The organism is Levilactobacillus lindianensis (genome assembly GCF_003946095.1).
Lineage (GTDB): Bacteria > Bacillota > Bacilli > Lactobacillales > Lactobacillaceae > Levilactobacillus > Levilactobacillus lindianensis.
Map to the genome: position 1 here is coordinate 1 of NZ_RHOD01000018.1, position 57,655 is coordinate 57,655.

Annotated in this window: 54 protein-coding genes; 50 read left to right on the forward strand and 4 right to left on the reverse strand. The window is 49.7% G+C overall.

Going from position 1 to position 57,655, the window contains the following annotated elements; translation table 11 throughout:
• The first annotated feature begins 338 nt into the window (after positions 1-338).
• The 35 genes from mraZ (at position 339) to EKM70_RS08175 (ending at position 38,790) form a co-directional block, all read left to right on the forward strand.
• A complete protein-coding gene (gene mraZ, locus EKM70_RS08005; protein WP_125546832.1) occupies positions 339-770 on the forward strand; it encodes a division/cell wall cluster transcriptional repressor MraZ in 432 nt (143 codons plus the stop codon).
• A 21-nt stretch (positions 771-791) separates the two neighbouring features.
• On the forward strand, positions 792-1,736 hold the full coding sequence (gene rsmH / locus EKM70_RS08010; protein WP_125546834.1) for a 16S rRNA (cytosine(1402)-N(4))-methyltransferase RsmH: 945 nt from the start codon (positions 792-794) through the stop codon (positions 1,734-1,736).
• 42 nt (positions 1,737-1,778) lie between these two features.
• A complete protein-coding gene (gene ftsL / locus EKM70_RS08015) occupies positions 1,779-2,174 on the forward strand; it encodes a cell division protein FtsL (RefSeq protein ID WP_125546836.1) in 396 nt (131 codons plus the stop codon).
• Positions 2,174-4,336, forward strand: coding sequence for a penicillin-binding transpeptidase domain-containing protein (locus EKM70_RS08020; protein ID WP_125546838.1), 2,163 nt, complete (start codon positions 2,174-2,176; stop codon positions 4,334-4,336). Before ftsL ends, EKM70_RS08020 begins: the two co-directional genes overlap by 1 nt.
• A gap of 21 nt (positions 4,337-4,357) precedes the next feature.
• Positions 4,358-5,329 carry a phospho-N-acetylmuramoyl-pentapeptide-transferase gene (gene mraY, locus EKM70_RS08025; RefSeq protein WP_125546840.1) on the forward strand — a complete coding sequence of 324 codons (972 nt, stop codon included), beginning with the start codon at positions 4,358-4,360 and terminating at the stop codon, positions 5,327-5,329.
• A 91-nt stretch (positions 5,330-5,420) separates the two neighbouring features.
• Positions 5,421-6,800 (forward strand): UDP-N-acetylmuramoyl-L-alanine--D-glutamate ligase, encoded by a 1,380-nt coding sequence (gene murD / locus EKM70_RS08030; protein ID WP_125546842.1) that lies wholly within the window; start codon positions 5,421-5,423, stop codon positions 6,798-6,800.
• A gap of 1 nt (position 6,801) precedes the next feature.
• Positions 6,802-7,896 carry an undecaprenyldiphospho-muramoylpentapeptide beta-N-acetylglucosaminyltransferase gene (gene murG, locus EKM70_RS08035; RefSeq protein ID WP_125546844.1) on the forward strand — a complete coding sequence of 365 codons (1,095 nt, stop codon included), beginning with the start codon at positions 6,802-6,804 and terminating at the stop codon, positions 7,894-7,896.
• A gap of 32 nt (positions 7,897-7,928) precedes the next feature.
• Positions 7,929-8,786 (forward strand): cell division protein FtsQ/DivIB, encoded by an 858-nt coding sequence (locus EKM70_RS08040; protein WP_125546846.1) that lies wholly within the window; start codon positions 7,929-7,931, stop codon positions 8,784-8,786.
• A gap of 141 nt (positions 8,787-8,927) precedes the next feature.
• A complete protein-coding gene (gene ftsA, locus EKM70_RS08045) occupies positions 8,928-10,256 on the forward strand; it encodes a cell division protein FtsA (protein WP_125546848.1) in 1,329 nt (442 codons plus the stop codon).
• 23 nt (positions 10,257-10,279) lie between these two features.
• Positions 10,280-11,533, forward strand: a complete 1,254-nt coding sequence (gene ftsZ, locus EKM70_RS08050) for a cell division protein FtsZ (RefSeq protein WP_125546850.1) — start codon at positions 10,280-10,282, stop codon at positions 11,531-11,533.
• A 35-nt stretch (positions 11,534-11,568) separates the two neighbouring features.
• Positions 11,569-12,000 (forward strand): cell division protein SepF, encoded by a 432-nt coding sequence (locus EKM70_RS08055; RefSeq protein WP_125546852.1) that lies wholly within the window; start codon positions 11,569-11,571, stop codon positions 11,998-12,000.
• A 12-nt stretch (positions 12,001-12,012) separates the two neighbouring features.
• Positions 12,013-12,294: a YggT family protein gene (locus EKM70_RS08060; protein ID WP_125546854.1), complete on the forward strand. Its 282-nt coding sequence runs from the start codon at positions 12,013-12,015 to the stop codon at positions 12,292-12,294.
• 25 nt (positions 12,295-12,319) lie between these two features.
• Positions 12,320-13,099 carry a YlmH family RNA-binding protein gene (locus EKM70_RS08065; RefSeq protein ID WP_125546856.1) on the forward strand — a complete coding sequence of 260 codons (780 nt, stop codon included), beginning with the start codon at positions 12,320-12,322 and terminating at the stop codon, positions 13,097-13,099.
• A gap of 19 nt (positions 13,100-13,118) precedes the next feature.
• Positions 13,119-13,820, forward strand: coding sequence for a DivIVA domain-containing protein (locus EKM70_RS08070; protein WP_125546858.1), 702 nt, complete (start codon positions 13,119-13,121; stop codon positions 13,818-13,820).
• A 358-nt stretch (positions 13,821-14,178) separates the two neighbouring features.
• Positions 14,179-16,989: an isoleucine--tRNA ligase gene (gene ileS, locus EKM70_RS08075; protein WP_125546860.1), complete on the forward strand. Its 2,811-nt coding sequence runs from the start codon at positions 14,179-14,181 to the stop codon at positions 16,987-16,989.
• Positions 16,990-17,123: 134 nt separating this feature from the next.
• Complete coding sequence (locus EKM70_RS08080) at positions 17,124-17,348, forward strand: cold-shock protein (RefSeq protein ID WP_125546862.1); 225 nt, start codon at positions 17,124-17,126, stop codon at positions 17,346-17,348.
• Position 17,349: 1 nt separating this feature from the next.
• Entirely contained in the window at positions 17,350-17,892 is a 543-nt protein-coding gene (locus EKM70_RS08085; protein WP_125546864.1) for an NUDIX hydrolase, read from the forward strand.
• Positions 17,893-18,204, forward strand: coding sequence for a hypothetical protein (locus EKM70_RS08090; RefSeq protein ID WP_225416408.1), 312 nt, complete (start codon positions 17,893-17,895; stop codon positions 18,202-18,204). It begins immediately after the preceding gene.
• A 27-nt stretch (positions 18,205-18,231) separates the two neighbouring features.
• The gene (locus EKM70_RS08095; protein ID WP_125546868.1) at positions 18,232-18,924 is read left to right on the forward strand and encodes a 5'-methylthioadenosine/adenosylhomocysteine nucleosidase; all 693 of its coding nucleotides are present in this window, start codon (positions 18,232-18,234) and stop codon (positions 18,922-18,924) included.
• A 98-nt stretch (positions 18,925-19,022) separates the two neighbouring features.
• Positions 19,023-20,147, forward strand: a complete 1,125-nt coding sequence (locus EKM70_RS08100) for a cysteine desulfurase family protein (RefSeq protein WP_404819869.1) — start codon at positions 19,023-19,025, stop codon at positions 20,145-20,147.
• A 1-nt stretch (position 20,148) separates the two neighbouring features.
• Complete coding sequence (locus tag EKM70_RS08105) at positions 20,149-20,493, forward strand: DUF1831 domain-containing protein (protein ID WP_125546872.1); 345 nt, start codon at positions 20,149-20,151, stop codon at positions 20,491-20,493.
• A gap of 197 nt (positions 20,494-20,690) precedes the next feature.
• On the forward strand, positions 20,691-21,818 hold the full coding sequence (gene mnmA / locus EKM70_RS08110) for a tRNA 2-thiouridine(34) synthase MnmA (RefSeq protein ID WP_125546874.1): 1,128 nt from the start codon (positions 20,691-20,693) through the stop codon (positions 21,816-21,818).
• 264 nt (positions 21,819-22,082) lie between these two features.
• Positions 22,083-22,742 (forward strand): histidine phosphatase family protein, encoded by a 660-nt coding sequence (locus EKM70_RS08115; RefSeq protein ID WP_125546876.1) that lies wholly within the window; start codon positions 22,083-22,085, stop codon positions 22,740-22,742.
• Positions 22,743-22,750: 8 nt separating this feature from the next.
• Positions 22,751-23,446 (forward strand): tetratricopeptide repeat protein, encoded by a 696-nt coding sequence (locus EKM70_RS08120; RefSeq protein ID WP_125546878.1) that lies wholly within the window; start codon positions 22,751-22,753, stop codon positions 23,444-23,446.
• Positions 23,447-23,464: 18 nt separating this feature from the next.
• Entirely contained in the window at positions 23,465-25,984 is a 2,520-nt protein-coding gene (gene recD2, locus EKM70_RS08125) for an SF1B family DNA helicase RecD2 (protein WP_125546880.1), read from the forward strand.
• Positions 25,985-26,079: 95 nt separating this feature from the next.
• Positions 26,080-27,051, forward strand: coding sequence for a ribose-phosphate diphosphokinase (locus tag EKM70_RS08130; RefSeq protein ID WP_125546882.1), 972 nt, complete (start codon positions 26,080-26,082; stop codon positions 27,049-27,051).
• Positions 27,052-27,163: 112 nt separating this feature from the next.
• Entirely contained in the window at positions 27,164-28,810 is a 1,647-nt protein-coding gene (locus EKM70_RS08135; protein ID WP_125546884.1) for a peptide ABC transporter substrate-binding protein, read from the forward strand.
• Between the two features lie 199 nt (positions 28,811-29,009).
• On the forward strand, positions 29,010-29,921 hold the full coding sequence (gene murQ / locus EKM70_RS08140; protein WP_125546886.1) for an N-acetylmuramic acid 6-phosphate etherase: 912 nt from the start codon (positions 29,010-29,012) through the stop codon (positions 29,919-29,921).
• Positions 29,922-30,049: 128 nt separating this feature from the next.
• Entirely contained in the window at positions 30,050-31,060 is a 1,011-nt protein-coding gene (rbsR, locus tag EKM70_RS08145) for a ribose utilization transcriptional repressor RbsR (RefSeq protein ID WP_125546888.1), read from the forward strand.
• A 133-nt stretch (positions 31,061-31,193) separates the two neighbouring features.
• Entirely contained in the window at positions 31,194-32,111 is a 918-nt protein-coding gene (gene rbsK / locus EKM70_RS08150; protein ID WP_125546890.1) for a ribokinase, read from the forward strand.
• A gap of 305 nt (positions 32,112-32,416) precedes the next feature.
• Complete coding sequence (gene tkt / locus EKM70_RS08155) at positions 32,417-34,435, forward strand: transketolase (RefSeq protein WP_125546892.1); 2,019 nt, start codon at positions 32,417-32,419, stop codon at positions 34,433-34,435.
• A gap of 127 nt (positions 34,436-34,562) precedes the next feature.
• Positions 34,563-35,456 carry a C40 family peptidase gene (locus tag EKM70_RS08160; protein WP_125546894.1) on the forward strand — a complete coding sequence of 298 codons (894 nt, stop codon included), beginning with the start codon at positions 34,563-34,565 and terminating at the stop codon, positions 35,454-35,456.
• Positions 35,457-35,568: 112 nt separating this feature from the next.
• Positions 35,569-36,585 (forward strand): DUF1002 domain-containing protein, encoded by a 1,017-nt coding sequence (locus tag EKM70_RS08165; RefSeq protein ID WP_125546896.1) that lies wholly within the window; start codon positions 35,569-35,571, stop codon positions 36,583-36,585.
• 485 nt (positions 36,586-37,070) lie between these two features.
• Complete coding sequence (locus tag EKM70_RS08170; RefSeq protein ID WP_125546898.1) at positions 37,071-38,423, forward strand: C40 family peptidase; 1,353 nt, start codon at positions 37,071-37,073, stop codon at positions 38,421-38,423.
• Between the two features lie 160 nt (positions 38,424-38,583).
• Entirely contained in the window at positions 38,584-38,790 is a 207-nt protein-coding gene (locus tag EKM70_RS08175) for a hypothetical protein (protein ID WP_125546900.1), read from the forward strand.
• A gap of 72 nt (positions 38,791-38,862) precedes the next feature.
• Here EKM70_RS08175 and EKM70_RS08180 read toward each other — a convergent pair whose 3' ends face one another.
• Positions 38,863-39,831, reverse strand: a complete 969-nt coding sequence (locus tag EKM70_RS08180) for a diacylglycerol/lipid kinase family protein (RefSeq protein ID WP_125546902.1) — start codon at positions 39,829-39,831, stop codon at positions 38,863-38,865.
• Positions 39,832-40,470: 639 nt separating this feature from the next.
• Between EKM70_RS08180 and EKM70_RS08185 the strand changes: the two genes are divergently transcribed.
• Entirely contained in the window at positions 40,471-40,899 is a 429-nt protein-coding gene (locus EKM70_RS08185) for a hypothetical protein (RefSeq protein ID WP_125546904.1), read from the forward strand.
• A gap of 266 nt (positions 40,900-41,165) precedes the next feature.
• Here EKM70_RS08185 and rnjA read toward each other — a convergent pair whose 3' ends face one another.
• Both rnjA and EKM70_RS08195 read right to left on the reverse strand, forming a co-directional pair.
• A complete protein-coding gene (gene rnjA, locus EKM70_RS08190; protein ID WP_125546906.1) occupies positions 41,166-42,845 on the reverse strand; it encodes a ribonuclease J1 in 1,680 nt (559 codons plus the stop codon).
• Positions 42,842-43,060 carry a DNA-directed RNA polymerase subunit epsilon gene (locus tag EKM70_RS08195; RefSeq protein WP_125546908.1) on the reverse strand — a complete coding sequence of 73 codons (219 nt, stop codon included), beginning with the start codon at positions 43,058-43,060 and terminating at the stop codon, positions 42,842-42,844. The genes rnjA and EKM70_RS08195 overlap by 4 nt, the downstream gene beginning before the upstream one ends.
• Positions 43,061-43,253: 193 nt before the next feature.
• Here EKM70_RS08195 and EKM70_RS08200 point away from each other — a divergent pair, with 193 nt between their 5' ends.
• Positions 43,254-43,748 (forward strand): hypothetical protein, encoded by a 495-nt coding sequence (locus EKM70_RS08200; protein ID WP_125546910.1) that lies wholly within the window; start codon positions 43,254-43,256, stop codon positions 43,746-43,748.
• Between the two features lie 48 nt (positions 43,749-43,796).
• Here EKM70_RS08200 and def read toward each other — a convergent pair whose 3' ends face one another.
• On the reverse strand, positions 43,797-44,357 hold the full coding sequence (gene def, locus EKM70_RS08205; protein WP_125546912.1) for a peptide deformylase: 561 nt from the start codon (positions 44,355-44,357) through the stop codon (positions 43,797-43,799).
• A 276-nt stretch (positions 44,358-44,633) separates the two neighbouring features.
• Here def and pdhA point away from each other — a divergent pair, with 276 nt between their 5' ends.
• From pdhA to EKM70_RS08270, 13 genes are all read left to right on the forward strand, one after another.
• Positions 44,634-45,749 carry a pyruvate dehydrogenase (acetyl-transferring) E1 component subunit alpha gene (pdhA, locus tag EKM70_RS08210; RefSeq protein ID WP_125546914.1) on the forward strand — a complete coding sequence of 372 codons (1,116 nt, stop codon included), beginning with the start codon at positions 44,634-44,636 and terminating at the stop codon, positions 45,747-45,749.
• 2 nt (positions 45,750-45,751) lie between these two features.
• Entirely contained in the window at positions 45,752-46,729 is a 978-nt protein-coding gene (locus EKM70_RS08215; RefSeq protein ID WP_125546916.1) for an alpha-ketoacid dehydrogenase subunit beta, read from the forward strand.
• A gap of 67 nt (positions 46,730-46,796) precedes the next feature.
• Positions 46,797-48,110, forward strand: a complete 1,314-nt coding sequence (locus EKM70_RS08220; protein WP_125546918.1) for a 2-oxo acid dehydrogenase subunit E2 — start codon at positions 46,797-46,799, stop codon at positions 48,108-48,110.
• A 7-nt stretch (positions 48,111-48,117) separates the two neighbouring features.
• Entirely contained in the window at positions 48,118-49,545 is a 1,428-nt protein-coding gene (lpdA, locus tag EKM70_RS08225; RefSeq protein ID WP_125546920.1) for a dihydrolipoyl dehydrogenase, read from the forward strand.
• Positions 49,546-49,829: 284 nt separating this feature from the next.
• Positions 49,830-50,735, forward strand: coding sequence for a Rossmann-fold NAD(P)-binding domain-containing protein (locus EKM70_RS08230; RefSeq protein WP_125546922.1), 906 nt, complete (start codon positions 49,830-49,832; stop codon positions 50,733-50,735).
• A 3-nt stretch (positions 50,736-50,738) separates the two neighbouring features.
• On the forward strand, positions 50,739-51,035 hold the full coding sequence (locus EKM70_RS08235) for a UPF0223 family protein (RefSeq protein ID WP_404819868.1): 297 nt from the start codon (positions 50,739-50,741) through the stop codon (positions 51,033-51,035).
• Positions 51,035-51,826, forward strand: coding sequence for an inositol monophosphatase family protein (locus tag EKM70_RS08240; protein ID WP_125546926.1), 792 nt, complete (start codon positions 51,035-51,037; stop codon positions 51,824-51,826). Before EKM70_RS08235 ends, EKM70_RS08240 begins: the two co-directional genes overlap by 1 nt.
• Positions 51,827-51,963: 137 nt before the next feature.
• Positions 51,964-53,808: a translational GTPase TypA gene (gene typA, locus EKM70_RS08245; protein WP_125546928.1), complete on the forward strand. Its 1,845-nt coding sequence runs from the start codon at positions 51,964-51,966 to the stop codon at positions 53,806-53,808.
• Between the two features lie 149 nt (positions 53,809-53,957).
• The gene (locus EKM70_RS08250) at positions 53,958-55,106 is read left to right on the forward strand and encodes an FtsW/RodA/SpoVE family cell cycle protein (protein ID WP_125546930.1); all 1,149 of its coding nucleotides are present in this window, start codon (positions 53,958-53,960) and stop codon (positions 55,104-55,106) included.
• Positions 55,107-55,127: 21 nt separating this feature from the next.
• Positions 55,128-55,412, forward strand: a complete 285-nt coding sequence (locus EKM70_RS08255; RefSeq protein ID WP_125546932.1) for a YlbG family protein — start codon at positions 55,128-55,130, stop codon at positions 55,410-55,412.
• Entirely contained in the window at positions 55,409-55,969 is a 561-nt protein-coding gene (rsmD, locus tag EKM70_RS08260) for a 16S rRNA (guanine(966)-N(2))-methyltransferase RsmD (RefSeq protein ID WP_125546934.1), read from the forward strand. The genes EKM70_RS08255 and rsmD overlap by 4 nt, the downstream gene beginning before the upstream one ends.
• Positions 55,969-56,451 (forward strand): pantetheine-phosphate adenylyltransferase, encoded by a 483-nt coding sequence (coaD, locus tag EKM70_RS08265; protein ID WP_125546936.1) that lies wholly within the window; start codon positions 55,969-55,971, stop codon positions 56,449-56,451. The genes rsmD and coaD overlap by 1 nt, the downstream gene beginning before the upstream one ends.
• Before the next feature lie 2 nt (positions 56,452-56,453).
• Positions 56,454-57,503 (forward strand): SepM family pheromone-processing serine protease, encoded by a 1,050-nt coding sequence (locus tag EKM70_RS08270; RefSeq protein WP_125546938.1) that lies wholly within the window; start codon positions 56,454-56,456, stop codon positions 57,501-57,503.
• Positions 57,504-57,655: the final 152 nt, after the last annotated feature.

The window sequence follows — 57,655 nt, forward strand, 5'->3', positions numbered from 1 at the left end:
GTGCTAGTGCGCCACGTTGAAAACGTGATAAAGTAGATGTACCCAAAGTAATCACTCCCTATATTGGTTGGAATTAGCTACTACCATTGTAAGTGATTGCTTTGGGCTTTTTAATTTCTGTTCGGATTAATTATAGAATTTGCCATAAATATAAATAAACTTGACTAAGAACTCACATTTTTGGGTGTTTGGTAAAGGGCTTTCAGCCACGGTGAACAAGTGTTCGCCGTGGCTTTTTTGGTGCAAGTGGGGAAATTTATAAAAATTCGGAAACGTTGTGGTAGAAAGTGGGGGGGTGTGGTAAACTTGACAATAGTTACAAATAGGGGGTAATGGCCATGTTCATGGGTGAATTCGAGCATTCAATTGATACCAAGGGCAGACTCATTATTCCCGCCAAATTTCGGGAGCAACTCGGGGGACAATTCGTGGTTACCCGGGGGATGGATGGCTGTTTATTCGGCTACCCCATGACCGAGTGGTCGGCATTACAAGAGAAATTGAAAGCCTTGCCAGTGAACCGTAAGGATGCCCGGGCTTTTGTCCGGTTCTTCTATTCCGCGGCGACCGAATGTGAGCTCGATAAGCAAGGTCGAATCAACTTACCAAAATCGCTACGAGATCATGCCGCACTGGCTAAACAGTGTGTCATTGTTGGCGTTGCAAATCGATTTGAAATTTGGAGTCAAGAACGGTGGGATAAGTTCTCCACCGCGGCCGAAGAAGACTTCGATGATATCGCCGAAAATCTCATTGATTTCGGCATGTAGATAAAGGAGAGGAGAGTGTTTATGGAAGACTTTCATCATGTGACGGTACTGCTTAAGGAAGCGGTGGCTGGCTTAGCCATTAAGCCAACAGGAATTTATGTTGACTGCACTCTCGGCGGTGGTGGTCATAGCCAACGTATTCTGGAGCAACTGACGACGGGGCATTTATACGCGTTCGATCAGGACCAGACCGCAATTACATACAATCAAGAACATCTTAAAAAATATTTGGACAGTGGCAACCTAACCTTCATCAAGAGTAATTTTCGGGATATTAAGACCGAGTTGAATGCTCGGGGGGTGACCGAGGTTGATGGCATTCTTTATGATCTCGGGGTATCTTCACCACAGTTCGACGAGGCCGACCGGGGTTTCAGTTACCAACATGATGCGCCACTAGACATGCGCATGGACCAGAGCGCCGACCTCACCGCATGGATCGTGGTCAATGAATGGAAGTTCAATGACTTAATGCGAATCTTCCACCGATACGGGGAAGAGAAGTTCGCTAAGCCAATTGCCCGAGCCATTGAACGTCACCGAGCCGAAGCACCAATCGACACCACTGGCCAACTGGTTGACATCATCAAGGAAGGGATTCCCGCTGCCGCACGACGGCATGGTGGTCATCCCGCTAAGAAGGTCTTCCAAGCCATTCGGATCGCCGTCAACGACGAATTAGGAGCCTTAGAGGATTCTCTTGAACAAGCTGTTGGATTGTTAGCCCTGCATGGTCGCATCAGTGCCATTACCTTCCAGTCGCTCGAAGACCGGTTGGTTAAGACCATGTTTCGCGAACAGTCTTCGTTGCCAGAACTCCCCCACGGAATTCCGGTGATTCCCGACAATTTACAACCAGATTATAAGCTGGTTAATCGCAAACCAATTCTCCCTTCCGAGGAAGAATTAGCGGCTAACCATCGTGCCCACAGTGCAAAATTACGAATTTTAGAAAAAATTAAGTAGTTTAGACAATCACTAAATATTGACATAGGAAGATGATCAATTATGGCGCAAAATAATTTAGCTGAAGCAGTTCCCCTAACACCGGAACCCCAACAACGCCCAAACATAGAACAACCGCAACGACAGACCCAACCCCTCAGTGATCCCACACCGTCAGGCAAACGTCTGCCATTCTCCAAATTTGAAAAGTGCTTAATGACCGTTTGTGGGTTGGTTTTGGCCTTACTAATGGTAAGTGTTGTGTCCACGAAAATCGCGATGTCCAATACGGTTCACGACTTACAAAGTCTCAATAATTCTGTCACGACGTATCAAAATCGCAACACCAATGCGCAACAAGAAATAAATGAGTTGCAGAGTCGTAGCCGGCTTGATAAAATTGCCAAAAAGCAGGGCTTGACCTTGGAAAATGACAGAATAAGGAATGTTAACAAATAATGAATGATTCTCAGAAGCGACAAATGACAAATAAGCATCCTCGCAGAAATCGGAAGAAATTCGGCCAGTTTCTGTTTTTCCTTTTCATTGGTGTGTTTATCTTGATCGTTGGTCGCTTTTCGTATATCTCGATTGGCAAAAAGGTTCAGAACGTGAATCTCAGTGCCTCGGCCCAGAAGCTGTATACGGCTAATGAGACGCTGAAAGCCAGACGAGGAACGATTTACGATGCCAATGGCCAAGCGATTGCGGAGGACACCAGTGTCTATTCCCTTTACGTGGTGTTGGATAAGCGTCAGAAAAGTGTTGATGGCCGAAAACTCTACGTGACCAACAAGGAAAAAGTTGCCGACGTTCTGGCTAAATACCTGCCGATCAGTCGCAAGAAAGCCTTGGCGACGTTGAATCCTAGCTCGGGACATCCATTCCAAGTTGAATTTGGGACGGCGGGACAGAATATCTCGCTAACTACTAAGCAGAAGATCCAGGCGGAACATCTCAGTGGGGTGAACTTTATTCAACAGGAATCCCGTTTGTATCCGAACGGGGTCTTTGCTTCTCATTTGATTGGTTTGGCTCAGGCTCAGACGAATAAGGCCGGCCAAACAGCTCTTACTGGGTCAATGGGTCTGGAACAAGCTTTCAATAAAGAATTAACGGGGACGAATGGGTCCCAAAAGATTAAAAAAGATATGTATGGTTATCAGCTGCCGGGAACTAAGCAGAAGGCCAAGAAGGCCAAGAATGGGGACAACGTCTATACGACGTTAGATACTCGTTTGCAGACGCTCTTGGAAACGGAAATGAGTCAAGTTCAGGGCCAGGTCAAGGCCAACTCGATGAACGCCGTGCTTATGAATGCCAAGACAGGAGCCATTCTAGCCGCCACGCAACGGCCAACGTTTAACGCGACGACGAAGAAGGGACTCGACAAGGTCTGGCGGAACACGCTGGTTCAAGACGCCTATGAGCCCGGGTCCACCATGAAGATTTTCACGTTGGCTTCATCCATCGACAGTGGCCACTACAATGGGAATGCCACCTACCAATCTGGTAAATACACCATTGGTAATCAAGTGGTTCCCGATTGGAACACCTCTGGCTGGGGGACCATTACCTATGACAAGGGGTTTGCCGTTTCCAGTAACGTGGCCATGGCCCATTTGGAACAACAAATGGGTCACAAGACGTGGAAAAAATACATCGACCGGTTCCTTTTCCTGAAGAGTACCAAGTCGGGACTGCCGGGTGAATTAACCGGGAGCATCGCCTTTCAACGACCGATCGAACAGGCCGATACCGCGTTCGGCCAAGGGATTCAGGTCACCGTCTTCCAGATGATGCAGGCCCTTAGTGCGGTCAGCAATGATGGGAAGATGATGAAGCCTTATGTGATCAGTAAGGTGGTCAATCCCAATAGCAACAAGACTGTTAAGGCCTATGGGCCACAGAACGTGGCCAATCCAATCTCCGAATCGACGGCAAAGGCCGTGCGGAAACACATGGAAGATGTTGTTTATAAGAAGTACGGTATTGGGTCCGACTACAAAATGAGTGGGGAACGGGTTGCGGTGAAGACCGGGACCGCCCAAGTCAGTTCCGGGAAGTCCGGGTATCTCTCTGGTGACGATAACTACCTGTACTCCGTAGCCGCCATGGTTCCGGCGAGTCATCCGAAGTACGTCATGTACATCACGATGAAGCAACCACACTTGGGGAGTAAGACGGCCTCACAGCTGTTGGCGTCCATCATGAAACCTGTGATGGCGCGGGCCCTCCAAGAGGACACCGAAACCATCAATACCAAAGAAAGTAAGATGCCAACGGTTACCGGAATGTCGGTAGCGAGCGCAACCCAGGCCCTAACCAAGGCTGGAGCGACCGTCACAACCCTAGGCACCGGACAAAAAGTTCAAAAACAGTCGGTTACGGCTGGAACCACGTTATACCGGGATCAACGAGTCTTTATCAAGACGGGTGGGACCGTCGCTCTGCCAAGTTTGACCGGCTGGTCTAAGGGTGATGTGGTAAAATTAGCACAGATTGAAGGCTTAAAGCTGAACGTGAGTGGTGATGGCTATGTCACGAAGCAGAGTATCAAGGCCGGCACGACAGTGGGGTCTGGTGCCACATTAACGGTCACTTTACGCCAAAATAAATGAGAATGAGGATTGATTGGAACAATGATGACTATTTTGTTACCCCTGGTGGGTAGTTTTCTAATTACCGTGGCATTTATGCCCGCTTTAATTCGTTACTTCCGTGCCCGGCACGAAGGCCAAATGATTCGTGAAGAGGGCCCGAGTTGGCACGAAAAGAAGTCCGGAACACCGACCATGGGTGGGTTGCTCTACATGATTGCGATCGTCGTCATGACCTTAGCAACCAGCTGGATTGTCCAGCCGCACCACGTCTTACCTACTACGTGGATTTTATTATTTATTCTCGTGTTGTATGGGGGCTTGGGTGCCTGGGATGACAGCATCAAGTTGTTCCATCGCCAAAATGAAGGCCTGAAGGCTTGGCAGAAAATGCTGGGCCAAATTGTCGGGGCACTCATCTTATTCTGGGTTTACACCCATGAACAATTGCCTATGGCCTTGCACATTCCCGGAATTGGGGATTGGCACATGGGCGGTTGGTACGCGCTCTTTATTATCGTGTGGTTGGTGGGCTTCTCTAATGCCGTGAATCTTTCCGATGGCCTGGATGGCCTGGTGAGTGGTTTAGCTAGCATTTCTTTTGCGGCTTACGGTGTCGTTGCCTTCCAACAACATCAATTAAACATTGCGATTTTTTGTTTCGCCGTAGTCGGCGGTCTTCTCGGTTTTCTCATTTTTAATCACAAACCAGCAAAGATATTTATGGGGGATACGGGATCCTTGGCTTTAGGCGGCGCCCTAGCGGCGGTTGCCATCCTGTTACACCACGAATTATCTCTATTGTGGATCGGGTTGGTCTTTGTGATTGAGACGGCGAGTGTTATTTTGCAAGTGGCTTCATTCAAACTAACGGGTAAGCGGATTTTCCTCATGAGTCCCATTCATCACCACTTTGAAATGCTGGGGTGGAGCGAATGGAAGATTGATTTTACTTTCTGGGGAATCGGGTTAATCACCGCAGTTAGTGGTGTTTGGGTCATGCTAGCGAACTAACGACTGAAGACTAATGGGCTAGCTTGCTCGTTAGAGTCAAGCTAGCCTTTTTATATCAGGTATAAGAAAGAAATGGAGAGCGAACGGAGTTATGAAGCAGATTAAGCGATATGCGGGTAAAAAGGTTTTGGTTTTAGGACTCGCCAAGAGTGGAACGAATGCCGCCAAGTTATTAAAACGGCTGGGTGCCGTAGTCACGGTGAGTGATGTTCAGCCGCTGAACGAGAATAAAGACGCCCAGGAGCTCGAACAAGCAGGGTTTAAGGTCATCTTAGGGTTACAGACCCCAGATCTCCTAGACGCCGGCTACGACCTTATGGTGAAGAATCCTGGTATCCCCTATGATGTGCCGATCGTCAAGAAGGCCTTAGAGCTGAAGCTGCCGATTATTACCGAAATGGAGTTAACGGGTGAAGTCGCAGATGCCGAGTTAGTGGCGGTCACTGGGAGTAACGGGAAAACGACGACGACCACGATGATTCAAAAGATGTTGGATCATGATCGGCAGGCTGGTCATGCCCGATACGCCGGAAACATTGGTGTGCCAGCCAGCATGGTGGCTCAAGAGGTGACGGCTGAAGATACCTTAGTTCTGGAGGTTTCCAGTTTCATGCTAGTGGGGACCACCGAATTTCACCCACATATCGCGGTCTTAACGAACATCTTCTCTAACCATTTGGATTATCACAAAACGCGCGCCAACTACGTTGCGGCCAAGATGAAGATTACGGCTAACCAGACAGCTGACGATTACTTTGTCGTCAACTTTGACAATCCAGAATGGCGAGAACTCAGTACCCATTCTGCGGCCAAAGTGGTGCCATTCTCACGGCAGGGCCAATCCGAAGATGGGGCTTACGAACGTGACAGTTTCCTGTACTTCCGTGGTGAAAGAATCATGGCGGCAGCCGATATCAAGGTTCCTGGTGACCACAACATCGAGAACGCCTTGGCAGCGATCGCCGTTGCCAAGATTAAGGGCGTTAGTACCGCGGCTATTGTCGGAGTGCTCAAGAGCTTCGGTGGGGTTCGTCATCGGACACAGTACGTGTTAGAGGCTGAGGGTCGGCAGTATTACAATGACTCCAAGGCGACCGACATGGAAGCCACAGAGATGGCTTTGAAGGGCTTTAAGGCGCCAGTTGTGCTCTTAGCCGGCGGTCTTGACCGTGGCTATACCTTTGAGAAGATGGTGCCAGCCTTCAAGGATCATGTGAAGGCCATCATTCTCTTTGGTCAGACGGCCAAGTTACTGGAAGATACAGCCAAGCAGGCGGGAATTCCGACGATTCGCTTAACTGAGAACGTTGAAACGGCCGTCCCACTGGCCTATGAACTTAGCGAACCGGGCGACATTATTTTGCTCTCACCGGCGAACGCAAGCTGGGATCAATACCCGAACTTTGAAGTTCGAGGAGACCGGTTTATCAAAGCCGTTGAACAGTTGACGGGTAAGCAGGAGGAAAAATAATATGCGATTAATTGTATCTGGTGGGGGAACCGGGGGTCACATTTATCCGGCACTGGCCCTAATCAAAGCCTTAAAGAAGCGCGACCCCGATGCCGAGGTGCTCTACGTTGGGTCCGAACGGGGACTGGAAAGTTCCATCGTGCCAGCTAAGGGAATTCCGTTCAAGTCGACGAAGATTCAAGGGTTCAAACGATCCTTGTCGCTTGAAAATTTCAAGACGATTTACTTATTCTTGAAGAGTGTTCACGAGACCAAGAAGATGATTCGGGAATTCAAGCCCGACGTCGTGGTCGGCACCGGTGGTTACGTTTCTGGTGCGGTGGTTTACGCCGCCAGCCGTCTACATATTCCGACAATGATTCACGAACAAAACAGTGTGGTTGGGATTACGAATCGTTTTCTGAGCCGTTACGTTGACCGGATCGCTTACGTTTTTGACGCCGCGGTTGATCAGTTGCCAGCCAACAAAATGGTCAAGACCGGGAATCCACGGGCCCAGGAAGCCGCCGAAGTGGTCAGTCACTTCAGTTGGTCGGAATACCACCTGCAGGACAATCGCCCAACGTTACTAATCTTCGGGGGGTCTCAAGGCGCCTTGAAGATCAACGCCGCAACGGTTGAAGCCATTCCGGAATTTAATCAACGCGACTACCAAGTGGTCTTCGTCACGGGGCAGAAGCGCTACGACGGGGTCATGGACCAATTAAAAGGTGTGACCCTCAACGACAACGTGGTCGTGAAGCCTTACATTCCTAACATGCCAGAAGTTTTGCCTAAGGTGGCGGCCATTGTTGGGCGTGCCGGAGCGACCAGCCTGGCTGAAATCACGGCGGATGGAATTCCATCAATCCTGATTCCCAGTCCTTACGTAACAGCGGATCACCAGACTAAGAATGCGCAGTCTCTAGTTAATGTGGGAGCTGCCGAAATCATTAAGGAAGCCGATCTGACCGGAGACACGTTGGTTACTAAGGCTGACCAGTTGATGAATGACGATGGTCTGCGCCAGGATATGGCACAGGCGTCGAAACAATTAGGCGTACCAGATGCGGCGGACCGTGTCTTAGACGTCGTCTTAGCGCTCAAGCGAGATTAGCGCAAAATTTACAAAGCGGGAGGTGACCAGCCATGAAGTTTCGCCTTAACCGGCACGATGAGAAGCAGCAACAGTCGTTGACGCCCTGGGAAGATTATCAGCGCCAGGCAGCAGCCAAGAAGAAGCAACGCCGTACGCCGAACTGGATTCACCAGGCCAAGCGCATCGGGGATAAACTGCCGCGGTTAAAGCATCAGCGAAACCGGAAGTTAGTTCGTCGATTGATCATTCTCCTGTCTAGCTTTACGGCGGTCATCTTGGTCATGGTTTATCTGCTCTGTCCGCTAAGTCATTTTCAAACAGTCAAGGTGACCGGCGCCCATGCGTTAACTGCCGCAGAGGTTCAAGACGCCGTTCAAGTTCGTTCGGGTGAGTCGATTTATTCACTGTTCGGGCACACGGCGCAGTTTGAAAGCCAGGCACCAAAACGAAACTCAAGGATTAAGCAAGCTAAGATTACGTTCCGTCAACCGAATCAGGCAACCATCGCCATTGTCGAATACGACACGGCGGGGTACGTGATGCGGGGAAGTAAGTACGATGAAATCTTGGAGAATGGTGTGGTGAGCGAACAATCTGTCTCACAGCCGAAGAGTGGAACGCCGGTTTACAGTAAGTTTAAGCAAGCGAAAACCTTGCACCGGATGATTCTGCAGTACGCCCAGCTAGATGCTGAGATTAAACGCAGCATCAGTGAAATCCAGGCGTCACCAACGAAAGATAATCCGAACCGGGTTCATTTATTCATGAATGACGGGAATGAAGTTTACGCAAGCATCCCGTCCTTTGCGAAAAAAATGGCGTATTATCCAGGAATTGCGGCGAAGATGAAACAAAAAGGTGTCGTCAATTTGGAAGTCGGGGCGTACTCATATCCCTTCAAGAAATAAATCATTTTGATTGCAGTGACGAAAAAGCGTCAATAAGGCTTTTTCAACCCCTAGTAAATGTGGTAAACTGAAAAATAATTAGGGGAAAAAGCGAATTCATGCAGTGTTGATAGTAGATTAACTTAGGAGGTTCCTTTTTCTATGGATAATTCAGGGATGTACGTTGGTCTCGATATAGGAACCACCTCAATAAAAGTCATTGTTGCTGAGAATGTTAAAGGGCAAATGAACGTTATTGGTGTGGGAAATGAACGTTCGAATGGTGTCAGTCGCGGCGTTATCGTCGATATTGACAAGGCTGCTGAAGCAATTCAGCGCGCCGTTCGGCAAGCCGAAGAGAAGGCCAGCATCGAAATTCACGATGTGATTGTGGGAATTCCCGCAAATATGTTAAAAATTGAACCATGTAGCGGGATGATCGCCATTGACGATCAATCCCGTGAGATTACCGGACGGGACGTTCGGAGTGTGGCGGGGGCCGCACTCATCCAGAGTCTCCCACCGGAACGTGAAGTGGTTGAAGTTCTGGCCGACGAGTTTGTGGTCGACGGCTTCGATGGCATCAAGGATCCTCGTGGGATGGTGGGGGTTCGTCTGGAACTCCACGGCACCCTGTTTACCGGTCCCAAGACAATCATGCACAACACGCGTAAGGCAGTCGAACAGGCTGGGTTACACGTTCGGGGCACCGTTATCAATCCGATGGCCCAAGGCATGATGGTCATGAACGATGGTGAACAAGACTTCGGGACCGTCCTGATTGATTTGGGTGGTGGCCAAGCGACTGCTGCCGTCATTCACGATCACCAATTAAAGTACATTGATGTTGACCAAGAGGGGGGCCAGTTCATTACCAAGGATATCTCCGTGGTCTTGAACACCTCGATCGACAGTGCCGAAAAGTTAAAGCGCGATTACGGCTATGCCGATTCAAGTCAGGCTAGCGATGAAGATGAATTTCCTGTCGACGTCGTGGGTCAGAGTCAACCAACCCCAATCTCTGAGAAATATTTAGCAGAGATTATCGAAGCCCGGTTGGACCAGGTCTTCCAGCGTCTACGCACGAACCTTGATAAGGTTCAGGCGTTAGAGTTGCCTGGGGGGATCATTCTGACCGGTGGGGTTGCCGCACTGCCTGGGATTACCGATTTAGCCACGGCTGAATTTGGGACCAACGTGCGGGTCTACATCCCAGATCAAATGGGATTGCGTCACCCATCATTTACCTTAGCTTTGGCATTAGTGAAATACTTTGGGGGTCTCAGTGAGATTGACTTGCTTATTAAGAGCGCTTTAACGGGCTCGACCCAACTCGCTGACGAGACCGATGAGATTCGGCAACTTGAGGCGGCAGAGGATTCTGCCAACGACGTTTCGACCCAATCGGCATCGCGTCCAAAGGCAAAACCGAAAGTGAAGAAAAAAAGGGGCGAAGGGTTCCGGAAGTTCTTCAGCGACTTCTTTGACTAACGCGAGATGGAGGAAAGATAAACATGGAATACTCACTAGATTCTGCTCAAAATCATGGCGCTAACATTAAAGTTATCGGGGTCGGTGGCGGTGGTAACAACGCCGTTAACCGAATGATCACCGAAGATGTTAAAGGTGTCGAATTTATCGTTGCGAACACTGATGTTCAAGCTTTGGAAGCTTCCAAGGCTGAAACTAAAATCCAACTCGGGCCGAAATTAACCAAAGGTCTGGGTGCCGGTGCCAACCCCGAAGTTGGGGCCAAGGCCGCCGAAGAAAGTGAAGAAGCCATTACGGAAGCCTTGCAAGGCGCCGACATGGTCTTCGTCACGGCCGGAATGGGTGGGGGTACCGGTAACGGTGCCGCCCCAATCGTGGCTAAGATTGCCAAGGACAGCGGGGCCTTAACGGTCGGTGTTGTGACGCGGCCATTTAGCTTCGAAGGTCCACGTCGGGCTCGTTTTGCGGCCGAAGGGGTCGCAGCCATGAAGGAAAACGTTGACACGTTAATCATTCTGGCTAACAACCGTCTGTTAGAAATTGTCGACAAGAAGACACCAATGATGGAAGCCTTCCAAGAAGCCGACAACGTCTTACGTCAAGGGGTTCAAGGGATTTCCGATCTGATCACGAGTCCTGGTTATGTGAACTTGGACTTTGCCGATGTGAAGACGGTTATGAAAGATCAAGGGTCTGCCTTAATGGGTATCGGTTCCGCTAGCGGTGAAAACCGGACGGAAGATGCCACGAAGAAGGCTATCTCGTCACCATTACTGGAAGTTTCCATCGATGGTGCCGAACAAGTTCTGTTGAACATCACGGGTGGTCCCGACCTGTCTCTGTTTGAAGCCCAAGCCGCTTCACAGATCGTGTCGGATGCCGCTACCAGTGACGTGAACATCATCTTCGGGACGTCAATTGACGAAGAGCTCGGCGACGAGGTTCGTGTTACGGTGATTGCGACTGGGATCGACAAGAAGCGTGAGGAACGCGAAGCTTCTCACAGCCGAGTTGCCCATCGTAGTGAACAAAAAGCTGCTAGCGACCAACAGAGCCAACCAACTAAAGAAAATGATCAGGATCCATTCGGTAACTGGGACATTCGTGAACCAGCCCACCGTCCAGAACCAAAGAGTTCTACCCAGGGTCATGATGAATTTGCTGGGGTCGACAAACCTGACTTCAACATCTTCAATCCAAGCTCTGACGATGCCAACAGCGATGATGGTAATCGGGGAGAGGACACACCGCCATTCTTCAAGCGTCGGCGGAAGTAGTCATTAGAAATTCGTTGTGAGAGGAGTGGCCAACCATGGCGGAAAAGTTTAGTCTTAGTAAGTTTTTCGGAATGGACGATGATTATGACGAAGACTATCAGGAATCGACAAGTCCTGTAGTTAAGCCGCAACCAACTGCCCAAACACGGCCGGTCGATAATCGAAAGGTGGTCGCTATGCGGTCTGCGAAACCCAATTCGAGTCATATTGCGATCTGCGAGCCACGAATTTATTCCGATGCCAAATCGATTGCCAAACAAATCACGGCTGGCGACGCGGTCATCGTCAATTTTGCAAGGGTGGATGAAGCCCAAGCACAGCGGATCGTTGACTTTCTAAACGGGACTGCCTATGCCGTCGGCGGTGAAATCAAGCGGGTTGGTGAACAGATTTTTCTGTGCACCCCGCATAATTTCGAAGTCAGTGGTGACGTGGCAGCGAACCTTGGTAATCAGTTCAAACCATAAAGGAGCGATGTTGTGCTGTCGATCGTAAGCTTAATCTTTACGGCGTTGGACTGGCTGGTGCGGGCGTACATACTCCTAATCGTGGTGTATGCGCTACTCAGCTGGTTGCCTGGTGCCTACCAATCTAAATTGGGCCAGGTTATTACGCGCTTAGTAGAACCATTTTTGAACTATTTTAACTTTGCCTCGGTGGGGCCCTTGGGCTTTGGCCCAGTTGTGGGAATCATCGTGTTAACCTTAGTTCAGTACGGGTTACGTGCACTTGAAATCATGTTATTCAGATTGATGTTGTAAGGCCAATGCGTTAGGAGGAGAAGCTGTGGATGAGAATATAACGCAACACTTTCGGCCGGACGAGGCGCCGTTTATTGACGCCATTGGCGAATGGTTACAACAGGTTGCGGACGAGTATCGCCCAGTTCTCACCCATTTCTTGAATCCGCGTCAGGTGTACATTGCCACCACCTTAGCCCGCCGAGCGGATGTTAAGGTTCAGTTCCGTGGTGGCCATGAGCATGCGGAAATGCAACGGGCCCTGTTCTTCCCCGACTATTTCGAACCCACAGAGGCCGACTTCGAGTTGCGCCTGTTGCGAGTCGATTATCCGGTTAAGTTCGCCACGCTTCACCACAGTCAAATCCTAGGGACTCTGTTAGGAGCGGGAATTGAACGTGAGATTCTAGGTGACATCTTAACGGATGGTCAGGTTTGGCAAGTGGTGACGGAGAAGTCTATGATGGACTATCTCGTCGGCCAGGTGGACCATATCGGTCGGGTGAAGGCACGCCTAGCGCCAGCTGATTTTAGTGAGTTGATTGCGCCATTGAACGAGTGGGAAGCGGAGTCCGCGACCTTATCCTCCTTGCGGTTGGATAACATTGTTGGTACCGGGTTCCATCTCTCCCGTCATCGGGCAAAGGAATTAATCGAGGCGGACCATGTTCGGGTAAATTGGACGGAAACGACCAAACCGGATTATGAGCTCGACGTTGCAGACATTGTGTCCGTGCGGGGCTTTGGTCGGGTTCGCCTGGATGAAGTTGCCGGGAAAACCAAGAAAGAAAAGATTCGGGTCACCCTAGCGGTGCTGAAGAAATAGATGCGGAGGGAACAATAAGATGGTATTAAGTCCATTAGACATTCATAATAAAGAATTCGGTACGAAGATGCGTGGTTATAACGTTGATGAGGTCAATGATTTCTTGGACCAAGTGATCAAGGATTACCAAATTACGTTGAACCACAACAAGGAATTAGAGGAACAACTCGACTCTGCCAATGGCAAACTCAAGTACTTTAACGACTTGAAAGATTCCTTGAATCAATCCATTCTGGTTGCGCAGGAGGCCGCCGACAAGGTTAAGGCTAACTCACAAAAAGAATCCGAGATTATTATTCGCGAAGCCCAGAAGCAAAGCTCCGACATCGTTTCAGAAGCCACTAACAAGGGTAATCAGATCATGACCGAAGCCTCCAAACGTGCTAAGAAGTTAGCCGTGGAGACCGATGATTTGAAGAAGAGCACCCGGGTCTTCCGTCAACGGTTGCAAGTCATGCTGGAAAGTCAGTTGGAAGTTGTGAAGTCCAACGATTGGGACAGCTTGCTTAAAGAAGGTTCGATGTCCAGTTACGAGGAAATCAAGAAGGTCGTCGGCGATCGACTTGACAACGGGGCAGCCCAGGGCGTACACTCAACTGCACCGCAAGCAACGGAAGAAGCTCCCGTTCAGGAAGCTCCCGTTACCGATACGGACAGTGATCAAGGGGAAACCGTTGTGATTTTCCCAGACAATGATCAGGAACATTACGACCAAAAGTAAATATAAAATGACAGAGAAATAAGCAGTCTAAACAGATGGTTTTAGCGAGTCGACGATGGTGCGAGGTCGACACCCACTCTTTTAGACGGTATCATTCTCCAAGTTCCGTGGCTGAATTTTGAGTAAGCAACGGCGGTTTGCCCCGATACGGCACGCTGAGGGAAGACGACGAGAGTTGTCTTCTGAAATTTGGGTGGTACCACGAACGATCTCGTCCCTTTGGGCGGGGTCGTTTTTTGTTGTCATGAGAAGTTGCGTTTCACGGTGATCGGGTTGACCGGTGAGCTGAGGCCAGTTGCTGGCTTGAGCTCACCGGTTCACCAACCGTGAGAAATGATTTGAAGGAGGAAAAGACGGTATGCGAGTGAAAGACACGTTGAACCTGGGTAAGACCAAGTTCAAAATGCGCGGTAATTTACCAGTCAAAGAAGTTGACCGGCAAAAAGCCTGGGCCGAAAACAAGATTTATGAAGCCCGCCAGAAATTAAACGAGGGGAAGCCAACGTTTATTCTGCACGATGGCCCCCCATACGCCAACGGCCCAATCCATATGGGTCATGCGATGAACAAGATTTCTAAGGATATCATTGTTCGTTACAAGTCCATGAGTGGCTTCCGGGCCCCTTACGTTCCCGGTTGGGATACCCATGGGTTACCAATTGAACAACAGTTGACGAAGGCCGGTTACGACCGGAAGAAGATGTCGACTGCTGAATTCCGCGATCTTTGTCGCGAATACGCCTTGAAGCAAGTGGACTTACAACGCGATGGATTTAAGCGTTTAGGGGTTGCTGCCGAATGGGATAATCCATACTTGACGTTAGATCCAGAATTTGAAGCCGCTGAAGTGCGGGTCTTTGGTGAGTTCGCCAAGCGCGGTCTGATCTACAAGGGTAAGAAGCCCGTGTACTGGTCATGGTCATCAGAATCAGCCATGGCGGAAGCCGAAGTTGAATACCACGACGTGACGTCACCTTCTGCCTTTTACGGCGAAAAGGTTGTCGACGGCAAGGGCGTCTTAGATGACGATACTTACTTGGTCGTTTGGACGACGACCCCTTGGACGATTCCCGGTTCCGAAGGGATCACCATCGACGCCGGCATCGAATACGCTGTGGTCCAACCCGCTGGTGAAGATCGCAAGTTCGTTCTGGCCAGTGACCTAGTTGCTGAAAACGCCGAACGTTTTGGTTGGGAAGACGTCAAGGTCTTAAAGACTGTCATGGGTCAAGACATGGACAACATCATTGCCCAACACCCATTCATTGCTGACCGCAAGTTAGTGGTGATGTTAGGGGACTTCGTGACGACGGACTCCGGGACTGGTTTGGTTCATACGGCTCCAGGTTTAGGGGAAGATGACTTTAACGTGGGTAAGCTGTACAACTTACCGGTACTCGTTCCCGTTAACGATCAGGGGTATATGACTGCTGAAGCCGGTGAGGACTTCGATGGCGTCTTCTACGAAGATGCTAACCAGATTGCTCTCGACAAGTTAAAGGAAAACAATGCCTTACTGAAGTACATGCCTTACGAGCACAGTTACCCATTTGATTGGCGGACGAAGAAGCCCGTCATCTTCCGGGCAACGCCTCAGTGGTTCGCTTCCGTCGACAAGATTCGTGATGAAATCTTGGACAGTCTAAAGGATGTTAATTTCCAACCTGATTGGGGTAAGCGTCGTTTGGAAAACATGATCAAGGACCGTGGCGACTGGGTCATCTCCCGTCAACGGGTCTGGGGTGTGCCACTGCCAATCTTCTACGGTGAAGATGGTGAGGCGATCATTACACCAGAGACGGTCAACCACGTGGCAGATCTCTTCGGCAAATACGGTTCGAACATTTGGTTCAAGCGGGAGGCCAAGGATCTTCTGCCAGAAGGCTTCACGAGTGAACACTCACCAAATGGTGAATTCACCAAGGAAACCGACATCATGGACGTCTGGTTCGACTCTGGTTCCTCACACCAAGGAGTACTGGCCGAACGGGATTATCTGAAGTTCCCCGCCGATCTGTATCTGGAAGGTTCTGATCAATACCGTGGGTGGTTCAACTCTAGTCTGATTGCTAGTGTTGCTGCGACCGGCAAGGCACCGTACAAGCAAGTCGTTTCCCAAGGGTTCACCTTGGACAAGGATGGTCACAAGATGTCCAAGTCTATCGGGAACACGATTGCACCAGATGAAATTATCAAGAAGATGGGGGCCGACATCGTGCGTCTCTGGGTTACCTCCGTGGATACCTCAGCCGACGTCCGGGTCTCAACGGAATCCTTCGTAAAGATTTCCGACAGCTACAAGAAGTTGCGGAACACGATGCGTTACCTGTTGGCCAACACCAGTGACTTTGATCCCGAAACGAACGCCGTGGCCTTCGACCAATTGACGGCGGTTGACCGCCACATGCTGTACCGGTTGAACGCCTTTACCAAGAGTGTTCGGGATCACTACGAAAGTTATGACTTCCTGAACATTTACAAGGAACTTATCAACTTCGTGGTCAGTGACCTGTCGGCCTTCTACCTGGACTTCGCTAAGGATATCCTGTATATCGAAGCCGAAGACAGTGCCGCTCGTCGCTCAATGCAAACGGTCTTCTACCAGATTGCTGTGACGTTAACGAAGCTGATCACGCCAATTCTGCCACACACGGCTGAAGAAATCTGGGGCTTCTTAAAGGAACCCGAAGAATTCGTTCAGTTAGCTGAGATGCCAGTTGTGATGGACATGGCTGATGCCAACGAGCACAAGGTAGATGGTGTTTCTGCTTGGGACACCTTCATGACGTTGCGGAGCCACGTTCTGAAGGCTTTGGAAGAAGCCCGCGATGCCAAACTGATCGGGAAGGCTGCCGAAGCGCACCTGGATCTCTACCTCGATGACGAGACGCAGAACACGTTGAATAAGTTAAACATTAATGTTCAACAGATTCTTTTGGTTTCAGGCTTAGACGTTGCTCAGTTGGACCAAGCCCCAGCCGACGCCTTAACCTTCGACCACATGGCCGTTAAGGTGACAGCCGCTGCCGGTGAGGTCTGCGACCGTTGTCGTCTGACCAAGGAAGATGTCGGCAGTGATTCTGACTACCCACACTTCTGTGCACGGTGTGCCGCTATCGTTCGGGCAAATTACCCAGAAACGGCAACTGAAGGTTTTGAAGAAAAGTAAGTTTTGAATTTTGAACTCCCAGTTTCGACTTCGGTCGTTGCTGGGAGTTTTTGGGATCATGGCCGGCCAGGAACCATTGTTTGCGGTGGAGCGGGCAAGCGAGTATAATTTGTGCTATGTATGGGAGGGATACCATGTTAACCGGAAAAGTAAAAAGTTATAGTGAACAACGCGGCTTTGGCTTCATTACCACGCCTGCCGATGGTGACATCTTTGTTTACTACACGGCGATTATTGGCGAAGGCTTCCGTAAATTGGAAGAAGGCCAAACCGTTCAATTTGTCATCGTTCAAGGGAGTCGTGGCCCACAAGCAGCCAAAGTGACCCCCGTGGTTACGGGGAGCGCTGAGGAGGCTTAACATGGACTTAGAAGAACACGTTGAATCCACCGAGGACTTATATGACGGTGTGATCGTGAAGTTAGAACGCCAACAGGTCCGCCTACCCAATGGTGACATGGCGACCAGAGAAATTGTACGTCATGCCGGTGCTGTGGGCATTCTGGCCCTGACGGCGGATAACAAGATGATTTTAGAACGGCAATGGCGGGCACCGATCGCGGCGGTCACGCTGGAAATTCCGGCGGGAAAGCTTGATAGCCGAGACGCCGATAACGTCGAACACGCGGTCATCCGCGAACTAAACGAAGAGATTCGTTATCAACCGGGCCATCTCGAAAAGATCACTGGATTTTACTCCAGTGTGGGCTTCTCTGACGAATATATGACCCTCTTTTTAGCGACTGATCTCAAGCCCGTTACGACTGAGTTACCTCGCGACCAAGGGGAAAATTTGGAACTGTTGACCGTATCGAAGAAAGAAGCCCAGGCCATGGTTGCCAGTGGCGAAATTAACGATGCGAAAACAATTACGGCCATTTACTACTGGCTGCTACAAAAGTAGGTGACAGCAGTGCATTCAGATGACTGGCAAGACTCTGATGACCGTCCGAAAACGCGGGCGGACTACCGTAAAGAACAGGAACAAGCCGAACGGGACTTTCAGGAGCGAGATCGCAAGCGGGTTCAGGTGGAGCGTGATTACGCGCGCCAACACGGAAATCCCAGTGATCATGATCCAGAAGAACCGGATATGGTCCAGCGAGTCAACCCGGTCGACAGCAAGCAGAAACGCTTGGGTCGGCGCTTGAACTGGGCAATTTTTTGGCTGGTACTGTTAATCTTAGCGGTCTACGGAATTTTATTCTTTTTGTAAATTAGATTAAGGAGTGGAGAACACGACATGACATTCGGAATTATTTGCGCCATGGAAGAAGAAATTAAGGAACTACACGAGGCCCTGACTGATGCCAAGACGACTGATATTCACGGCTTGGAATTCTACGAAGGCCAAATCAGTGGGCAGTCCGTGGTCTTGGTTCGTTCCGGGATTGGTAAAGTTGAGGCGGGTTTAACGACAGCTTTACTGATCACCCAGTTCAACGTTGATCTCGTGATCAACTCGGGTTCCGCTGGGGCCTTGGCACCAGACTTGAACATTGGAGACGTGGTGGTTTCCACCGAAACGGCCTATCACGATGCCGATGCCCGAGCTTTTGGCTATGAATATGGCCAATTGCCCCAACAGCCAGCCCGGTTTGAAGCTTCCAAAGAGTGGGGCAAAAAGATTGTGGCGGCTGCTGCGGACACTGGCTTGAAGACCAAGCTGGGGCTGATCGTTTCCGGCGACCAATTCTTAAACAGTCCCGAGACCATTAAGGCCATCATGGGCCACTTCCCAGACGCCTTATCCGGTGAAATGGAAGGTGCCGCCGTGGGTCAAGTGGCTCACCAATTTGACGTGCCTTACGTTGTGGTTCGAGCCATGTCCGACAATGCCGATAATGATTCCGGTGTTAACTTTGATGACTTTATTATTGATGCGGGCCATCGTTCCGCACAAATGCTATTGGCCTTGTTAGCTGCACAGAACTAACTGGGCCCCTTCAGGAGGTTTTTAGGGTGCAAGAGATTCACATTGATAATAGTAATGCCGTCCGGGAAATCTACCTGGACAATGCCGCCACCACACCGATGGCGCCAGAAGTTTTAAATGAGATGGTTGATAAGATGGCAAATGTTTACGGAAACGCGTCGACTCTGTACGGTTTAGGTCGGCAGGCGCACACCGTGATGGAAAACAGCCGGCAGGTCATTGCGAACAGCATTAACGCTGCCAGTGATGAAGAGATCATCTTTACCAGTGGTGGGAGCGAGAGTGACAACACCGCTGTGACCCAAACGGCCATTGCCCGTCAGAGCCTGGGAAAGCACATTATCACCACGGCTATCGAACATGAAGCCATTTTAAAGCCCCTGCACGCGTTGGAGGAGCAGGGGTTTGACGTGACCTATCTGCCCGTCGATGAGCACGGTCGGATCAGCCTGGATGACTTCAAGGCGGCCTTGCGTGATGACACGATTCTCGTGACCATCATGATGGGAAACAATGAGGTCGGAAGCCGGATGCCGATTCATGAGATTGGTGAGATCTTAAAGGATCACCAAGCCTGGTTCCACACCGATGCGGTGCAGGCCTACGGGTCACTCGACATCGACGTGCAACGTGATCACATTGACCTGTTGTCGACGTCGGCTCACAAGATTAATGGGCCTAAAATGATTGGCTTTCTTTACAAACGTGAAGGGGTCAATTTCCCTAGTCTGATCAAGGGTGGGGACCAAGAAGAGAAGCGTCGGGCTGGTACCGAAAATGTTCCAGCTATTGCAGGAATGGCAACGGCAGCGAAGCTGTTAACGGCGGACGTTAAGGCCGAGAAGCGGGCACGTTTCCATGGCTTCAAGGAGCAAGTCGTGGCCGGGTTAACTGCCAACGGCGTGGACTTTGCGATCAATGGCTCTCTCGAAGGTGACAACCTAGAGCACGTCTTAAACATTTGGATTAAGGGTGTCTCTACCTATGTCATGCAGACCAATCTAGACTTGGCCGGTATTGCCGTTTCTGGGGGATCAGCCTGCACGGCGGGGTCGATCGAACCCTCACATGTGCTGACCGCCATGTTTGGCGCGGACAGCCCACGGATTGCTGAGTCCATTCGGTTATCCTTTGGGGCCCAAACGACGAGTGCCGATATTGACGCCTTTATCAAGAACGTCAGTGCCATCGTCAAAAGACTTTCAAAGAATGAGGTGAAGTAGCATGTTATTTAAGAAAGAAATGCAAGTTGATGGGGATACGGACGTTTACGAATTACATCCCAACATCAAGGCCTATGCCTTAAAGGATGTGGGCTTCCAGGTTTCCAACGCGGGTAACTACACGTTGGAACGTTCGGTGGATCCGACCTCACCCTACAACAAAAATCAGATGCTCAAGGTCGTTGTTTCTAAGGACCTGAGTGGGTTTAAGATGTCGACGACGAACGCTTCCGGTAATGCCCGCGTTAACATCTTCAAGGGTCTCCATGCCGAGGGTAATGTGGAACAGTATCACTTCATCATCCAGAACCTCCTGGATCGTGAGATTTTACAAAAAAAGGCGTAGAGCCAAAAAAATTGGCGTTCTCAATCACTGGGGACGTCAATTTTTATGTCGGATGGGTCGGCTAAAATGGCGGCTGGCGTGAAAAGATACGCCAGGCTTGCAATCACCGGGTAAAATAGGTAAACTAGGCAATACTGGATTTATGCGACCTTCAAATCGTAGATTCTCCAGAATCTGATAGAAATGATGGTGATACCATGCAGGACAACAGCCAAACACGGGTTGTCGTTGGTATGAGTGGCGGAGTCGATTCCTCCGTTGTCGCCTTGCGCTTAAAGCAGCAGGGTTACGACGTGATCGGCGTCTTCATGAAGAACTGGGACGATACGGACGAGAACGGTGTCTGTACCGCGACCGAGGACTATAAGGACGTTGCAAAGGTTGCCGCTAAGATTGGCATTCCTTACTACTCCGTTAACTTTGAAAAGGAGTACTGGGACCGCGTGTTCACGTACTTCTTGGACGAGTACAAGAAGGGAAGAACGCCCAACCCCGATGTTATTTGTAACAAGGAAATCAAGTTCAAGGCATTTCTGGACTATGCCCTGGAATTAGGTGCGGACTACATCGCAACGGGTCACTATGCACAGTTGACTCGTGACGAGGATGGTCACTCCCACTTGATGCGGGCCGTTGACCAGAACAAGGATCAGACGTACTTCCTGAGCCAGCTCTCCACGGAGCAGTTGGATCGCGTGATGTTCCCAATCGGGGACCTCGTGAAGCCTCAGGTTCGAGAGATTGCCAAGGAAGCTGGTTTGGCCACTGCTGATAAGAAGGATTCCATGGGGATCTGCTTTATCGGCGAAAAGGGCCACTTCAAGGACTTCTTGAACACCTACCTGCCAGCCAAGCCTGGTAAGATGATGACCGTCGATGGTGAGATCAAGGGCGACCACGCCGGCTTGATGTACTACACTATTGGTCAGCGTCGCGGCTTAGGTATCGGTGGTGACGGTGAAGATAACGAGCCTTGGTTCGTGATCGGCAAGGACCTCACGAAGAATATTCTCTACGTGGGGAAGGGTTACCACAACGAGCACCTGTACGCGACCCATTTGTCTGCTTCCGATATTCACTGGGTGAACACGATTGACCGGGGCACCGATTTCCACTGCACGGCCAAGTTCCGGTACCGCCAAAAGGATACTGGGGTGACCGTTCACTTGAGTGATGATGGCCAGCAGGTCACGGTTGAATTTGACGACCCAGCCCGGGCAATTACGCCAGGTCAGGCTGTCGTCTTCTACAACGGCGACGAGTGTTTAGGGAGTGCCATTATTGACGCTGCTTACAACCAGGACCGCGAGTTACAATTAATCTAAGCATAACTGGGATCTCTGTCATCACTGATGATGGGGGTCCTTTTGATTTACTGAGATTTTCGGGGAGTTGAGTCTTTGAAAATCACGTGAAAACTGGCATAATAGAACCTGTGTGTGCAGGTGATCGGAGGAGAGTCTGATTGCCAGTACAGAATAGCGGTGCGGTTAGGGTCGCCAGGGATTACGGATCGACCAACCGCCACGAGTTAACGTTTTTTTAATCAAAATTCAATTGTGGCATCAGAGAAAGTGAGGCACCAAGTTTTGAAATTATACTTTGTTCGGCATGGTAAGACGCAGTGGAATCTAGAGGGGCGGTTTCAGGGTGCTGGTGGCGATTCTGAGCTACTAACGGCAAGTTACCAGCAAATGATTCAGGTGGGGCGCTACCTGCGTCCTGTTGCCTTTCAGCACGCTTACGCTAGTCCCATCAAACGTGCTCGGGTGACTGCCCAACGCATCATTAAGGCCGCCCATCAACGGGTGCCATTGACTTTACTGAGCCAATTGGAGGAATTTCATCTGGGGAAGCTTGAAGGGATGGCCTTTGCGGACGCCCAACAACAATTTCCAGAGGAACTCGCGGCCTTTCGCGAGCATCCCGACCAGTATCGGACGGATCGGATTGGTGGCGAGACCTTTGAAGAGGTCATTGCCCGGATGACCCCGGCGATTCGGCGGATTGTGGCAGCCAACGATGATCCTCAGGCTAACGTCTTAATCGTCAGCCACGGGGCGGCACTGAATGCAGAAATCAATGCCTTATTAGGCACGCCGATCGCGGATCTGAGAAAACGTGGTGGGTTACGAAATACCAGTTTGACGGTGTTGGAGACCACGGATGGTGGGCAAACCTTTAACCTGTTAGACTGGAACAATACAAGTTTTCTGACGGCGCAAGCGACGCCGACGGATACAATTTAGGTGGCACAATGACTGAAAAAAAGCAGGGCCGAGAACGGGACCGTAAAAAAGAACGTTCAGAACAGATGGTTCATAAATTAGTGCAACATATTGATAGTCATCCCGGGGATGCCGACGCCTACTATGAGTTGGCCACGGTCCTGGTTGACTTGAATTCGTTTGACCAAGCCGAGGAGCTCCTGATGAAGGCGCTGGGGTTATTTGCGACGCAACCAGAAACCGTCGAGAAATTACACTATGGGTTAGGGAACGTCTACTACGCGGCCCAGGAATATCCCAAGGCAATCGCGCAGTTCGACCAGTTGAGTCAACATCTCAAGGGAGCCGGATATCTGATGGTGGCGCAGAGCTACATGGCAAGTGGAGACCACAAGCGGGCTCTGGTCTTTGCCTTAACGGCTTTGGCGAGTCAGCCCCAAGATACGGCGACCCTCCAACTCGTGGCGGAGAACTTGTTAGCGTTGGGAAACATGGCCCAGGCGGCGACATACTACGACCAGTTGTTAGCGCTTGTTCCCGACAGTGGCCGGGCCAACTTTGACCGGGGGTTAGTGGCGATGGTCCAGGGAGAACCCTATCAGGCCTACTTTGATCAGGCCAAACGAGAAGATCCAGCTTATTATGAAAAGGGTCAGCAGCGGCTGGCCGACATCGAACGATTCGTCCAAACCCAACGGGGAGCGGACCAGGACAAAGACAAGTAGCGCAAGGAGGCTGACAGCATGACCACCGAATCAATGGATTTACTAGCGGGCGACCAGGGATCGCAGGCCGACTATGTGGTGGGCACCGTCAGCGCCATTTTCTTCACGAGTCAGGATAGTTTTTACAAGGTCATGTTGGTGAAGGTTTCGGAGACCAGTCTGGACTGGCACGAGGATGAAATCGTGGTGACGGGGAATTTTGCCGACATCAAGGACGATGTGACCTATCGCTTCACTGGTAAGCGCGTCGAACATCCCAAGTATGGGGTCCAGTTTCAAGCGGATAATTATCAGAATGAAACGCCAACTTCGCGTAGCGGGGTGATCGCCTATCTCAGTGGTCCGGATTTTCCGGGATTAGGGAAGAAGACTGCCGAGAAGATCGTCGACGCCTTAGGAACCAACGCAATTGAACTTATTTTAGACGATAGTAACGTGTTGGCCCCCTTGGGACTGTCACCGAAGATTGTGGCGACCCTAGTGAGTCAATTGCAAACGAATAATGGAATGGAACAGATCATTATCGGCCTCAATAGCTATGGCTTCGGGAGTACCTTGGCGGCGGCAATCTATAACCGTTACCAGGAAAAGACCCTGGACGTCATTCACGAGAACCCGTACCAGTTGGCCGAGGAGATTACCGGGGTGAGCTTCAAGCGAGCCGATCAGATCGCCACCCAATTAGGTTATGCTGCCGATCGCCCGGAGCGCTTGCAAGCCGGGTTGCTTCAGACACTGACGGACCTGTCCGTGGCCAACGGCGATACCTTTACGACGGCAAAGCCCCTGTTGAATCAGGCGTTGAGTCTGTTGGAAAATTCCCGCAACGTGCGGTTGAATCCGCAGGCCTTGGCGGACCAGCTTCTGGAGTTGGCTAAACAACAGAAGGTTGTGGGCGATGACCAGCGGATCTACCTCAAAGCCTTGTATGATGCAGAATGGCAGGTGGCCGAACACCTTCAACGACTTCTGCAGGCGGATACGTCGCAACATGATTACGATGAACAGAGCATTGCCAAGCAGATTCGACTCGTTGAAAAGCAATTAGACATTGTCTACGACGAGTCACAAACGGCAGCTCTGGCGGCGGCTGTACAGGCCAAAATTCTGCTATTAACCGGGGGACCTGGGACCGGGAAAACGACAATCATCCGGGGCCTGGTCCAACTGTATGCCCGGCTCAATGATTATTCTTTAGATATTAACGACTACAAGGATCAACCGTTTCCTATTCTGTTGGCGGCACCAACTGGTCGAGCGGCCAAACGGATGAGTGAAGCCACCGGGTTACCGGCCAGTACGATTCACCGGCTGCTCGGTCTGACGGGTCGTGAGGCCGATCTGGACGCCGCGGCGACCAAGGATCTTGAGGGCGGGCTCTTAATTGTCGACGAGGTATCAATGGTTGACGTCTATCTGATGAAGACGCTACTACGGGCAGTGCCCGTGGGAATGCAGGTCATCTTGGTCGGGGATAAGGATCAACTGCCGTCGGTGGGGCCGGGGCAGGTCTTTCATGACCTCTTAGCCAGTCAACAATTGAAAAAAATTCAGTTAGATACCATTTATCGGCAAGGGGATGGGTCGTCGATTATTCCTTTGGCCCATGCGATTAAGGACGGTCGGTTGCCTGCTGACTTTACCCAGAATCAAAAGGACCGGTCGTTCATCGCTTGTCGCACCAACCAGGTTGAGAGTGTCATCGATCAAGTCGTTGCCAAGGCCCATGCCAAGGGCTTCACGGCCAGTGATATTCAAGTCTTGGCGCCCATGTATCGGGGGGCGGCTGGGATCGATCGCTTGAACGTGGTTCTGCAAGATATCTTGAATCCCCGCAAATCGGAACGGCAGAAGCAGGTGGAATTTCGCCAGCAGCAGTTCCGTATCGGAGACAAGGTGTTACATCTGGTGAATAGCCCCGAAAACAACGTCTTCAATGGTGACATCGGGACGATTACGGGGATTGACCTGGCGAGTGACAAGCACAGTAAGGTCAAGTCCGACCAACTCACGATCGCCTTTGAACAGACCGAGGTCACCTATGCGCGCAACGACTGGAACCGGTTGACCTTGGCCTATTGCATGTCGATCCATAAGGCGCAAGGGTCCGAGTTCAAAATGGTGATTTTACCCATGGTGGCCCAGTACAATCGGATGCTCCAGCGAAACCTACTGTATACGGCGATTACCCGGGCCGCGGATATGTTGATTCTACTGGGAGAGCCACAGGCCTTTGAGACCTGTGTTAAGAATCTTTCGGTGAACCGGCATACCACGTTGAGTGAACGGATTGCGACGGTCTTGGATCCGGACGGGGAACACACGCCAACACCGGTATCCAGCGCGGCGACGGAGCCTGCGAAGGCTGATGAATCAATGACGACAGCCGCACCAACGGCGGTACCCGCCGACTCACCAAAAGCAGAAGATCAGCCGGTGTCCAACCGCTTAACTCTGGCCATGATTACGGGTCGCCAGGTCGATCCCATGATAGGGATGACCGGTGTGACCCCGCAACAATTTATGGCAAAGCCCTAAAAGTCTGGCTTAAGCGTTGCGTTTACGGAAAAAGATTGCGATAATATAGGCAGTAAAATATAAACGAATTGTGGTGAACCCACTGGGAGGCTGTTATGGCAGAACATGTCGAAGCTGGTAAAATGAAAGTCTTTGCGCTGAACTCTAACCGGCCACTTGCTGAAAAGATTGCGAAAGCCGCTGGTGTCACGCTCGGTAAGGCAACGATCAAACACTTTAGCGATGGCGAAATCCAGATTAGTATCGACGAAAGCATTCGAGGCGACAAACTCTTTATTATTCAATCCGTCTCGGATCCGGTGAACACCAATCTGATGGAACTCTTAATCATGGTGGATGCTGCTCGACGGGCAAGTGCCGCTAAGATTAACGTCGTAATCCCGTATTACGGCTATTCACGTGCCGATCGCAAGGCCCGTTCACGTGAACCAATTACCGCAAAATTAATTGCATCATTGCTCCAAATGGATGGGGTTGATCGGGTGATTGCCCTGGATCTCCATGCCGCGCAATTACAAGGTTTCTTCGATATTCCAGTTGACCATTTACAGAGTGATCACTTATTGACGAGTTACTTTGAAAAGAGTCCAGATCTCGTTGATGAAGACATCGTAGTCGTGGCTCCTGACCACGCGGGTGTCAGTCGAGCTCGGCGGTTAGCGGAATTATTAGGTGCCCCGATTGCCATTATTGACAACCGGACGGATACCGAGAATGCGGCCCATCCGGATGCCGTGATTGGGGATGTCCGTGGCAAGCACGCCATCCTGGTTGATGATATTATTGACACGGCGTTACGGATTACGGTTTCGGCGGAGGCACTGATGGCAGCGGGTGCGGCAGATGTATATGCTTGTGCCACCCATGCCGTATTGTCCGGCGATGCGACGAAACGAATCAATGAGTCCTCATTGAAGAAAGTGGTCTTCACCGATTCGATTCAGTTGCCCGCAGAGAAGCAAAGTGATAAATTTGTGATCTTGTCGGTTGGCGACCTATTCGGCCAGGCCATCGACTTGATTTACCATCAGGAACCGGTAGATTCATTGTTTCACCGGGTTCCCTAGGCCTTAAACAATAGTGAGTTAGGACGAGAACCGTCACTCAGGTGATGGTTCTTGTTTTGTGATGATCTGGGATTTTATAGTGACAATAAATGATTGAGGAGTGACTAAAATTTTGAAGGGTAAAAGAATTGTGGCCTTAATGGGCTTGACGATGGTGGTTATTGGGGCGCTCAGCGCTTGTGGCCAGTCATCGTCATCTAAATCGACGGGGAAGTTAGCGAGCAAGCAAATCGTTAAGCTGGCAACGAAGTCAGAAGTGACGACGTTGGATGTGTCCAAGGCGTCGGACTCCACAAGTTTGACGCAGTTGTACCATACGCAAGAAGGGTTGTATCGCCTCGGCAAGAATGAAAAGGTCATTAATGCCATGGCAACGAAGACCACGGTCAGCAAGGATGGGACGCAGTATACCTTTGACTTGCGGCACAATAACCGTTGGAACGATGGGAGCCGTGTGACTGCCAAGGACTATGTCTATTCATGGCAACGGACGGTTAACCCCAAAACGGCGGCGGAATATGCCTACCTCATGGCTGGAATTAAGAACTATGATGAGATTCAGAGTGGTAAGCTCGCTCCCAGCCAATTGGGAGTAAAAGCCACTGGTAAGTATCAGTTACAGGTCACTTTGAGCAAGCCCGTGGCTTACTTCAAGCTGTTATTGGCCTTCCCAACCTTCTTCCCGCAGGAACAAAGTATGGTTGAAAAGTATGGTAAGGACTACGGGCATGGGAGCGAGAAGACTGCCTACGATGGGCCATTTACGATGACTAAGTGGCAGGGAACCGACCAAAGTTGGACCTTGGTTAAGAACCGTCATTTCTGGGACAAGAAGCAAATTACCCTGCAGCAGATGAAATTCCAAGTTGTGGCCGATCCTTCAACGGGACTGAGTCTCTACCAGAAGCACGAGCTGGACGCGACAACACTGGATGGCACGCAGGTGGCCAACTTAAAGAACAATCCAGCCATGAAGACTTATGTTGGTGGAACCATGTACTACATGCAGATGAACCAGAAGCATGTGAAGGCCTTAAAGAACGTTAAGGTGCGACGGGCGCTATCCTTAGCCATCAACAAGCAGCAGTTGGCGAAGAAGGTTCTACGGGATGGCTCACAGGCGCCCCAAGGGTTTGTCTCGAATAATCTGAGTCGTAACCCCAAGACCGATGTGGACTTTGCTAAGGATGCCTACGTGAAGGCTGGTGTGGCCTTTGATTTGAAGCAAGCCAAGAGCCTGATGAAAGCTGGCTTAAAGGAGAGCAAGACGGCCACGCTGGATCTTAGTCTGATGACCGACGATACTTCGGTAAGTAAGACGGTGGCCCAGTACATTCAGGCCGAATTGCAGAAGGTGCCTAACGTGAAGATTAGCATCCGCACGTTGCCTTACAAGACGCGGTTGAGCCGTTCAGCTGCCGGTGATTTCGATCTGGTGCTGACGAACTGGGGGGCCGACTTTGCGGACCCGATTAACTTCCTGTCACTGATGCAAACGGGGAATACCAACAACAATGGTGGGTTCTCGGATGCGACGTATGACAATGACTTGAAACGTTCCGAAAATCAGGATGCCAACCAGCCAGCCGCACGTTACCAAGATTTGGTGCACGCTGAGAAGCGACTGATGACGCAGCAAGGGGTCATTCCATTGTATCAACCCGCAACTGTTGAAATGTGGAACACGAAGGTTTCCGGTTACGTTTGGAATCCAGCGGGGATGAGTCGTGGTTATCAATGGATGAAAGTTGAACAATAAAAACGACTGACATGAAAGAAAGTTGAATGATTGAAAGTCCGGGTGAATTTGCCCGGACTTTTTTTGTAAAATCAGCTTAGACCGGGCGCAAATTGAAATGGTCGTTGAAATTATCGGGAAAACATGTTATACCTAACATAGTAATCATGAAAGCGAATACATTATTCGCCATACATAGTGAAAGTTGGAGGTCTACACGATGCATTTTGATGACTTGCTCACGGAACAACGAAATCACCGCTCGACGCACATTGATCGGGAATCGACTTTGGAAATGGTGGCAACCATTAATCGCGAGGACCATCGCGTGGCACGCGCGGTGCAAAAACAATTACCAGAAATCGCTGCTGCGATCGATGCAGCTTTTCCCAAATTCGACGATGGCGGCCGGCTAATTTATGTCGGTGCCGGGACTTCCGGCCGGTTAGGGGTCATTGATGCCACGGAGCTACAACCGACCTACGGGCTAACCGCGGAGCAAACCTTTGGCTTAATTGCCGGGGGAACCGAGGCGTTGACGCATACCATTCAAGCAGTTGAAGATTCGCCAGAATTGGCACAGGATGATCTGGCAGCCGTTAATTTAGGCCCTAAGGATGTCGTTATTGCTAGTGCGGCATCTGGCCAGACGCCTTACACGGTCAGTGCCTTACAGTTTGCCCAGGACCAGGGTGCCCTGGGGATTGGGTTCTCCTGTATCGAGGATAGCCCGTTAGCTAAGTTGGCCGATTATCCTATCACCCCCGTCGTTGGCCCCGAAGTCATTACGGGGGCGACCCTGTTGAAGGCTGGGACTGCGGAAAAAATGGTCTTGAACATGTTGTCGACGGGCATTATGATTAAATCTGGGAAGGTTTATCAGAACCTAATGATTAACGTGGTCCCTTCAAACGGGAAGACCTTTGAACGGGCCAAGAAGATCATTGCCGAGGCCACCCAGACCTCAACATTAGCCGCAGAACGGGCTTTAGACCGGGCAGGTAACAACGTGCCATTGGCGATTGTCTTAATTGAAACCAAGGGAACGATTGCCGAAGCGAAGGCCCTGTTAGGTGCGACGAATGGCCACGTTTCTCAGGCCGTTAAGTTAAACGATAGTCATCAAGATTGACCATCATCTCAGCCATTAGGGGCTACCGTGCGACAAGTACGGTTAGTTCCTAGTGGCTTTAGGGTTAAGCATGAATTGAAACTGGAAAAGGGAAACCTTGAGGATACCTAAACGGTGTGGAGGGTGCTATGACACGGAAAGTAACGATTCGAGACCTCGCGGAAGCCGCTGGGGTGTCAGTCACAACAGTTTCACAAATCTTAAACGGTAAGGGCGAGCGTTTCAGCCTCGAGACTCGGCGCCGGGTGCATCACCTACAAGAAGAATTGGGTTACGTGCCTGATTTCAATGCGCGCAACCTCATTATGAAGTCGGCGCAGACCATTGGTGTTCTGGTCCCTAACTTGGGAAACCCCTTCTTTAGTATGTTCATCCGGGGGGTTCAATCGGCCAGCCGCGAACGACGGTTCATTCCTTTAATTTTCGGGGCGGACCACGACGAGGATCTGGAAAGCTACTACCTGCAGGAACTGATTAAGCGGGCGGTGGATGGGTTAATCATTGCCAGTGCGTCCATTACGGCGGAAGCCATTGATAATATTTTGAAAAAGAATGGGATTCCGTATCTCCTGATTGATCAAAACGGAGGACCAAGTATGGACCGAGTCCGGATCGATGAGGACCACGGCGGCCGATTGGCGGCGGAACATCTGCTATCATTAGGGCACCGCAAGATTGCGGTAGTTATGCCGGAAAATGCCACGGAAAACTTGCAAATTCGTTTGGCTGGCTTCAAAGACCGTTTGGCTCAGGATGGTGTGGACCTACCGGATGACGCAATTATCCTATCGCCAATGTCCAAGCTCGGTGGTTACCAAGCGTCAGCCGATGTGCTGGCCCTTTCAGCCACGGCAGTCTTCGCCATTAACGATGAAACAGCCATGGGGCTGATTCGGGGGCTTCACGAAGAAGGCAAACGAGTTCCCGAGGATGTCTCGGTGATGGGGTACGATGATATCGACTTTGACGAGTATATTGTCCCGAAGCTCAGCACCGTGCATCAACCGGTAGTGACAATGGGGCGGCAGGCGACCATGCTTCTGATCAATCGCATTCAAAACACCCGGCAGGCCCCACAGGCCGTGGAGTTACCGGTGGACTTGAAGCAACGTGAGAGTACCGGGCCAGCCTCGTCCTAATTTTTTATCAATTGGGACTTGTAAGCCCTTTCGAAAAATGATACGCTAGTGACAAGAAAGCGAATTGCCGCGCGTGTCGGTAGTGAGTAAAACGTTTTACGAACGGAATATGGTTAAGGAGTGGAATTTATTTATGGCAAACAAAGTAACTGTTCTTGGAAGTCTCAACGTGGATACAACTTTACGGGTACCTCGCATGCCGTTACCCGGTGAAACTTTGTCAACTGAAAACAAAAGTAGTGCCGCTGGTGGTAAAGGTGCCAACCAAGCCGTCGCAGCCGCACGTGCCGGTGCCGAAACACGTTTTATCGGTAAGGTAGGGAACGATGACGCAGGGCGCTTCATGGTAGAATCTCTGCAAAATGATGGTATTGATACCAGTGCTATTGTCACGGACCAAACCGTTGGGACTGGTTCTGCTTTCATCCTCTTGGATGAAGCAGGTCAAAACAGTATCTTGGTTTATGGGGGGTCCAACCAACAGATCGAAGAAAAAGAAGTGTTGGCCGATGAAGATGACATCGCCAACGAAGACTTCTTGATCACGCAGTTTGAAACGCCACAAGCTGCCGCTTTAACTGCCTTTAAGGTGGCTAAGAAGCATGGTGTGACGACGATCTTGAACCCAGCTCCAGCTGCCGAGATCAGTCCTGAACTGTTGACCTTCACCGATTTAGTTGTGCCTAACGAAACTGAAAGTGCTGATTTGACGGGTATTGAAGTGACCGACGTGGCTTCAATGGATGCCAATGCTAAGAAGTTCCGTGAAATGGGTGTTAAGAACCTGATCATCACGGTTGGTAGTAAGGGTGCTTACTACGCTACCGAAAAGGCATCTGGCTTCGTGCCAGCCTTCAAGGTTAAGGCCGTTGACACGACCGCTGCCGGTGATACTTTCATTGGTGCCTTGAGTTCACAATTGAAACCTGACCTGAGCAACATTGAAACGGCCTTGGTCTTTGCCCAACGTGCCAGTTCATTGACGGTTCAAGGATTAGGGGCTATGCCTTCAATTCCAACCTACGACCAAGTGGTTGAAGCAAGTAAATAAGTTTTTCTGAAAATGATTCGTAAATTAAACGATCCTTTCCAAGACTTTTGGAAATGGGTCGTTTTTTTTGCGGTCAGGAAAGACAACCGGTTGCAATATTATCAAAGCGGTCTATCTGAATATTAAAGATTATCTTAATTATAAACCGCGTCAATTTAACTTTCTGCAAGATGGTTGCATTATTTGTGATGAATTGGTATAGTTATGAAAGTCGGGGAGGAATTCCCTGAGATTATTGGCACCTAATCTATAAATTTCCGTTGACCGTGAGCTGTCCGGCCAACCAAAGTGAGGTTAATGAACAAATGTTGAATGAACAATCGGCACCAATCAAATTTGATGAAGTGGACAATCAAGCAGTAACGGCCGTACGGATGTTAAGCATGGATATGATTTCTCGGGCCCATTCCGGGCACCCTGGATTACCATTAGGAGCGGCTCCCATGGCTTATGTGCTGTTTTCACGGCATCTGCGCGTTGATCCATCTTTCCCACAATGGTTTAATCGCGACCGGTTTGTCTTATCGGCGGGTCACGGATCGGCCATGCTCTACAGCTTGCTACATCTGAGTGGCTTTGCCATTACCCGAGAAGACCTGATGAGCTTTCGGCAATTGGGGAGTAAGACACCGGGTCATCCCGAATATGGCGTGACGCCTGGTGTTGATGCCACGACCGGCCCGCTGGGTCAGGGGATTGGAATGGCTGTGGGAATGGCCATTGCTGAAAGTCACTTGCGGGGTGTTTACAATCGTCCCGATTACGACGTGGTTGATCACTATACTTATGCACTGTGTGGCGATGGGGATTTACTTGAAGGGGTTGCGGCTGAGTCTGCGAGTTTAGCCGGGCAACTGCAATTAAACCGCCTGATCGTCTTATATGATTCAAATGACATTTCACTAGATGGCCCGCTGACCAATGCCAGTCATGATAACGTCGGTGAACGTTTCCAGAGTTACGGGTGGAACTACGCACGGGTTGCGGACGGTAATGACCTTGAAGCAATCGATGCGGCTATTCGGTCCGCAAAGCAAAACACGGGCGGCCCAACCTTGATTGAAGTGAAGACACAGATTGGGGCCGGGAGCCCTAAGGCCGGCACAAACAAGGTTCACGGTGCGCCATTGAATGACGAAGATCTTGCCGCTACTCGCGACTTCTATCACTGGAATGAAGATCCTTTCACAGTACCCGATGCCGTTACTGAACGCTTTATGAGTACCATTAAGGCACGTGGTTGGGCAAACCACCAATCATGGTCTAGCCTGATTGCCCGGTACTCTAAGGCAGAACCCGAGCTGGCTAAGCAATTTGCCCAAGGTGTTAGCCAAACGCTTCCAGCCGGCTACACAGACAATGTGCCAACATATTATAAGAAGGATGCCTTGGCTACGCGGGCTAGTGGTTCTCAAGTCTTACAAGAATTGAGCAAGTCGTGCCCGAACCTGTGGGGTGGATCCGCTGACCTGTTTAGTTCAAACAAGACAGCCATTGCTGGTGCCGATCGGTTCAGTCCTACGAACCGGCAAGGCCGCAACCTCTGGTTTGGGGTACGGGAGTTTGCTGAAGCTGCTGCCATGAACGGGATTGCATTGCATGGTGGGACCCGCGTTTATGGATCGACGTTCTTCGTTTTCTCCGATTACATGAAGCCAGCCATGCGGTTAGCTGCACTGCAACAATTGCCAGTGATTTACGTCTTAACGCATGATTCTCTGGCAGTTGGGGAAGATGGGCCAACTCACGAACCGGTAGAACAGTTGGCCGCGCTGCGTTCCATTCCTAACCTGACCGTTTTCCGGCCAGCCGATGGTAATGAAACGGCTGCTGCTTGGGAGGCCGCATTGGAAACAACGGACCATCCCGTGGCCTTGGTTCTGACACGGCAGGCTCTGCCAACCTTACCACTTCCGGCAGCCAAGGTTCACACCGGGGTTACGCGTGGAGGCTATGTCGTTCGGGATGCTAAGGATGATGCCGAGGGGATTCTGATGGCTTCCGGGTCTGAAGTTCAATTGGCGTTACAGGCTCAGGAACGGTTAGCCGAATTGGGACACGACGTTCGTGTCGTTTCCATTCCTAGTTTTGAGACCTTCAACGACCAGAGCAAGGACTACCAAGAAGCTGTCTTGCCAATGAAGCTTCGTCGCCGTGTGGCGGTCGAAATGGCAAGTGGATCAAGCTGGTATCAATTCGTTGGTCTGGATGGGGTCGCCTTGACTCAGAATGACTTTGGGGCCAGTGGTAAGGGCGAAGAAGTCATTGCCATGGCCGGCTTTACAACTGACAAGGTCGTTCAAGCCTACTTGCAACTTAAATAATTTCACGTTATGTCCTCTGGACCGGGTTGGCCTTCCGCAGCTAGCCCGGTTTTTTCGTGGGGGCGGGCCTAGTAAGTTGACTGATTTATTGGTATATTGGGGGTAAAGAAACTGGAGGCGGTTTTTAATGGAAATTAGACGGATCAAGGTGCCGACGGCGTTGGTATGGTCAACGCCCAAGGCTGTTGGCAAGAGTGATCAGGCGTATCTCAAGTCAGGGGACCTCACGACTTGGTTGGCCACCCGCAAACCGGCGGACTTGCAGCGTTTGTCAGATGACGAGGCGCTAGTAACCGAAGCCCTGTTTAATGACCGCGTTGTCCTCGATCGGCAGGCTGATGGCTGGGCCAAGGTCTTTGTGACGCGCCAGCCTAACCGACTGGAACGTCGCGGTTATCCTGGTTGGATTCCGCTCTCACAGTTGACTGAAAGCGATGCTGAATTGGATTACCCGACCACGACGGTGCGGTTGGTTCAACCGACCACGACGCTGTTGGGGCCTGATGAACAACCCCGTTTAGAGTTACCGATGGGAACAATTCTCACGACAACCGGTCAAGATGATCACTGGATTGATGTCGTGACGCCGCTAGGTGCCGGCAAGATTGCCGCCAGTGCGGCCAAGATTGGGGTCAGTGGCGTGAACGATGGTAGCCGGATCCTCGCGCTAGCCGAACAGTTTCTGGGAACGCCTTACCTGTGGGGAGGCATTACGCCAACCGGATTTGATTGTTCTGGTCTGATTTACAGTTTGCACCGGGTTTTGGGCTACACTATTCCTCGTGACGCTAGTGATCAGTTTGCGAATGGTTATCCAGTGCCGCCGGAAGAATTGACGGCCGGTGACTTAGTTTTCTTTGCCAAAGATCATGGGACTGGTGACATTCACCATGTTGGCTTGTACGCCGGCTCAGGATGCCTCTTACATGCCCCGAAGCCTGGTGAACCCGTCCAGAAGATTAAAATGGCGGCTTCCAAGTTAGCTCCGGAATATGCGGGATCACGGCGTTTCTGGCAATAAACCAGAGTTTTGAAGAATTCTCTAAGCTCACCGCTGATTCAACTAGACCGTTTGACGCCGTGCTATACTGGGCTTACAGGGAAGTCAATCAAGTGAGAAGAGAGGCAAACTAATGAAGTTAAAACATTTATTAATTGGTCTGACGGTGGCAACGCTGGGACTGGGAATTGGGTTCGGTGGTCGGACGCTCGCAGTTCACGCGGACACGACGGACGCCAGCAGTTCTTCAGCTTCGAGTGGCAGTTCCGTTCAGACAAAGGCTTTATCGAAGGCCTACGTCGTTTATGGCGCTGGCTTAGCCAGTGAAGATAAGAGTAAGGTGGGTGACGCCCTAGGGGCCAAGTCCAATTATACTGAACTCACGGTTAATGGGAGCGACTACGCACAGTATCTCAACTCTGCTGGGACCTCGGATGCCAGCATGATTAGTTCCGTTTCATTGGCACCCGCCGATCCAGGGACTGGGGTTAAGGTGAATATCGCTAACTACGACGGTCAGAACAATATTACCGAAGTGACCTCGCAACAATATGCCATGGTTGCCACCATGGCTGGGGTGAAGGATGTTATTATCACCGTGACCGCCGATAAGACGGTTTCCGGTGAATCTGCGCTGACCGGGGTCTATAAGGCGTTGGCAGCCGATGGCCTGACATTGAACGCTGAGAATACGCAGGCGGCCAATGGTGTGCTGGATGCCACCCAACCCGCCATCGATAGCAACAGCAAGGATAATAAATATCCGGGTAAGTTGATGTCGGCGGTTGGGGATGTTTCGTCCGACCTGGCCAAACAACGACAAAATGGCAACGACTTGGCGACCAAGGCAGATATTGAAGCCATGCTCCAAAAGGCGTTAGCTAATAAGGGGATTGCGGATCAGACCAGTTCAACGCAGATTACCAATATTGCGGTTGCACTGAGCAAGGTTCAAGCAGCCCCAGTTTCAACCAGTAAGACCTATATTAAAAATGTGACGAATGTTGCCGACAACCTGGCCAACAGTATCGGGAACAAGATGGCTAGTGTGAAGGACTTTGCCAACAGTGCGGACGCGCAGAAGGCGGAAAATTTCCTTGTCCAGATCTGGCATAAAGTGGTTTCGTTCTTCAGTAGCATCTTTGGCTAGAACGGGTAAGATTAGTGAGATAACAAATTAACGGGAGAATTTCTCCCGTTTTTTTGTGCGTAAATTTAAATTTCACAATCTTTAGGCAAATCGGGACGATTGTAACTTACAGAAAGCGTCTTCAACGGGAACTTGTAGGCTGCAACTGAAATTGAATGACGAAAGTTTATGCATTACCAATCATTTTAGCCAAGATAGTTCGTTAATGAAAATGAACGTGAGTTCGATAAATGAAAACGCTTTTCACCATGGTATCAAGGCTTTCAGCGATCTGTGAATGAGTGATTAGTAGATTAGGGAACGTCAGTTCAATGAGTAAAACTAGTTATGAAATTCTTAATTATTCACAAGGAACTGGGAAAACGTGTGGTAATATTAATTTGTGATTCGTATTTACTATGAACGAACACCACCTGCTTCAATTTTGGCGGGTTGGGTTCACAAGCTTTGAAAATCTAAAGTCATAAAAGGACGTGTTGGTGAAGATGAGTACAGGACAACGAAAAACCAAAGCAGTTGTTGGGGTCGTTAGTGCCATTGGGGCATTAGCAGCAGGTGCCACCATTACTGCAAATGCGGATACCGTTCAAGTTAAGGCCGGAGACACCGTTTGGGCTCTTTCACAGAAGCTAGGGGTTTCCATTCAGGATCTCGAAAAGCAGAATTCAATTGACAGTTCAACAGACATGATTTTTGTCGGTCAGAAATTACAAGTCAAGTCATCACAGAGCAAGCAAACAATTACGGTGAAGTCCGGGGATACGTTATGGGATCTTGCCCAGGCCTACCATGTTTCCGTGGCACAGCTACAAGCTGCCAACCACTTGTCAGGGGACATGTTGAGTGTCGGTCAGCAATTATCACTGCCTACCGGGGCTTCCAAGGCTGCTGATACCACGACGTCATCCACGTCGACCACGCAACAGAGTCAGAGTACTGCCAAAGCCAATGCGGTTCAGGCTCAGATTGTAGCCGAACAACAAGCCGCTGCAGCCAAGCAACAGAAGCAACAAGCTGCCAGTGTCAGCGAGTCATCATCAAGTACAGCCACGACGAGTTCTTCGTCTACTGCTAGTACCGAGAAACACACACGCGCAGCTGTCGCCGAAACCACACCCGTTTCGCAAGCCTCACAATCGTCTGCTAGCCAAAGCAGTCAGTCACAACCTAGCCAGTCAACGTCTAGTGTTGCTAGCCAATCTAGTGTGAGCCAATCAAGTTCTAGTCAAGCGCAACCGGCTCAATCCAGCCAACAGAGTCAGACTAGTCAACAGACCAGTGTTAGCCAACCAGCTAGCTCTAGTCAAGCCCAGCAGACCACGCAAACTGGCAGCCAGAATGCGACAGCAACCAGCCAGACGAAGCGAATTAAGACGACCACGCAAGCAGCCGTTAAGAAGCAGGCACGTGTCCGTCAATCGACAACCACGACGACAACGAGTTCGTCATCAAGTGCTAAGACCAATACGAACTTATCCAGTGGTTCTGTGACTGGTTTGGCCTTGAAGCTGGCCTCAGCTAACATTCCTTACGTTTGGGGCGGATCTTCGCTCAGTGGGATGGACTGTTCTGGATTAGTGGCTTACGTTTACAAGAATGCATTAGGCGTGAACTTGCCACATAACACGGTTTCTCAAGAAGCCTTCGTGTCGAAGCACTCCGTGGGAACTGCTAAGCCTGGGGATATCCTCTTCTGGGGTAATTCTGGGGCAACGTATCACGATGCGATCTACTTAGGGAATAACCAATTCGTTGCTGCACCTGAACCAGGGGACAACGTGAAGGTTCAACAGATTAGCAAGTACTTTATGCCATCATTTGCTGGGACATTGAAGTAGACTGTTGCGACCAGTTGCCGGTCATTTAGCCAGTTTTATTATTTCGTGAACAAAAGTTAAGAAAATCGTTAACAAATCGACAGGCAAGTGGTATGATTCCTTTTAGTCATTTATAGACGTGTTAAAAAATTCTATAGTTGGTTAAAGGAGTTGTTGAAGGATGAGTAATCGAGTAGAGATTCTGGAAGAATATCGGCAAGCTAACAACCAGTTGGCGACATTAAAACGGAAGGAATCGGAGAGCATTCGTCCCACTGAGGACACTGTGCGGATTGAACCCCATTACGGTGAAGAAATGACCTCACTGACGGATAAATGTGCTCAGCTGGACATGATTCTGGAAGCAATGGCTGCTTCGGAAGATTAAACAAACAAATATTGGTTAAGATAGCCACGAAAAAGGTCAGGACCTAGTGTCCTGACCTTTTTCGTGTTTTCGTTAAATTGTGATGTCGAACCAGAAGGGATATTGGGTAACGCCGACGTAAACGTCGAAGAAGCGTCCACCCATCTCCTCGCCGTCTAATTGGCCGTATTCAATGGCCGGAACGGTGAGGTGGACATTCGATGCCTTCGATGCCTGATAGTAGTGAACGGCCTTAGACGTCAAATGACGCTTAAATACGAGGCGTAAGGCCAACCAGAGTAGTTTGAAGAAATTAGGTTTTTCGATGACGACCAAATGGAGCTGATGGTCGTGAACCGTGGCCCCCGGGGCAATACCCACACCACCTCCGAAGTAGGGATGGTTGGTGGTGGTCACTAGAAAGGCGTTGGGATAGATATCTCGCTGATTGCCGACGTGAACCGTCAGAGTAAAGCCGGTCTGATTGTAGTAAACACTCAGTGCTGAAGCCAGATAGGAAAGGGAGCCCAGGTGATGCTTATTCAACCAGACCTTGGCTTTGGATTGATTGGCTTGGGAGATGATGGCGGCGTCAAAGCCAATCCCAAGATTGTTCGTAAAGACGCCACGTTCCTGCTTGATGGTTTCGTCATAGCTGCCGATGTCGATATCGGTTGCATGAGTGCATTGGGTGACTTGCTTTAGAGCCGTTTGCCAATCCATGGCCATACCCACGCCTCTGGCGAAATCGTTTCCCGAACCGATCGGGATATAGGCCACCGGAATTCGGTAATGGCGGGGGAAACGTGTGAGCCCGTTGATGGCTTGGTGTAGGGTGCCATCACCGCCTACTGCCAGGACCACCCAATCTTGATGCGGGGTATCTGGCAATTGCTTCGCGAATTGTTCACTCAAGAGTACGGCGTGATTTGGGTACTCCGAAACAGCCACTTCGTAGGAGACCGCAGCGGCGTCAAGCTGTTGTTTGATAGCGGGCCAGACCTCTTTGGCGTGGCCACTACCCGCGTGTTCATTTAGGATGATATAGAACTGGACACTCACCGTACTTCTCCTCTCAATGATTAATCTTAACCATTATAAACGAAAACCGTTTGACTGCCTAGTCATTCTCCTGGAACTTTCCATTGTCGTAAGAAACGGGGCAAATTGGGCGACGAATTTACAATTGAAGTACAACACTAATTGAATAAAAAGACCCATAGCTTGACCAAATCGGCGAGCCTGTTCTAGTGACAACGGTAGAGCGACTAACGCGATACACTTTGGTTCAAAAGGCCAAACGAAAGGACGGTTGATCAGCGAATGAAGCCCTTACAGCAATTTCTAAAGAATGTGTTCTTTCACTGACTCCGGACCATGGCACAGAATTTTTGGACTTAGCGAAAATCCTTGAAAACTTGGTGTGACGGTCTACTGGCCGAATACTTTCCTAAAAATAAAAACCTAAAACCGCGGACGGACGAGAATATTAGGAACTGTAAATAGTAGCTAAACCACCGTACCTCTGAAGAGGTTTTATTTGATAAAGTGTTGCGCTTGGTTTGACAATTTGTCAGTTCAAAATTAAACTTTTATTATGTGTAAAGGTATCCCTGATTATAAGGCTAGATTGCTTGCCCCATATTCTAATGTATTGTCAGGGAATCCTAGAAATATCATTTTAGTGAGTTAGGAGAAATTATGACGAAAGCACCCATTTTCATTGTTGAAGTAGAACCAGACATGCAAGTTAAGGTCAAAAAGCAACCGGTGCAAGACGACGTTTCACTGGCTATGCTAGGAATGTCATATTGCAACTTTCTGACTATGACTCAAGCAAAAGTTAGTACCATTGGTAGTGCGCTTGAAAAGACACATGCCGACGGTCCCAATGTCGAGCCGTTCGAGCATACAAGAACTCTTGAAGTTGGTGTCGACACAGGAAGTGGAGAGGTTTACGCTAAGGGCAAAGACATGACAACCGATGAAATCCTTTCTTTAATCGGCATGTTCTTAGTCAAGGAGTTCTATGGCAGTCTTGTGTCCAGTACAACTGACTTACAGAGCTATATGGAAAGCACGATTAAAATTTATCAGGGCATGAATTCAGAAGCTCAATTCAACTGGTAGAAAAAATACTAAACTTAGAGGCATAAGAGTTATCCGCTGGGATGCCCTTATGCCTCTAAGCTTAGCATTTTTATTTTGTGGCGAATTGTAAAACCAAGTACAAGAGTTTATCAAATAAAACCTCTTTTAAAATGCACTGGTCTAGAATCGTTGTCATACGATGATTTGATCGCCGCTGACAGTTTTTAGTCCACTCATTTGTCCGCAATTAAGAGTAGGGGATGAAAAAAAGCACCTGAGAACGAGTCTCAGATGCCTTTCGTAAATTACTTGGTCATAATAAACATTGGTAAAATCATTGGGTGACGTTCAGTCTTCGCAAAGAGGAAGTTCTGAAGGTCATCAATGACCGCGTTACGAATGGAAGCCTCGGTAGCCTTCGGATTACGCATGGCTCTGCGAATCGTCTGGAAGACCCGCCGACGACCTTCATTGAGTAACTCGCCAGACTCTCGCATGTAAACAAAGCCACGAGAGAGAAGGTCAGGACCGGCCTTGATTTCTTGGTTCTTCAGGTCGATAGTGGCCACAACGACCACGAGTCCTTCTTCGGAAAGTAATTGACGGTCGCGTAAGACGACGTTACCAATATCACCGATTCCGGAACCGTCGATGTAGACGTCACCGGCACTGAAATGACCCGCAACACGGGCGGAATCCTTGGTCAGAGCTAAGACATCCCCATTTTGGAGGATGAAGCTATGGTCGAGAGGGACACCACATTGTTCGGCCAATTCGGTATGAATCTTTAACATCCGGTATTCCCCGTGAATTGGCATGAAGAATTTCGGTTGCATCAGCCGGAGCATCAGCTTCTGTTCTTCTTGACCACCATGTCCAGAGGTATGGATGTTGTTAACCTTCCCGTGAATGACGTTGGCGCCGGCTTCTTCCAGTTCGTTAATGACCCGGTTTACGGAAATCGTGTTACCAGGGATTGGGTTACTGGAGAAGACCACGGTGTCACCAGGTTGAATTGAAATCTGACGGTGAGTACCGTTAGCGATCCGTGAAAGGGCCGCCATGGGTTCACCTTGAGAACCGGTACAAAGAATCATAACCTTGTTGGCTGGCAGGGAGCGAATGGCATTGGCATCGACTAACGCTTCGTCAGGGATGTTCAAGTAGCCTAGTTCACGACCGTTTACGATCGCTGCTTCCATGGAGCGACCGAACACCGCGATCTTACGACCATGGGCGAGGGCAGTTTCACAGGCCGTTTCAATCCGTGAGATGTTTGACGCGAAGGTGGCAAAGATAACCCGACCTTCAACTTGATCAAAGATCTTACGAATTGACTTGCCAACCCATTTTTCAGACTTGGTCCAGATTGGACGCTCGGCGTTCGTGCTATCAGACATCAAGCACAAAACACCGTCGGCTCCCAACTTGGCCATCTTTTGAAGATCAGGCGGCTGATTGGTAACGGGCGTCAGATCGAACTTATAGTCCCCAGTTTCCACGATGGTTCCGACCGGGGTGTGCACGGCAATTCCTAAAGTATCGGGAATGGAGTGGGTCGTCCGGAAGAAGGTCACACTCATCTTCCGAAACTTCAGCACAGTATCATCGTCAATTGTGTGTAACTCAGTCGATTTAAGTAATCCGTGTTCTTCAAGCTTGTTCTTAATCAACGCTAAGGCTAACGGACCGGCATAAACCGGAACGTTAAGGGCCTTGAGTAGATACGGGATACCGCCAATATGGTCTTCGTGGCCGTGGGTGATCACTAGCGCCTTGATCTTGGATTGGTTTTCAACGAGGTATTGATAATCGGGGATGACATAATCGATCCCTAATAGTTCGTCTTCAGGAAACTTGATTCCGGCATCGATCAGAATAATTTCATCCTGAAATTGGATACCGTAAGTGTTTTTCCCGATTTCACCAAGTCCACCCACGCCAAAGATAGCGGTCTCGTTATTTTTGACGTTTAACTTGTTCATTCACTGAACTCCGTTAATTTGTAATTCGGATTCTGTTGTTCGTAAGCCAAGGTCTTACCTTCCATGGCTTCAATGAATTCGATGTTATGGTCCGTGTGGGCCTCAACTTGGGCGCGGGCTTCAACTTCGGTGTCCGCTTCCAAATAGAGAGAATGGGTTTCCTCGCGCTTAGGATTCCGTTTTTTATCGTTTTGATAATAAACTTTATAAATCACTGACAAAACTCCTTTAAAAAAATAATTTAATTCACCATTAGAGAGGTGAATCATTTATGTCCTTCCGAACTGCGGGTTGCTTACACAACAATTAGCACAATTTTAGCATAGTTTCAGGTGATTGTATAGAATTACCCCTAGACCGAAAAACATGCTATGATTAAGCTAACGCGAAGTGAACGGAGGAGACGCCATGGCATTAATAATAGAAATAATCATTGGGATTATCATTGCCATTGTAGTTTACGAAATGATTCACCGGATGATTGTCCAACGAGCCACGCGAATTGTCCGGCGATCGGCTCAATATGATACCGATATGGCGGTTAAGGCCGCGCTACAACGGTTGGTTAATGACCAGGTGCTGAGTGAGTCCGAGGCCCAGATTCGACAGGCGGAGACCGTGGCGGATGTTTGGGGCCGCGGTGTCATGGCCTTCGAGTACAGCTTGCCGGCTGCAATGGATACTGAGCGGCGGCTCCCCGAATTGGAACGAGCCTTGAATACCGCGTTGGCCAGCTATAGTGCCGACCATCAGATCAAGTCAATGGGGACCGGTTCGGCCTTCATCGTCAGCGATATCTGGGAGTATGAGAGTCAACTCCATTTAGACGTTGCCTATTTAATGAATGAATCGACAGTTGAGTACTTAAAGGATTTAAAAAAATTAAATGATCCGGCTGTGTAATTAGCCACAAAAAAACTCTGAGGATTTGATGCCTCAGAGTTTTTTTAATTAATCAATCATAATGGTATCTTCATCGCGACTGAATGGTTGGTCTTTATTGATGTGATCGTAGAAGAGCATCCCGTGGAGATGGTCAATCTCGTGTTGGCAAACGATAGCGGGATAGTTTTTCAAGCGAACTTGGTGTTTCTCACCATTGACGTCATAGTAACGCAAGGTGATCCGATCATGACGGGGAACGAATCCAGGGACGTCCTTGTCCACGGAGAGACAGCCTTCACCCTCGGTTAAGGCACCTTGTTGAACGGATTCCGACACGATGACGGGGTTGATAATCACGTCCGTGAAAGGCGACTTGCCGTTTTCTTCTGGAGCGGGTACCAGGACAGAAGCCATTTTCTTAGAAACCCCAACTTGCGGGGCAGCTAGACCAACGCCAGCCCGTAGGCCGAATTTCTTACATTGTTCGGGATCTTGGGAAACCACGAGGTATTCCATGAGGTCTTTAGCGAGTTGTTGGTCTTCTTCAGAGAGCGGGAACACGACGTCTGCGGCTTCTTGACGTAGAACGGGGTCACCATCTCTAACAATATCTTTCATGAGAAACACGAGCATTACCTCCGAAATTTAATCATAATTACTTTGTATTTTAACATACAACCAGTGGAAAATGAAACGGTTAGAAAATGGTTTCTTAACTAAAAAAATCAAGAAAAAGGGTGATCACAAGCAGAATGTGAAAAGTAGCACAAACCCTTTATTCACATGAATGAAAGGGCTTGCAAGAGGTGTGAAAAAATGGTACTTTATAACTGTAGTCAGGAAACGCACAGTTAACTCACTCTTGTTAACAATTTCATATCAAGTGAAAGGAAAGTGTTACTTATGGCTAATGGAAGCAAACAGATTGTAGACTTTGCCAAAATCAAAGCTACGATGGCCGATCCGTATAAGCACCCGGTACAAGTCATTGACCGGGAGGGTACGGTGGTTGATCCAGACATTCTTGCAAAATATTCAGACGATCAACTGGTAGACTTTATGAAGAAAATGGTTTGGGAACGGACATTACACGAACAAACCATGAACTTTTCTCGTCAGGGTCGCCTCGGTTTCTATGCGCCAACCGCTGGTGAAGAAGCCAGTGAGATGGGTAGTGTAACTGCCTTTAAGGAACAAGACTTCCTGTTACCTGCCTACCGGGATTTGCCACAGATGATTCAGCACGGAACGACCGTTGCTAAAGGGTTCCTGTGGTCCAAGGGTCATGTTGAAGGAAGTCAACATCCAAATCCAAATATGATTTTCCCACAGATCATCATCGGTGCACAATACGTTGAAACCGCCGGTGTTGCTCTGGGAATCAAGAAGAATAAAGACGAAGACCGCGTGGCCTTTGCCTACACCGGTGACGGTGGGACTTCCCAAGGGGACTGGTACGAAGGGGTTAACTTCGCCAGTGCCTTCCAGGCACCCGCAGTCTTCTTCGTGCAAAACAACGGCTGGGCAATCTCAGTTCCTCGTTACAAACAAACTGCGGCGGAAACGCTGGCTCAAAAAGCGGTTGCCATGGGTGTTCCTTCTGTCCAAGTGGATGGGATGGATATCGTGGCGGTTCACGAAGTGGCAAAGGCTGCTAGAGACTTTGCGGTTGCTGGTAATGGTCCCGTTGTGATTGAAACCTTAACTTACCGTTACGGTGCGCACTCCTCCGCTGGGGACGATCCTTCGCGTTACCGGACTAAAGAAGAAGAAAAGCCTTGGTTTGATGCCGACCCATTGATTCGGTTACGGAAAGTGTTAACCGACAAGGGTGTTTGGTCACAAGACCAAGAAGATAAATTAGTTGCCGATTATAAAGATGACTTCAAGCAAGCGATGAAGGAAGCAGAAGCTGCACCTGCACAGAAGGTCTCCGATTTCTTAAAGTGGACGTACAATGTACCAACGCCGGCGGTTAAGAAGCAAATTGCAGAATTCGAAGCAAAGGAGTCGAAGTAATCATGGCTAAAATGACATATATTAAAGCGATCACTTCCGGTTTGGATCAAGTGTTGAACGACGATCCAAAGACTTTGATTTTTGGTGAAGACGTGGGTAAAAACGGTGGGGTCTTCCGGACTACCGTTGGCCTGCAAGATAAGTATGGTGAAGACCGAGTCTTCGATACGCCATTGGCTGAATCTGGGATTCTTGGATTAGCAATTGGGTTATCGTTGACCGGTTGGCGGCCAATCCCTGAAATTCAGTTCATGGGCTTTACGTTCGAAGCCATGGATGGCATTGTTGGGCAATTAGCGCGTGACCACTATCGGTTTGGGGGCCAAAAGAACTTCCCTGTAACGGTGCGGACGCCATTTGGTGGGGGAACTCATACCGCTGAAATGCATGCCGATAACTTGGAAAACTACTTTACGAGTACCCCAGGGCTACGGGTGGTGACACCTGCCAACCCATACGATGCTAAAGGGATGATTATCTCGGCTGTTGAAAGTGACGATCCGGTGCTCTTTATGGAAAACCTGAAGCTTTATCGTTCCATGAAGGCTGAAGTCCCAGATGAGAAGTACACCGTTCCGTTAGACTCCGCTAAGGTGGTTCGTGAGGGGACCGACATCACGATCGTGGCTTACAGTGCCGAAGTTAATGAATCCTTGAAGGCGGCCGATGCTTTGGCTAAGGATAATATCTCTGCTGAAGTCATTGACCTACGTTCCTTGTCACCAATCGACACGGACACCATCTTCGCTTCCATCGACAAGACCCACAAGGTCGTGATTGTCCAAGAAGCACAACGGATGGCCGGAGTTGGTGCGACGGTTGCGGCTGACATCGCTGAAGAGAAGATTATGTCTCTGGATGCCCCAATCGGTCGGGTAGCAGCGCCAGATAGCGTCTACCCATTTGCCCAAGCTGAAAATGACTGGATTCCTAATGCGGATGACGTCGAAGCTAAGGCGCGTGAAATCTTTAACTATTAAAATTCCCGTTTAAAAAGAAATTAATGTGGGATTATTCGTATTCTAATGAAAGAAAGGAAGTTTTCCCATGGCTTATACGTTCAAACTCCCTGAGCTTGGTGAAGGAATGGCCGAAGGCGAGATTTCTTCATGGCTTGTTAAAGAAGGAGATACCGTTAAGGAAGACGACACATTAGTCGAAATCCAAAACGATAAGTCGGTTTCAGAATTACCATCCCCAGTTGACGGGAAGGTTGCTCAAATCGTGGCCCAAGAAGGGGACACCGTTGAAATTGGTGACCCACTCATCGTGATCGACGATGGGTCTGACACCCCACCTGACTTAGGTAAGGGCGATGCCGCACCAGCTGCGGATGCTGCGCCAGCAGAATCGGCACCCGCAGCACCGGCTGCGAGTCCCGCACCGGTTGCTGCGGCCCCAACAGGTGTGCCAGCCGCTTCCGATCCTAATAAGTTAGTCATGGCAATGCCTTCTGTTCGGCAATATGCCCGCGACAAGGGTGTTGACATCACTATGGTTGCCCCAACTGGGAACCATGGCCAAGTGTTGAAGGTTGATATCGACAACTTTAATGGTGCCGCCGCACCCGCAGCTACCCCTAAGGCCGCTGCCAGTGCACCAGCCGCTACTAAGGCTACGGGCCAGGCTATCAAGCCTTGGAACGCTGACCGTCCGGAATTAGAAACCCGAGAACCAATGTCACCAATGCGCAAGATTATTGCCAAGAGTATGCGGGCTTCTAAGGATATTGCACCACATGTCACGTCATTTGATGAAGTCGAAGTTTCCAAGCTGATGGCTAACCGGAAGAAGTACAAGCAGGCTGCTGCCGACCGCGACATTCACTTAACCTTCTTGCCATACATCGTAAAGGCTTTAGTTGCTGTCATGAAGGACTTCCCAGAACTGAACGCTTCGATTGATGACACCACCCAAGAAATTGTGACGAAACACTACTACAACATTGGGATTGCCACGAACACCGAACATGGGTTGTACGTGCCAAACATCAAGAACGCGGACTCTAAAGGGATGTTCCAGATTGCCAAGGAAATCTCTGAGAATAGTCAAGCGGCTTACGATAACAAATTGTCACCAGCATCAATGGCCGGTGGGTCGATTACCATCAGTAACGTCGGCTCAATCGGTGGGGGCTGGTTCACACCAGTTATCAACCAACCTGAAGTTGCAATTTTAGGGGTTGGCCGAATTGAAAAAGCACCATACGTCAATGAAGATGATCAGATCGTAATTGGTCGTATGTTGAAGTTATCATTGAGTTACGACCACCGGTTGATCGACGGGGCCTTAGCTCAGAACATCTTAAATGAATTGAAAGCCTTGCTTCATGATCCAGAAATGCTCTTAATGGAAGGATGACAGGAATATGGCAGATGTTGAAAAAAAGGATACCGTCATTGTTGGTGCCGGCCCCGGCGGTTACGTTGCTGCGATTCGCGCGTCTGAATTAGGCCAAAAAGTGACGCTGATTGAAAAGTCTGATACGCTGGGCGGTGTCTGCCTCAACGTTGGTTGTGTGCCTTCTAAGGCGCTGATTCAAGCGGGTCACCGTTTGGAACAAGCTAAGGATGCCTCGACCTATGGGATTTCAACCCAATCAGCGACAATTGATTTCAAGCAAACACAACAGTGGAAACAAACCAAGGTTGTCGACCGGATGACCAGTGGGGTTAAGATGCTGATGAAGAAGCACCACGTCGACGTGGTTAACGGCGAAGCAGTCTTTCTCAGTGACACCCAGCTCCGGGTTATGCCAACCGGTGAAAAGCAATTCATGTCGACCGATACAGGTCAGACGTTTGAATTTAATAACATCATCATTGCAACTGGGAGTCATCCGATTGAAATTCCTGGATTCAAGTTTGAGGGTCGCGTGGTGGATTCCACGGGTGGCCTGAACCTGCCAGAAGTTCCTAAGGAATTCGTTGTGATTGGTGGGGGTTACGTCGGAACCGAGTTAGCCGGTGCTTATGCCAGCTTAGGGGCTCACGTGACCATCATTGAAGGAACGGGTTCGATTCTGCCTAACTTTGAAAAGGACATGGTTGCCGTGGTCCTTAAGAAGTTAAAGAAGAAGGGTGTCGAGGTCATTACTAATGCGATGGCCAAGAGCTCTAGTCAAGATGATCAAGGCGTTACGGTCACTTATGCAGTTGACGGTAAGGAAACCACGATCAAGGCAGACTACTGTATGGTTACTGTTGGTCGTCGGCCAAACACGGACACGTTAGGTCTGGAATACACGAAGGTTAAATTAGACAAGCGTGGTTTGATCGAAGTTGACCAACAAGGTCGTACGGCTTCAGAACACATTTGGGCGGTTGGTGACGTCGTTCCCGGTGCCGCATTGGCTCACAAGGCCTTTGCTGAAGGGAAGACGGCTGCCGGTGCCATCTCCGGCAAGAAGACAGCCAATGACTGGACCAGTGTGCCAGCTGTTTGTTTCGCCGACCCAGAATTGGCAACCGTCGGCTACACGCAGGCGGAAGCTAAGGACAAGGGGTTGAAGGTGAAGACGTCGAAGTTCCCATTTGCTGGGAATGCACGGGCCGTCTCACTGGATGCACCGGATGGCTTCGTTCGGTTCGTCTACACCGATGACGAGAATCAAAACGTCGTTGGGGCCCAAGTTGTTGGACCAGAAGCCAGCACCTTAGCTGGTGAATTATCCTTAACCGTTAACGGGGGGATGAATGTCGAGGATGTTGCCTTGACGATTCACCCACACCCAACGTTAAATGAACCGATTCAAGAAGCTGCCGATATTGCGTTAGGCTTCCCAACCCACATTTAGTGGGCGAGCGACAACTCTATTTTTCAAAAGAAGGGTCTGAGACTTTTGCCTCAGACCTTTCTTGCGATCTGAACGCCTATAGTCAAAACGTGCGACAACTGACAAGTAGCTGCGCCTATCGTTGTTAACGCGCAGTGATTGGCCACCTTTGACATACGCTCTTTTTGGCATTGGCCGGGAGTTGTGAGGACTCAAATCATAAAGTGGTTGCGCTTGCTATCCAGGACCCATTACTTATAATGGAACTATGTAGTTTAATTTTGACGTTTAAAAGGAGGGTCACCATGAACCCAACATTACTGATTCAAGGGAATTTTGATCAAGCCAGTCAGCTGCTACAGCAGCTCCTGATCACTGACCTGCCGCTTGATTGTGTGGTTATGCCCAACACAACCACAGATACACCACGGTATCAGTCGTTGGTGGTGGCCAGTGCCTTGTGTCCCCATCTGAGTATTCGAGTGGGGACGGCCAGCGATTACGGGCAGGCAGCCTGGATGGTCGTTCTCGACCGTAATGTGAAGGACGCTACCCTGCAATCGCGAGTTGACGAATTACGATTGCTCATTAAACGGATTGTTGAAAATGGCTTTGCGGGGCAACTCATCTTCTCAGGTGAGCAGGACGAACTCTTGGCCTATTTTGCCTGGAAGTTCTCCGGCTTACCAGCCAGTCAAATTTGGGGACTCGGGACCTACCCGTTAACGCGGCTACTGACCTATCGATTGGCCGAACGATTAGGCGTGGGAGCCGCAGTGATTCAAGCCGCTGTGGTTGGTACGGCTAGTCAACCCATTGCAGCCTGGAGTCGAACATACGTTGGACCGGCACCTATTCTGATGTACCTGGCCAATGCCGATGCCAACTTTGATGCCGATGATTTGGGCAAGATGAGTAGCTGGTTGGAACGTGAGGCCGCCGGCGATCAGGCCATCTTACGTGACATGGCGTTGATCCGCCTCTTGCAGGCCAATTTTGCGGATCAACCACTGATTGCGTCTGTCACCAATGTTCACCAGGAAGACCCTGTTTTTGCGGCGGCCACACCGGTATTGGTGGGAAAGAAAGGGGTCAAGCACTTGACCAATTTAGTTCTTTCCGAAGACGAAGAGCAGGCGTTTGCAGCACAGATTAAGGCAATCCGAACCGAAATAGAAACCATTGAAGGGCAACAAACGGAGGGGAAATAACTGGTGAAGTCGAATAGTAATTATGAATACCCATTGCAAACAGATTGGTCCACGACGGATATCGTGGCGGTCACAACCCTCTACCAGCGGGTAGAAGACGCCTACGAGTTGGCTCAGGGTGTCCCCGCAGCGGACATCATCGCGGCCTATCGGGCATTTCAAACGGTCGTACCGCAAAAGTTCGAGGAGAAACAACTCGGTAGAGACTTTGAAAAGGTGTCTGGCTACAGTATCTACCGGACCGTTAAGCAAGCTAGAGAACAGGGTGGTAAGGTCAAGATGCAGGAGGCCCGGGGTTAATGATGCAGGATTGGCAACAACTGAATCGTGACGTAATGGCTGTGCTTCAAGCCGCCCGGAAACGCGTGCTCGACCGGATGGCTTCCCCATTAACCGTGGCCGAGAAGACCAACCGCAAGGATCTTGTAACCAATGTGGATCGTGAAAACGAGCGCTTCCTGGTCCGTGAGATTCGGCGAATTGACCCTGAGGCCCATATCTTGGGAGAAGAGGGCTTTGGTGATCATCTGAGTAGCCTGAAGGGTCGGGTGTGGATCGTTGATCCCATCGACGGTACCATGAATTTTGTGAAGCAGCATGACAATTTTGCCATGATGATTGGCATTTATCAGGACGGTGTCGGCCAACTTGGTTTTATCTATGATGTCATGAAGGACGTCCTGTATCATGGTGGGACAGCCGTAGACGGCGTTTGGGCTAATCAAGACCAGTTGACGGCACCAAAGGATTTGCCGTTGGCTGAAGGCCTCATGGGGGCCAGCTCGCCCATCGTGATCCATGACATTGCCCATATGCAGGCCATTGTTCACGCCAGTTCGGGGATGCGGGTCTATGGAAGCGCCGGGATTGAAATCATCAATTGTCTGTTAGGGAAGACGGTGGGGTATATTTCATACCTAAAGCCTTGGGATATTGCAGCCGGTCAAATTCTCCTGAATAGTTTAGGCGTTCAGGTCTCAACTATTGACGGGCGGCCGCTCGATATGCTATCATCTAACCTTGTACTAGTAGCGACGAAAAAAGCGCAACGTGATATTCTCCAAATTGAAGAAGATGACGTCTCACTGTGACACTGTCACAGTTTTTTTATGCGGCCGGCCGGTATGGATGGACTTTGCCGACCATTGACGCTACAATAAAGCGTACTTACTGATGTAAGCATGCCGTGATCCATCTAATTCACCAAGCACGAAAGGAAGAAATACACTTGAAAATCAGAGATGATATCCGCAACATTGCCATCATTGCCCACGTTGACCACGGGAAGACGACCCTGGTTAACGAAATGCTGAAACAATCCGATACGTTGGACGAACACGCGTCAATCGAGGACCGTGCTCTTGATACCAATGCAATCGAAAAGGAACGGGGAATCACGATCCTGTCCAAGAACACTGCCGTCCGTTATGGCGACAAGCAAATTAACATCTTGGATACCCCAGGACATGCCGATTTCGGTGGTGAAGTTGAACGGATCATGCGCATGGTTGACGGCGTTTTGTTAGTCGTTGACGCTTACGAAGGCACGATGCCCCAAACGCGTTTCGTTTTGAAGAAGGCTTTGGACCAACACTTGACGCCAATCGTTGTTATCAACAAGGTTGACCGTCCAGGTGCCCGTCCTTCCGAAGTTGTGGACGAAGTTTTGGATCTCTTTATTGAATTAGGGGCCGATGAAGACCAACTGGACTTCCCAGTGGTTTACGCCTCAGCAATGAACGGGACTTCCAGCTACGACCCAGAACTGGACACGCAAGAACACACGATGAAGCCTATCTTTGACACTATCGTTAAGCACATTCCAGCCCCAATCGACAACACCGACGAACCTTTACAGTTCCAAGTTGCCATGCTGGATTACAACGACTTCGTTGGTCGTATCGGGATTGGCCGGATCTTCCGTGGGAAGATCAAGGTCGGCGATAGCGTTTCTGTTATGAAGTTGGACGGTTCCAAGCAAAACTTCCGAGTTACTAAATTATTTGGTTACTTCGGTTTGAAGCGTTTGGAAATCAAGGAAGCCCAAGCGGGTGACTTGATTGCCGTTTCTGGGATGGATGAAATCAACGTTGGTGAAACGGTGGTTGATCCTAATACGCCAGAACCACTTCCAATCTTACGGATTGACGAACCAACGCTGCAAATGACTTTCCGGACGAACGACTCTCCATTTGCCGGTCGCGAAGGTAAGTTTGTGACGTCTCGTCAAATCGAAGAACGTCTGAAGCGTGAATTGCATACCGATGTTTCCTTACGTGTCGATGACACCGACAACCCCGGTGCCTGGGTCGTTTCCGGTCGTGGTGAACTTCACTTGTCCATCTTGATCGAAACGATGCGTCGCGAAGGTTACGAATTGCAAGCTTCTCGTCCAGAAGTTATCTACAGAACAGTCGACAACGTTCGTTGCGAACCATTCGAATCTGTTCAGATCGATACGCCTGACGAATACACCGGTTCAATCATCGATACTCTGTCACAACGTAAGGGTGAAATGAAGAACATGGAAGCCGTTGGTAACGGTCAAACACGTTTGACTTTCTTAGCCCCATCTCGTGGGTTAATCGGTTACTCAACTGAATTCCTGTCCTTGACTCGTGGATACGGGATCATGAACCACACCTTCTCCAAGTACTTGCCAGTTATTAAGAACTGGAACCCAGGTCGTCACAACGGGACTCTGGTTTCCATCAACTCTGGTAAGGTGACGACTTACGCCATCATGGCCGTCCAAGACCGTGGGACGATCTTTACCGATGCCGGTACTGAAGTCTACGAAGGGATGATTATTGGTCAAAACAGCCGTGACAATGACATTTCTGTCAACATCACGCGTGGCCGTAACCAAACCAACGTCCGGGCTGCCGGTTCTGAAGATATCGCCAAGGTTAAGTCACCATTGAAGATGTCTCTGGAAGAATCACTGGAATTCATCAACGAAGATGAATACTGTGAAATCACCCCAGACCACGTTCGTTTACGGAAGCAAATTCTGAACACGAGCGAACGTGAAAAGGCTGCCAAGAAGCGGAAGACTGCTTCACGGAAGTAATTTCTAAAACAAAATTTTAATAACGGTAAGGATCGTGGTTTAACCGCGGTTCTTACCGTTTTTTTATCGAAAAATTTCGAGTGAGCTATGCTATAATGTAAACATTCGATTGCCGTTTTAAAACGGTGGACTTGGAGCGAACAAAAGGTATGCGAAAGTTAAAATATTTGGATTATATTATCGCGGTACCCTATCTCATTCTCAGTTTGTTTGGGATTGTGATGGTGTACTCAGCCAGTGCGGACATTGGTTCGCAAAACGGGGGGAGCCCCGCCAGCTACCTGATTAAACAGGCTATCTATGTGTTTATGGGAATCTTGATCGTGACGTTTATGCTGTCATTAAATATCAATAAGCTCCGAAATCGATCGATCCTCCGGTTGGCCGGCTGGCTGGCATTCGGGGCACTCTTTCTCCTGATTGCGATGGGCCAGACTATTAATGGGGCGGCTGGTTGGTTCCACTTGGGACCCATCAGTATCCAACCGGCAGAATTTGTGAAGTTCTACGTGATTATCTGGCTGGCTAATGCCATTGACCATCGCCAGGACGAACTCCAGGTGGAGAACTGGTGGGTGCCCATGTGGCGGCCAGTGCTGATCTGTTTCATCATCGTGATTTTAATCTTGGTGCAACCCGATATGGGTGGGGCTGCGATTAATGCGGCTATCATATTGGTTATGTGTTTGGCAAGTGGGTTTAATTATCGGCGGGCCATCGTGTATTTTTCGGGCCTCTTTCTCTTTATTGTTGGAATTATTTTCCCAATAGCGGTTAAGTTTACTGAGAGTGGACATGTTCATAATTATAAATTGTTGCGGTTGGTAGCGTTTATCAATCCATTTGAGCATGCCCAGACCGTTGGACAACAGCTAGTTAATTCTTATTATGCGCTAAGTAATGGGGGTATTTTCGGTGTTGGGTGGGGAAACAGTATCCAGAAGACGGGGTATCTCCCTGAACCCAACACCGACTTTATCATGGCGATTGTCGCCGAAGAGTTGGGGTTAGTGACGGCACTTATTGTGATTGCGCTATTGTTCACGATTATTGTTCGGACAGTATTGGTTGGTATCCGGAGTCATTCGACTTATCAGGCGCTCGTCTGTTACGGCTCGGCAACCTATCTAACGATTCAGACCCTTTTTAATTTAGGTGGGGTGCTGGGGATGTTACCAATTACCGGGGTGACCTTTCCCTTTGTCAGTTATGGGGGATCGAGTACCTGGACACTGGCATTAGTGATGGGCGTTGTCCTGAATATTAGTGCTCGACAGAACCGAGAACGACAGGCCTAGTCACGCAAAGGAGGATTAATCATGGCATTTGAAATTCAGCCACGACAGAGTTTAATTGTTTATACGTATAGTTTAAAACAAACGCGTCAATTAAAGCGTTACGGCACTGTGATGTATGTCTCCAAGAAGATGCGTTACGTCGTGCTGTACGTCAATCAAGACCAAGTGGCGTCCTTAACCGATCAGCTCAGCCACTTGCGGTTTGTCAAACGGGTGGTGGCCTCCCACCGACCAGAAATTAGTGAAACGTTTAATGGTGTTGCCGAAGAAGTGGCAACACCTGAAGCAAAGGATGATGACCAATGAGAATCGTAGCAGGTGAATTTGGTGGCCGACGATTGAAGGCTGTCCCCGGGATGGCAACGCGTCCCACCACAGATAAGGTGAAGGAAGCCTTGTTTAATATTATCGGACCGTATTTCGATGGTGGCCGGAGCCTCGATCTGTTTGCCGGGTCCGGTGGACTGAGTATCGAAGGTGTCTCACGGGGTATCGACGAGGCCGTGTTGATTGATCGCCAGTATGCAGCGATCCAAACCATTCGGGATAACGTCGAGGTAACGAAAGCCCCCGAAAAATTTGATATCATCAAGCGAGATGCCAATCGGGCACTGAAGGAGCTGGCCACCCGAGGCGATCAGTTTAATCTGGTCTATTTTGATCCGCCATATGCGCAGCAGAAGATCGTCGACCAAATGGCCACGTTGCGCGCCTTGAATTTGTTAAAGCCTCATGCACGGATCGTTTGTGAAACCGATCAGAAGGCGAAGTTACCGGAGACTGTTCCGGGCTATGATTTTATTGAACGTCGAGACTATGGCATTACGGAACTAACAATTTATGCCTTAGGAAGTGAAGACTAATGACAACCGCTGTTTTTCCGGGAAGTTTTGATCCACTGACGAATGGTCACCTGGATCTGATCACCCGGGCTAGCAAGATTTTTGACCAGGTTATCGTTGCCGTCGGGCAGAATACCGCCAAGCGTGGGGTGTTCACCCAGGCAGAACGGGTGGCCTTTATCAAGACGAGTACGCAAAACTTAGATAATGTCAGTGTGCAAATTGAGCATGGGTTAACTGTGGACTTTTTGCGTGCCAATGAGGCCACGGTTTTGATCCGTGGTTTGCGAAACAGCACGGACTTTGAATTCGAACAGGGGATTGCGGGGATGAACCGTTCGTTGGCACCGGAGATTGAAACGGTCTTCTTGAATGCCGATCCGCAGTACCAGTTTGTTTCCTCCAGCCTCTTAAAGGAGGTTGCCCAATTTGGGGGTGACCTGTCTGCACTGGTGCCACCGGCTGTGGCGCAAGGGTTACGCGATCGATTGGAGCGTGACTGAGCATGTTCAAGTTGACAGGTAAACAATGGCGTCAGGTGATTTTGACCGCCGTCATTGCCATCTTGGTACTGGCCTTCTTCTTCCTGCCCCTGCCAAAATATATCGAAGGGCCTGGCGAAGCCGATGACCTCAAGACCTTTGTGAAGATGCCGGGTCATCCGGACAAAAATAACGGAAAGTATATGATTACCGCCGTGGCGGTTGCGCAAGCCCGGCCGGTTTCCTATATTTATGCCAAGTTCAATCCCTATTACAGCATTGAAGATGTGGCCGACGTGACTGGTGGGCAGGACAATGCCACCTACGATCGCGTGCAGGATTTTTACATGCAAAGTGCGATTAATGAGTCGATTTATACGGCCTACCGGGCCGCTAAGAAACCCGTGACACGTCAGTACTTGGGGATTTACGTACTCAGTATTGCCAAGAATTCGCCATTTGCGGGGAAGATCAAGGTCGGCGATACCGTCACCAAGGTTAACGGGCGTCACTTCGATTCGATGACGGGCTATCAGCATTACATTCAGAAGCAACGGGTTGGCCAGCGTGCGACGATTACTTATGAACGTCAGGGTAAGGCACATGCGGCAACCGCTAAGCTGATGGCGTTGCCGACCAAGAAGGCCGGAATTGGGATTACACTGACGGATAACGTCAAGGTAAAACCCAATCCAAAGGTTACGGTTGATCCCGGAAATATCGGGGGACCGTCCGGTGGCTTAATGTTTAGTCTGCAGATCTATACCCAATTGATGGGGCAGAACCTGCGTCATGGCCAAAACATTGCGGGGACCGGGACGATTGATGCCGACGGTAATGTTGGTGAGATTGGTGGGATTGATAAGAAGATTGTAACGGCCAAACGAGCCGGGGCAACAGTCTTCTTCGCGCCATACGTCAAACCTTCTAAGCTACTCCTGAAGTATGAGGAACAGCACATGACGAATTATCAGTTGGCTAAGGCAACCGCCAAGAAGTACGCACCAAACATGAAAGTTGTTCCAGTTCAGACTTTCGATGATGCTTTGAAGTATCTTAAAACGCATCAGTAGAATTGATTGAGGTTTCACTCAAAACGAGTGGAACTTTTTTTTTGTGACGAATTGTCAAATCAAGTGCAACGTTTTCCATAGAACACTTCAGATGGAGTTTTCCAGCCTAAGACCTTGCGTGGACGATTATTCAACTCTTTAACAAAGTTGCT

Excerpts from the sequence above, each read along its gene's own strand:
- EKM70_RS08080 (WP_125546862.1), top strand. The coding sequence starts at position 17,124 with ATGTTAACCGGAAAAGTAAAAAGTTATAGTGAACAACGCGGCTTTGGC.
- murG (WP_125546844.1), top strand. The coding sequence starts at position 6,802 with ATGCGATTAATTGTATCTGGTGGGGGAACCGGGGGTCACATTTATCCG.
- EKM70_RS08160 (WP_125546894.1), top strand. The coding sequence starts at position 34,563 with ATGGAAATTAGACGGATCAAGGTGCCGACGGCGTTGGTATGGTCAACG.
- mnmA (WP_125546874.1), top strand. The coding sequence starts at position 20,691 with ATGCAGGACAACAGCCAAACACGGGTTGTCGTTGGTATGAGTGGCGGA.
- EKM70_RS08240 (WP_125546926.1), top strand. The coding sequence starts at position 51,035 with ATGATGCAGGATTGGCAACAACTGAATCGTGACGTAATGGCTGTGCTT.
- mraZ (WP_125546832.1), top strand. The coding sequence starts at position 339 with ATGTTCATGGGTGAATTCGAGCATTCAATTGATACCAAGGGCAGACTC.
- EKM70_RS08020 (WP_125546838.1), top strand. The coding sequence starts at position 2,174 with ATGAATGATTCTCAGAAGCGACAAATGACAAATAAGCATCCTCGCAGA.
- recD2 (WP_125546880.1), top strand. The coding sequence starts at position 23,465 with ATGACCACCGAATCAATGGATTTACTAGCGGGCGACCAGGGATCGCAG.
- pdhA (WP_125546914.1), top strand. The coding sequence starts at position 44,634 with ATGGCTAATGGAAGCAAACAGATTGTAGACTTTGCCAAAATCAAAGCT.
- EKM70_RS08170 (WP_125546898.1), top strand. The coding sequence starts at position 37,071 with ATGAGTACAGGACAACGAAAAACCAAAGCAGTTGTTGGGGTCGTTAGT.
- tkt (WP_125546892.1), top strand. The coding sequence starts at position 32,417 with ATGTTGAATGAACAATCGGCACCAATCAAATTTGATGAAGTGGACAAT.
- EKM70_RS08070 (WP_125546858.1), top strand. The coding sequence starts at position 13,119 with ATGGTATTAAGTCCATTAGACATTCATAATAAAGAATTCGGTACGAAG.
- EKM70_RS08130 (WP_125546882.1), top strand. The coding sequence starts at position 26,080 with ATGGCAGAACATGTCGAAGCTGGTAAAATGAAAGTCTTTGCGCTGAAC.
- EKM70_RS08215 (WP_125546916.1), top strand. The coding sequence starts at position 45,752 with ATGGCTAAAATGACATATATTAAAGCGATCACTTCCGGTTTGGATCAA.
- ftsL (WP_125546836.1), top strand. The coding sequence starts at position 1,779 with ATGGCGCAAAATAATTTAGCTGAAGCAGTTCCCCTAACACCGGAACCC.
- coaD (WP_125546936.1), top strand. The coding sequence starts at position 55,969 with ATGACAACCGCTGTTTTTCCGGGAAGTTTTGATCCACTGACGAATGGT.
- EKM70_RS08220 (WP_125546918.1), top strand. The coding sequence starts at position 46,797 with ATGGCTTATACGTTCAAACTCCCTGAGCTTGGTGAAGGAATGGCCGAA.
- EKM70_RS08165 (WP_125546896.1), top strand. The coding sequence starts at position 35,569 with ATGAAGTTAAAACATTTATTAATTGGTCTGACGGTGGCAACGCTGGGA.
- rbsR (WP_125546888.1), top strand. The coding sequence starts at position 30,050 with ATGACACGGAAAGTAACGATTCGAGACCTCGCGGAAGCCGCTGGGGTG.
- lpdA (WP_125546920.1), top strand. The coding sequence starts at position 48,118 with ATGGCAGATGTTGAAAAAAAGGATACCGTCATTGTTGGTGCCGGCCCC.
- EKM70_RS08250 (WP_125546930.1), top strand. The coding sequence starts at position 53,958 with ATGCGAAAGTTAAAATATTTGGATTATATTATCGCGGTACCCTATCTC.
- EKM70_RS08175 (WP_125546900.1), top strand. The coding sequence starts at position 38,584 with ATGAGTAATCGAGTAGAGATTCTGGAAGAATATCGGCAAGCTAACAAC.
- murQ (WP_125546886.1), top strand. The coding sequence starts at position 29,010 with ATGCATTTTGATGACTTGCTCACGGAACAACGAAATCACCGCTCGACG.
- mraY (WP_125546840.1), top strand. The coding sequence starts at position 4,358 with ATGATGACTATTTTGTTACCCCTGGTGGGTAGTTTTCTAATTACCGTG.
- rbsK (WP_125546890.1), top strand. The coding sequence starts at position 31,194 with ATGGCAAACAAAGTAACTGTTCTTGGAAGTCTCAACGTGGATACAACT.
- rnjA (WP_125546906.1), bottom strand. The coding sequence starts at position 42,845 with ATGAACAAGTTAAACGTCAAAAATAACGAGACCGCTATCTTTGGCGTG.
- rsmD (WP_125546934.1), top strand. The coding sequence starts at position 55,409 with ATGAGAATCGTAGCAGGTGAATTTGGTGGCCGACGATTGAAGGCTGTC.
- EKM70_RS08100 (WP_404819869.1), top strand. The coding sequence starts at position 19,023 with ATGGCGCCAGAAGTTTTAAATGAGATGGTTGATAAGATGGCAAATGTT.
- EKM70_RS08230 (WP_125546922.1), top strand. The coding sequence starts at position 49,830 with ATGAACCCAACATTACTGATTCAAGGGAATTTTGATCAAGCCAGTCAG.
- rsmH (WP_125546834.1), top strand. The coding sequence starts at position 792 with ATGGAAGACTTTCATCATGTGACGGTACTGCTTAAGGAAGCGGTGGCT.
- EKM70_RS08095 (WP_125546868.1), top strand. The coding sequence starts at position 18,232 with ATGACATTCGGAATTATTTGCGCCATGGAAGAAGAAATTAAGGAACTA.
- EKM70_RS08185 (WP_125546904.1), top strand. The coding sequence starts at position 40,471 with ATGACGAAAGCACCCATTTTCATTGTTGAAGTAGAACCAGACATGCAA.
- EKM70_RS08255 (WP_125546932.1), top strand. The coding sequence starts at position 55,128 with ATGGCATTTGAAATTCAGCCACGACAGAGTTTAATTGTTTATACGTAT.
- EKM70_RS08120 (WP_125546878.1), top strand. The coding sequence starts at position 22,751 with ATGACTGAAAAAAAGCAGGGCCGAGAACGGGACCGTAAAAAAGAACGT.
- murD (WP_125546842.1), top strand. The coding sequence starts at position 5,421 with ATGAAGCAGATTAAGCGATATGCGGGTAAAAAGGTTTTGGTTTTAGGA.
- EKM70_RS08270 (WP_125546938.1), top strand. The coding sequence starts at position 56,454 with ATGTTCAAGTTGACAGGTAAACAATGGCGTCAGGTGATTTTGACCGCC.
- EKM70_RS08055 (WP_125546852.1), top strand. The coding sequence starts at position 11,569 with ATGGCGGAAAAGTTTAGTCTTAGTAAGTTTTTCGGAATGGACGATGAT.
- EKM70_RS08200 (WP_125546910.1), top strand. The coding sequence starts at position 43,254 with ATGGCATTAATAATAGAAATAATCATTGGGATTATCATTGCCATTGTA.
- EKM70_RS08105 (WP_125546872.1), top strand. The coding sequence starts at position 20,149 with ATGTTATTTAAGAAAGAAATGCAAGTTGATGGGGATACGGACGTTTAC.
- ileS (WP_125546860.1), top strand. The coding sequence starts at position 14,179 with ATGCGAGTGAAAGACACGTTGAACCTGGGTAAGACCAAGTTCAAAATG.
- EKM70_RS08085 (WP_125546864.1), top strand. The coding sequence starts at position 17,350 with ATGGACTTAGAAGAACACGTTGAATCCACCGAGGACTTATATGACGGT.
- ftsA (WP_125546848.1), top strand. The coding sequence starts at position 8,928 with ATGGATAATTCAGGGATGTACGTTGGTCTCGATATAGGAACCACCTCA.
- EKM70_RS08040 (WP_125546846.1), top strand. The coding sequence starts at position 7,929 with ATGAAGTTTCGCCTTAACCGGCACGATGAGAAGCAGCAACAGTCGTTG.
- ftsZ (WP_125546850.1), top strand. The coding sequence starts at position 10,280 with ATGGAATACTCACTAGATTCTGCTCAAAATCATGGCGCTAACATTAAA.